Annotated in this window: 44 protein-coding genes, 9 tRNA genes and 1 riboswitch (1 of these 54 running past the window's edge); of the genes, 27 read left to right on the plus strand and 26 right to left on the minus strand. The window is 71.7% G+C overall.

Annotated features, from left to right (window positions below; all coding sequences use genetic code 11):
* Positions 1-368: 368 nt before the first annotated feature.
* Positions 369-917 carry a MarR family winged helix-turn-helix transcriptional regulator gene (locus ACFU97_RS40075; RefSeq protein WP_384266606.1) on the minus strand — a complete coding sequence of 183 codons (549 nt, stop codon included), beginning with the start codon at positions 915-917 and terminating at the stop codon, positions 369-371.
* Between the two features lie 122 nt (positions 918-1,039).
* Here ACFU97_RS40075 and ACFU97_RS40080 point away from each other — a divergent pair, with 122 nt between their 5' ends.
* The gene (locus ACFU97_RS40080; protein ID WP_384266710.1) at positions 1,040-2,314 is read left to right on the plus strand and encodes an MFS transporter; all 1,275 of its coding nucleotides are present in this window, start codon (positions 1,040-1,042) and stop codon (positions 2,312-2,314) included.
* 7 nt (positions 2,315-2,321) lie between these two features.
* Here ACFU97_RS40080 and ACFU97_RS40085 read toward each other — a convergent pair whose 3' ends face one another.
* Both ACFU97_RS40085 and ACFU97_RS40090 read right to left on the minus strand, forming a co-directional pair.
* The gene (locus ACFU97_RS40085; protein ID WP_384266608.1) at positions 2,322-3,974 is read right to left on the minus strand and encodes a SpoIIE family protein phosphatase; all 1,653 of its coding nucleotides are present in this window, start codon (positions 3,972-3,974) and stop codon (positions 2,322-2,324) included.
* Between the two features lie 225 nt (positions 3,975-4,199).
* Positions 4,200-5,579 (minus strand): NAD(P)/FAD-dependent oxidoreductase, encoded by a 1,380-nt coding sequence (locus tag ACFU97_RS40090; RefSeq protein ID WP_384266610.1) that lies wholly within the window; start codon positions 5,577-5,579, stop codon positions 4,200-4,202.
* A 382-nt stretch (positions 5,580-5,961) separates the two neighbouring features.
* Here ACFU97_RS40090 and ACFU97_RS40095 point away from each other — a divergent pair, with 382 nt between their 5' ends.
* Positions 5,962-6,735, plus strand: coding sequence for a TetR/AcrR family transcriptional regulator (locus ACFU97_RS40095; RefSeq protein WP_384266612.1), 774 nt, complete (start codon positions 5,962-5,964; stop codon positions 6,733-6,735).
* Between the two features lie 316 nt (positions 6,736-7,051).
* A complete protein-coding gene (locus ACFU97_RS40100) occupies positions 7,052-9,013 on the plus strand; it encodes a sigma-70 family RNA polymerase sigma factor (protein ID WP_384266613.1) in 1,962 nt (653 codons plus the stop codon).
* A gap of 1 nt (position 9,014) precedes the next feature.
* Here the strand turns inward: ACFU97_RS40100 and ACFU97_RS40105 are convergent, their stop codons facing one another.
* Together ACFU97_RS40105 and ACFU97_RS40110 are read right to left on the minus strand one after the other, a co-directional pair.
* Positions 9,015-12,371 carry a BTAD domain-containing putative transcriptional regulator gene (locus ACFU97_RS40105; protein ID WP_384266615.1) on the minus strand — a complete coding sequence of 1,119 codons (3,357 nt, stop codon included), beginning with the start codon at positions 12,369-12,371 and terminating at the stop codon, positions 9,015-9,017.
* A gap of 219 nt (positions 12,372-12,590) precedes the next feature.
* A complete protein-coding gene (locus ACFU97_RS40110) occupies positions 12,591-14,690 on the minus strand; it encodes an asparagine synthase-related protein (protein WP_384266617.1) in 2,100 nt (699 codons plus the stop codon).
* A gap of 682 nt (positions 14,691-15,372) precedes the next feature.
* Here ACFU97_RS40110 and ACFU97_RS40115 point away from each other — a divergent pair.
* The 4 genes from ACFU97_RS40115 to ACFU97_RS40130 all read left to right on the plus strand — a co-directional run bounded on the left by ACFU97_RS40115 (position 15,373) and on the right by ACFU97_RS40130 (position 20,444).
* Positions 15,373-16,797: an MFS transporter gene (locus ACFU97_RS40115; protein ID WP_384266619.1), complete on the plus strand. Its 1,425-nt coding sequence runs from the start codon at positions 15,373-15,375 to the stop codon at positions 16,795-16,797.
* Positions 16,798-16,867: 70 nt separating this feature from the next.
* Positions 16,868-18,088, plus strand: coding sequence for an L-2-hydroxyglutarate oxidase (lhgO, locus tag ACFU97_RS40120; protein WP_384266622.1), 1,221 nt, complete (start codon positions 16,868-16,870; stop codon positions 18,086-18,088).
* Between the two features lie 92 nt (positions 18,089-18,180).
* Positions 18,181-19,053, plus strand: a complete 873-nt coding sequence (trmB, locus tag ACFU97_RS40125) for a tRNA (guanosine(46)-N7)-methyltransferase TrmB (protein ID WP_384266624.1) — start codon at positions 18,181-18,183, stop codon at positions 19,051-19,053.
* Positions 19,054-19,124: 71 nt separating this feature from the next.
* Positions 19,125-20,444, plus strand: a complete 1,320-nt coding sequence (locus tag ACFU97_RS40130; RefSeq protein ID WP_384266627.1) for a PrsW family intramembrane metalloprotease — start codon at positions 19,125-19,127, stop codon at positions 20,442-20,444.
* 18 nt (positions 20,445-20,462) lie between these two features.
* Here the strand turns inward: ACFU97_RS40130 and ACFU97_RS40135 are convergent, their stop codons facing one another.
* From ACFU97_RS40135 to ACFU97_RS40150, 4 genes are all read right to left on the minus strand, one after another.
* Positions 20,463-21,413, minus strand: a complete 951-nt coding sequence (locus ACFU97_RS40135; protein WP_384266628.1) for an aldo/keto reductase — start codon at positions 21,411-21,413, stop codon at positions 20,463-20,465.
* A 154-nt stretch (positions 21,414-21,567) separates the two neighbouring features.
* Entirely contained in the window at positions 21,568-22,590 is a 1,023-nt protein-coding gene (locus tag ACFU97_RS40140; protein WP_384266630.1) for a M23 family metallopeptidase, read from the minus strand.
* Positions 22,591-22,601: 11 nt separating this feature from the next.
* A riboswitch (cyclic di-AMP (ydaO/yuaA leader) is annotated at positions 22,602-22,759 on the minus strand.
* Positions 22,760-23,067: 308 nt separating this feature from the next.
* Positions 23,068-23,141, minus strand: a tRNA-Met gene (locus ACFU97_RS40145).
* Positions 23,142-23,190: 49 nt separating this feature from the next.
* Positions 23,191-24,324, minus strand: coding sequence for a dihydrofolate reductase family protein (locus ACFU97_RS40150; protein ID WP_384266633.1), 1,134 nt, complete (start codon positions 24,322-24,324; stop codon positions 23,191-23,193).
* A gap of 63 nt (positions 24,325-24,387) precedes the next feature.
* Here ACFU97_RS40150 and ACFU97_RS40155 point away from each other — a divergent pair, with 63 nt between their 5' ends.
* Positions 24,388-24,903: a MarR family winged helix-turn-helix transcriptional regulator gene (locus ACFU97_RS40155; protein WP_384266636.1), complete on the plus strand. Its 516-nt coding sequence runs from the start codon at positions 24,388-24,390 to the stop codon at positions 24,901-24,903.
* A 107-nt stretch (positions 24,904-25,010) separates the two neighbouring features.
* Positions 25,011-25,652 (plus strand): GTP cyclohydrolase II, encoded by a 642-nt coding sequence (ribA, locus tag ACFU97_RS40160; RefSeq protein ID WP_384266639.1) that lies wholly within the window; start codon positions 25,011-25,013, stop codon positions 25,650-25,652.
* Between the two features lie 7 nt (positions 25,653-25,659).
* On the opposite strand, the gene ACFU97_RS40165 is transcribed toward ribA, so the two are convergent.
* From ACFU97_RS40165 to ACFU97_RS40190, 6 genes are all read right to left on the minus strand, one after another.
* Positions 25,660-26,064: a hypothetical protein gene (locus ACFU97_RS40165; protein ID WP_384266642.1), complete on the minus strand. Its 405-nt coding sequence runs from the start codon at positions 26,062-26,064 to the stop codon at positions 25,660-25,662.
* A gap of 196 nt (positions 26,065-26,260) precedes the next feature.
* Positions 26,261-26,333 (minus strand) — tRNA-Lys (locus ACFU97_RS40170).
* Positions 26,334-26,432: 99 nt separating this feature from the next.
* A complete protein-coding gene (locus ACFU97_RS40175; RefSeq protein WP_384266645.1) occupies positions 26,433-27,980 on the minus strand; it encodes an amino acid permease in 1,548 nt (515 codons plus the stop codon).
* Positions 27,981-28,121: 141 nt separating this feature from the next.
* Positions 28,122-30,089, minus strand: a complete 1,968-nt coding sequence (locus tag ACFU97_RS40180) for a DEAD/DEAH box helicase (protein WP_384266647.1) — start codon at positions 30,087-30,089, stop codon at positions 28,122-28,124.
* Between the two features lie 245 nt (positions 30,090-30,334).
* On the minus strand, positions 30,335-30,853 hold the full coding sequence (locus tag ACFU97_RS40185; RefSeq protein ID WP_384266650.1) for a hypothetical protein: 519 nt from the start codon (positions 30,851-30,853) through the stop codon (positions 30,335-30,337).
* 88 nt (positions 30,854-30,941) lie between these two features.
* Positions 30,942-31,292: a metallopeptidase family protein gene (locus ACFU97_RS40190; protein ID WP_384266712.1), complete on the minus strand. Its 351-nt coding sequence runs from the start codon at positions 31,290-31,292 to the stop codon at positions 30,942-30,944.
* A gap of 85 nt (positions 31,293-31,377) precedes the next feature.
* Here ACFU97_RS40190 and ACFU97_RS40195 point away from each other — a divergent pair, with 85 nt between their 5' ends.
* From ACFU97_RS40195 to ACFU97_RS40225, 7 genes are all read left to right on the plus strand, one after another.
* On the plus strand, positions 31,378-32,985 hold the full coding sequence (locus ACFU97_RS40195; RefSeq protein WP_384266653.1) for a metallophosphoesterase: 1,608 nt from the start codon (positions 31,378-31,380) through the stop codon (positions 32,983-32,985).
* 80 nt (positions 32,986-33,065) lie between these two features.
* Positions 33,066-33,138 (plus strand) — tRNA-Glu (locus ACFU97_RS40200).
* Between the two features lie 38 nt (positions 33,139-33,176).
* Positions 33,177-33,251, plus strand: a tRNA-Asp gene (locus ACFU97_RS40205).
* Positions 33,252-33,275: 24 nt separating this feature from the next.
* Positions 33,276-33,352: transfer RNA gene (locus ACFU97_RS40210), tRNA-Phe, on the plus strand.
* Positions 33,353-33,608: 256 nt separating this feature from the next.
* Positions 33,609-37,562, plus strand: a complete 3,954-nt coding sequence (hrpA, locus tag ACFU97_RS40215) for an ATP-dependent RNA helicase HrpA (protein WP_384266655.1) — start codon at positions 33,609-33,611, stop codon at positions 37,560-37,562.
* 93 nt (positions 37,563-37,655) lie between these two features.
* Positions 37,656-37,730, plus strand: a tRNA-Asp gene (locus ACFU97_RS40220).
* Between the two features lie 319 nt (positions 37,731-38,049).
* Complete coding sequence (locus ACFU97_RS40225) at positions 38,050-38,241, plus strand: DUF6274 family protein (RefSeq protein WP_384266658.1); 192 nt, start codon at positions 38,050-38,052, stop codon at positions 38,239-38,241.
* Positions 38,242-38,727: 486 nt separating this feature from the next.
* Here the strand turns inward: ACFU97_RS40225 and bldC are convergent, their stop codons facing one another.
* A complete protein-coding gene (gene bldC, locus ACFU97_RS40230) occupies positions 38,728-38,934 on the minus strand; it encodes a developmental transcriptional regulator BldC (protein WP_003949541.1) in 207 nt (68 codons plus the stop codon).
* Between the two features lie 519 nt (positions 38,935-39,453).
* The gene (locus tag ACFU97_RS40235) at positions 39,454-40,296 is read right to left on the minus strand and encodes a hypothetical protein (protein ID WP_384266662.1); all 843 of its coding nucleotides are present in this window, start codon (positions 40,294-40,296) and stop codon (positions 39,454-39,456) included.
* A gap of 222 nt (positions 40,297-40,518) precedes the next feature.
* On the opposite strand from ACFU97_RS40235, the gene ACFU97_RS40240 reads away from it, so the two are divergent.
* Positions 40,519-41,622, plus strand: coding sequence for a Leu/Phe/Val dehydrogenase (locus tag ACFU97_RS40240; RefSeq protein WP_384266664.1), 1,104 nt, complete (start codon positions 40,519-40,521; stop codon positions 41,620-41,622).
* Between the two features lie 290 nt (positions 41,623-41,912).
* Positions 41,913-42,164 carry a DUF3073 domain-containing protein gene (locus ACFU97_RS40245; protein WP_384266667.1) on the plus strand — a complete coding sequence of 84 codons (252 nt, stop codon included), beginning with the start codon at positions 41,913-41,915 and terminating at the stop codon, positions 42,162-42,164.
* Between the two features lie 108 nt (positions 42,165-42,272).
* Here ACFU97_RS40245 and purM read toward each other — a convergent pair whose 3' ends face one another.
* The 5 genes from purM to ACFU97_RS40270 form a co-directional block, all read right to left on the minus strand.
* A complete protein-coding gene (gene purM, locus ACFU97_RS40250) occupies positions 42,273-43,346 on the minus strand; it encodes a phosphoribosylformylglycinamidine cyclo-ligase (protein ID WP_384266670.1) in 1,074 nt (357 codons plus the stop codon).
* A gap of 34 nt (positions 43,347-43,380) precedes the next feature.
* Positions 43,381-44,910: an amidophosphoribosyltransferase gene (gene purF, locus ACFU97_RS40255; protein WP_384266673.1), complete on the minus strand. Its 1,530-nt coding sequence runs from the start codon at positions 44,908-44,910 to the stop codon at positions 43,381-43,383.
* Between the two features lie 61 nt (positions 44,911-44,971).
* Positions 44,972-45,781, minus strand: coding sequence for an META domain-containing protein (locus tag ACFU97_RS40260; protein WP_384266676.1), 810 nt, complete (start codon positions 45,779-45,781; stop codon positions 44,972-44,974).
* A gap of 38 nt (positions 45,782-45,819) precedes the next feature.
* Positions 45,820-46,617 (minus strand): sterol carrier family protein, encoded by a 798-nt coding sequence (locus tag ACFU97_RS40265; protein ID WP_384266679.1) that lies wholly within the window; start codon positions 46,615-46,617, stop codon positions 45,820-45,822.
* 60 nt (positions 46,618-46,677) lie between these two features.
* A complete protein-coding gene (locus ACFU97_RS40270; protein ID WP_384266681.1) occupies positions 46,678-47,319 on the minus strand; it encodes a TetR/AcrR family transcriptional regulator in 642 nt (213 codons plus the stop codon).
* 79 nt (positions 47,320-47,398) lie between these two features.
* Between ACFU97_RS40270 and ACFU97_RS40275 the strand changes: the two genes are divergently transcribed.
* Entirely contained in the window at positions 47,399-48,883 is a 1,485-nt protein-coding gene (locus tag ACFU97_RS40275) for an MFS transporter (RefSeq protein ID WP_384266684.1), read from the plus strand.
* A gap of 100 nt (positions 48,884-48,983) precedes the next feature.
* On the opposite strand, the gene purL is transcribed toward ACFU97_RS40275, so the two are convergent.
* The 3 genes from purL to purS are packed head-to-tail and all read right to left on the minus strand — an operon-like array spanning position 48,984 to position 52,179.
* Entirely contained in the window at positions 48,984-51,242 is a 2,259-nt protein-coding gene (gene purL / locus ACFU97_RS40280; RefSeq protein WP_384266687.1) for a phosphoribosylformylglycinamidine synthase subunit PurL, read from the minus strand.
* Complete coding sequence (gene purQ / locus ACFU97_RS40285) at positions 51,239-51,919, minus strand: phosphoribosylformylglycinamidine synthase subunit PurQ (protein WP_384266690.1); 681 nt, start codon at positions 51,917-51,919, stop codon at positions 51,239-51,241. Before purQ ends, purL begins: the two co-directional genes overlap by 4 nt.
* Entirely contained in the window at positions 51,916-52,179 is a 264-nt protein-coding gene (purS, locus tag ACFU97_RS40290; RefSeq protein ID WP_384266693.1) for a phosphoribosylformylglycinamidine synthase subunit PurS, read from the minus strand. The genes purQ and purS overlap by 4 nt, the downstream gene beginning before the upstream one ends.
* A 278-nt stretch (positions 52,180-52,457) precedes the next feature.
* Between purS and ACFU97_RS40295 the strand changes: the two genes are divergently transcribed.
* From ACFU97_RS40295 to ACFU97_RS40330, 8 genes are all read left to right on the plus strand, one after another.
* The gene (locus ACFU97_RS40295; protein ID WP_099929933.1) at positions 52,458-52,775 is read left to right on the plus strand and encodes an Lsr2 family protein; all 318 of its coding nucleotides are present in this window, start codon (positions 52,458-52,460) and stop codon (positions 52,773-52,775) included.
* Positions 52,776-52,901: 126 nt separating this feature from the next.
* Positions 52,902-52,973 (plus strand) — tRNA-Gly (locus ACFU97_RS40300).
* 81 nt (positions 52,974-53,054) lie between these two features.
* Positions 53,055-53,127 (plus strand) — tRNA-Gly (locus ACFU97_RS40305).
* Positions 53,128-53,252: 125 nt separating this feature from the next.
* Positions 53,253-54,191 (plus strand): ABC transporter ATP-binding protein, encoded by a 939-nt coding sequence (locus tag ACFU97_RS40310; RefSeq protein ID WP_384266695.1) that lies wholly within the window; start codon positions 53,253-53,255, stop codon positions 54,189-54,191.
* A complete protein-coding gene (locus ACFU97_RS40315; RefSeq protein WP_384266697.1) occupies positions 54,188-54,967 on the plus strand; it encodes an ABC transporter permease in 780 nt (259 codons plus the stop codon). The genes ACFU97_RS40310 and ACFU97_RS40315 overlap by 4 nt, the downstream gene beginning before the upstream one ends.
* On the plus strand, positions 54,949-56,220 hold the full coding sequence (locus ACFU97_RS40320) for a sensor histidine kinase (protein WP_384266713.1): 1,272 nt from the start codon (positions 54,949-54,951) through the stop codon (positions 56,218-56,220). The genes ACFU97_RS40315 and ACFU97_RS40320 overlap by 19 nt, the downstream gene beginning before the upstream one ends.
* Complete coding sequence (locus ACFU97_RS40325) at positions 56,217-56,831, plus strand: response regulator (RefSeq protein ID WP_384266700.1); 615 nt, start codon at positions 56,217-56,219, stop codon at positions 56,829-56,831. The genes ACFU97_RS40320 and ACFU97_RS40325 overlap by 4 nt, the downstream gene beginning before the upstream one ends.
* Positions 56,832-56,854: 23 nt before the next feature.
* A tRNA-Gly gene (locus ACFU97_RS40330) sits at positions 56,855-56,927 on the plus strand.
* A 48-nt stretch (positions 56,928-56,975) separates the two neighbouring features.
* Here ACFU97_RS40330 and ACFU97_RS40335 read toward each other — a convergent pair.
* On the minus strand, positions 56,976-57,671 hold the 3' portion of the coding sequence (locus tag ACFU97_RS40335; protein ID WP_384266701.1) for a phosphoribosylaminoimidazolesuccinocarboxamide synthase. 204 nt of this gene lie beyond the right edge of the window; the window shows 696 of its 900 coding nt (coding positions 205-900); its start codon lies off the right edge, out of view — the gene reads right to left on this strand; the stop codon is at positions 56,976-56,978.

The following is a 57,671-nucleotide window of genomic DNA, read 5'->3' on the forward strand; positions in this document are numbered from 1 at the left end:
CTTCGTACTCACCCTCTCGGGCTTTCCTCCGGGCGCTTCCCTTCGGTGTTTCCGACTCTATCAGATCCTTTCGGCGTCTGATTCCCAGTCAGAGGAGGTTGTCTTTCCGGCTGTTGGGCCGTTCCGACGTCTCAAACCTTAGCGGATTCCCTCGGCGATTCCCAATCGGGCCGCCGAGTCCCAGGTGGAATTGAATTCGAGCATGCCGAAATCAACCCGGTTGGGAGATCGTGCTGTGGTTTGGTTTGCCGCTGATGCGGCGGGAGCGCTGCCGCAGAACCGTTACGGCCCCGTGGCAACCCGAAGAACTTTACGGATCCAGCGAGAGCCTGTCAAGCGCCTCGCGTCAAGATCTTTTTCTCCGCGCCTCAGTCCAGGTCGGTGAGGCGCCCGCCGGCGTCCGGCTGGGCGTGCTCCACCCTACGCAGGAGGCGGGTGAGGACCTCGCCGAGGGCGGTGCGGTCCGCCGGGGAGAGGTCCTGGAGGAGGTCCTCCTCGAAGACCGTGGCCATGCGCATCGCCTCGAGCCACTTCTCGCGGCCCTCCGCGGTCAGCTCCACGATCACCCGGACCCGGTTGGACTCGTCACGTTCCCTGGTCACCAGTCCCTCGCCGACCATGCGGTCGATCCGGTGGGTCATCGCGGCCGGCGTCAGGCCGAGGCGCTTGGCGAGGTCGCTCGGGCCCAGGCGATAGGGGGCGCCGGAGAGCACGAGCGCCTTGAGGACCTCCCACTCGGCGTTGCTGATGCCGAGGGCGGCGGTCTGGCGGCCGTAGGCGACGTTCATACGGCGGTTCAGCCGGGAGAGTGCCGAGACGATCTTCTCGACCTGGGGGTCGAGGTCCCGAAACTCCCGCTGGTAAGCGGCGATCTGCTCTTCGAGTGTCGGCTCCGTGACGCCGGGGGTCTGGGCCATGGCCGCAGTATGGCACGCGGCTGCTTTGCCTTGAAGTCCTTGATTATGTACTCTTTAGCTTCGAACTTTAGCTTCGAAGTCTTCAGTCCTAACTAGTGAGAGAGGTGAACGTGACCAGGGCGATGGGCGCAGCGATGCGCCGGATCCACGTGGGTAACGCACTCAGCGCGTTCGGGCTCGGTTTCACCGTCCCCTACCTGTACGTCTATGTGGCGCAGGTGAGGGGCCTTGGAGCCATGACGGCGGGGCTCGTCCTCGCCGTCTTCGCCGTGGCCGCGCTGATCGTGCTGCCGTTCGCCGGGCGGGCCATCGTCCGGCGCGGTCCCCGGCCGGTCCTTCTCGCCGCCCTGGTCACGGCTGCCGTAGGGGCGCTGAGTCTGGGGCTGGCGGGGAGCGCGACGGCCGTGCTGCTGGCGTCGGCGGCGCTCGGGGCCGGTCAGGCCGTGATGCAGCCCGCGCTGGCGACGATGATCGTGGACTGCTCCACGGCCGACACGCGCTCGCGTGCCTTCGCGATGCAGTTCTTCCTGCAGAACCTCGGGCTCGGTGTCGGCGGCCTCATCGGCGGCCATCTCGTCGACGCTACGCGCGTCGACTCCTTCACCCTGCTGTTCTCGATCGAGGCGGCGATGTTCCTGCTGCTGGCGGGTGTGATGGCGACCGTGCGGATGCCGCGGGCGCCGCGGATCGAGGGCGCGCCCGCCGCCTCGGCCAAGGGGAGCTGGAAGCAGCTGCTCGGCAACCGGGCCATGGTGCAGCTGTGCGTGCTCGGCTTCGTGCTGTTCTTCGCCTGCTACGGCCAGTTCGAGTCCGGGCTGAGCGCCTACGGTGTCGAGGCCGCCGGGATCTCGACGTCCGCGCTGGGAACGGCGCTGGCCGCCAACACGCTGATGATCGTCGTCGCGCAGTTCGCCGTGCTGAAGTTCGTCGAGCGGCGCCGGCGCTCGCGGGTGATCGCCGCCGTAGGGCTGATCTGGGCCGTGGCGTGGATCGCGGCCGGGTACGCCGGGCTCGGGCACGGCAGCCGCGAGATGGCGACGGCGGCCTTCGTGTCGACGTATGCGCTGTTCGGGCTCGGTGAGGCGATGCTGTCGCCGACCGTCGCGCCGCTGGTCGCCGATCTGGCGCCGAGCGGGATGGCCGGGCAGTACAACTCCGTGTTCGCCCTGGTGAAGCAGCTGGCGCTGGCCGTAGGGCCGGCCGTCGGCGGGCCGATGGGGGCCTCGCTGCACGCGCCGTACGTGGTGACGTTCCTGCTGTTCTCGCTGGGCATCACCTTCCTCGCCGTACGGCTGGGGAGGCGGCTCACCGCGGTGCAGGATCAGCCGTGGCTGGTGCGGAGCCGGGTGGTCGCTCGTGGTGGGGCGGCCGCGGAGCCGGTGGCCTCGGAGGCGTAGTCGCCGCTCACGCGGTGGTGTTCGGCAGGAGGAACTCGCACCAGACCGCCTTCCCTCCCCCGGGCGTGCGCCGTGATCCCCAGGTGGAGGCGATGGTCGCGACGATCGCGATGCCTCTGCCTGACTCGTCGGCCGCCTCCGCGCGGCGCCGGCGGGGGAGGTGGTCGTCCCCGTCGGTCACCTCGATGATCAGGCGGCGGTCGGTGCGGCGCAGGCGCAGGCGCATGGGGGGCGTGCCGTGCTGGAGGGAGTTGGCGACCAGTTCGCTCGCCGCCAGGACTCCCAGGTCGTGCAGCTCGGACGGGAACCGCCAGCTCGTCAGCACCCCGGAGGCGAAGGCACGCGCGCGTGGTGCCGCCTCGACGCCGCCGAGGAGCTCCAGGGCCGCGTTGCGGAACAGGTCGCTGTCGGGGCCGGTGCGGGCCGGGTGCTGGAGGACGAGGACGGCGACGTCGTCGTCGTGGTCCGCGGTGACGCCGGCCGAGCGGACCAGGCGGTCGCAGACGACCTGGGGCGTGCCCGTCGCGCCGGCGAGGGCCCGCTCCAGGGAGGCGATGCCCTCGTCCAGGTCCTCGTCCCGGCGCTCGACCAGGCCGTCGGTGTAGAGCACGGCCGTGGCGCCGGAGCCCAGCGGGACCGAGCCCGAGGCGTGCATCCAGCCGCCCGTGCCGAGCGGCGGGCCGGTGGGCTCGTCGGCGCGCAGGACGGTGCCGCTCTCGTCGCGCACCAGGATCGGCAGGTGCCCGGCTGAGGCGTACACCAGGCGGCCCTCGTTCGGGTCGTGGATGGCGTAGACGCAGGTGGCGATCTGGTTGGCGTCGATCTCGGCGGCGAGGCCGTCGAGCAGCTGAAGGATCTCGTGCGGGGGCAGGTCGAGTCGGGCGTAGGCGCGCACGGCCGTGCGGAGCTGGCCCATGACGGCCGCGGCGCGGACGCCCCGGCCCATCACGTCGCCGATGACCAGGGCCGTGCGGCCGCCGCCGAGGGTGATGACGTCGTACCAGTCGCCGCCGACCGCGGCCTCCGTGCCGCCGGGCTGGTAGGTCGCGGCGATGCGCAGGTCGTCGGGCTGCTCCAGCTCCTGGGGCAGCAGCGAGCGCTGGAGGGTGACCGCGGTCTCGCGCTGGCTGCGCTCGCTGGCGCGCAGGCGCTCGGCGGCCTCGGCGTGGTCGGTGACGTCGGTGGCGAAGACCAGCACTCCACCGTCGTCCCCTTCGGTGACGGGGGTGCAGGTGAAGGTGTAGGAGCGGCCGTCGGGAGCCTTGCGGGACTTGAGCGTGCGGGGTCTGCCGCTGCGCAGGACCTGGTCGAGGAGCGGGAGCAGGCCCAGTTCGTCGAGTTCCGGGAGGGCGTCGCGGACGGGCTCGCCCAGGGGGCGTACGCCGAAGGCCGCCACATAGGCGTCGTTGACGTAGGCGACGCGGTGGTCGGGGCCGTGCACCAGGGCGACGAGGGCGGGGACGCGGTCGAGGACGTCCCGCACGGGCAGGTCGTCGACGGCCGGCACGGGCGCGTGCTCGTCGGTGAACTGCTCGGCGCGGGCCGCGGGGACGGAGCTCGCGGTCTCGGCCTGCCGGTCGGGGGCGGCCGGGTGATCGGTCCGCGCTGCGGCGCGGCGCTGCGTTCCGGGGAGCCGGGCGCTCCAGCGCGTGAAGTTCACGAATCCTTGCCTCGTGTCGTCGTCTTCGGCGTCTTGGGCCGGCTCCGGACCTGGCCGGAGGGCTGGGGGATGACGCCCCCGGGATGCAGCACGGTGGGGAGAGCCTCTTGGGTGCGGAGGACGAGCAGTCGCTCGCCCTGGGGCGGGGATCAGTCTGGCAGTGTGTCGCTCACCGGGGCGACATCCGTGGGACGCCCTCTCGGGCGGCGGAGTTCCTCGGTCCGGTCAGGACGACCCCTTCGGGTCGCCGGAGGGGTCGGTCGGAGGCTGTCCACCGGCCGCGAGTTCGAACTCCGCCCGCGGATGTTCGAGGGATCCGAGGGAGACGATCTCCCGCTTGAAGAGGCCCGACAGCGTCCATTCGGCCAGGACGCGGGCCTTGCGGTTGTAGGTGGGCACCCTGCTGAGGTGGTACACGCGGTGCATGAACCACGCAGGGTAGCCCTTCAGCTTGCGCCCGTAGACGTGGGCGACACCCTTGTGCAGGCCTAGGGAGGCGACCGAGCCGACGTACTTGTGGGCGTACGTCTCCAAGGGCTCGCCGCGCAGCGCGTGCGCGATGTTGTCGCCGAGGACCTTGGCCTGGCGGACCGCGTGCTGGGCGTTGGGGGCCGTCTCGGCGCCGGGTTCCGCCGCGGTGACGTCGGGGACGGCGGCGGCGTCTCCCGCCGCCCACGCGTGCGTGGTGCCGTCGATCGTCAGCTGGGGGGTGCATTTCAGCCTGCCCCGGTCGGTGCGGGCCAGGTCGGTCGCGGCGATGAGCGGATGGGGCTTCACGCCGGCCGTCCACACGACCGTACGGGTGGGGAAGCGGGAGCCGTCGCTGAGGACGGCGACGCGGTCCACGCAGGACTCCAGGCGCGTGTGCAGGCGTACGTCGATGTTGCGGCGGCGCAGTTCGGTGACCGTGTAGCGGCCCATCTCCTCGCCGACCTCGGGCAGCACGCGGTCCGAGGCCTCCACGAGGATCCACTTCATGTCCTCGGGCTGGACGTTGTGGTAGTAGCGGGCCGCGTAGCGCGCCATGTCCTCGAGTTCGGCGAGCGCCTCGACCCCGGCGAATCCGCCGCCGACGAAGACGAAGGTGAGCGCCGCGTCGCGGATCTCGGGATCGCGGGTGGAGGAGGCGATGTCCATCTGCTCGATGACGTGGTTGCGCAGGCCGATGGCCTCCTCGACCGACTTGAAACCGATGGCGTGGTCGGCGAGGCCGGGGATCGGCAGGGTGCGCGAGATCGAGCCGGGCGCCAGGACGAGTTCGTCGTACGTCAGCTGCTCCGCACCCGCGCCCTCCTCCTCGGTGGCGAGGGTGGTGAGCATGGCGGTGCGCTTGGCGTGGTTGATCGACTGCACCTCGCCGACGACGACATGGCACCGGTCCAGGACGCGGCGCAGCGGCACGACGACGTGGCGCGGGGAGATGGCACCGGCCGCGGCTTCGGGAAGGAAGGGCTGATACGTCATGTACGGGTCCGGAGTGACGACGGTGATGTCGGCCTCGCCCCGCCCGAGTTCCTGTTTCAGCCTCCGCTGGAGGCGCAGGGCCGTGTACATCCCGACGTAGCCGCCGCCGACAACGAGAATGCGCGCACGTTCCTTCACCATCCCATGACGCACCGAGCGCTTGAGTTTGTCCACAGCCCCGACAATTTGTGTGACCGCCGGCCCAGGACGCCCAGAGTTGGCCGAATTGCCCGAGTGCCCGAAAGAACCGCAGGTCAGCGAGTGTGTGCCCGGTGACCATGAGGGGCGCAATCGGGACGTATGCGGCCCGTGGTCCGATCGGGGGGCGCTCCGTGCGGAACCTGCCCCTTCTGAATTGACCCCCGCTCAACTATGTTCGTGTGTCGACGGGGTGTAGGGGGATGCGCTCATCGCTCATCGAGTCCGCGAGGGGCGGACCGGTGAACCGGGCATGTTCCCGAACTCCGGCAACCGATGGCGGGGAGAGTCTCCGGGGGGAGACGTCATTACCGGGGGAACACTTATGCATGTTCAGGACTCTCATTGGTCGTCCGCGTCAGCACTGACAGCAGGCGGCATGGTGAGCGCGGCGGCGGGGAACGGACGCGACGGATCGCGGACGACGCCGCTGCGCGTGGACGCACAGCGCAATCTGGAGCACGTCCTGCGCGCGGCGCGGGAGGTCTTCGGCGAACTGGGCTACGGCGCGCCGATGGAGGACGTGGCGCGCCGGGCGAGGGTGGGTGTGGGCACCGTCTACCGGCGGTTCCCGAGCAAGGACGTCCTGGTGCGGCGGATAGCCGAGGAGGAGACCTCCCGGCTGACCGAGCAGGCCCGGGCGGCGCTCGGCCAGGAGGACGAACCGTGGTCGGCGCTCTCGCGCTTCCTGCGCACCTCGGTGGCCTCGGGCGCCGGGCGGCTGCTGCCGCCGCAGGTGCTGCGGGTCTCGGTCACCGACGACGGCGACGGACGCTCCGACGGCACGGTGTTCGACGAGGCCCGGGTCCCGCAGCAGCGGATCCAGCCGGGCTCCGGCGAGCTGCGGCTGGTCTCCGAGGAGGCCTCGAAGGCGGCGGACGACGACGACACGGGCGCCGCGGCGCTGCTGGAGGTCGTGGGCCAGCTCGTGGAGCGGGCGCGCGCGGCCGGTGAACTGCGGCCCGACGTGTCGGTGTCGGACGTGCTGCTGGTCATCGCCACGGCGGCGCCCTCGCTGCCGGACCCGGCGCAGCAGGCTGCCGCCTCGTCGCGGCTGCTGGACATCCTGCTCGAGGGGCTGCGGTCGCGGCCTGCCTGATCCCGCGGGCGTTCGTCAGCCCGATCCGCGGACGGTCATGCGGGGGCGTGGGCGCTGCGCAGCCCGCGCGTCCGGCGTGCGCCGGGAATGATCCGATGCCGGGAATCCGCCGGACATTTCCGGCTTGCGGCCCAACTGCCGCCGGATGCACGTCAATTGAGCCTTCCCCGAATGGGGGACGCCCAGTACTACGGCACGACAAGTCCCCTCGGACGAGTGGATGGTCCGCCTTGCGGGGTCCTGAACAAAAGCCAATATGGCACTCTGACCCGGTGTTCGGGACTGGTGGGTCTAGCGGCGGCAGGGGCGTTCCGCGATGAGCTTCGACGGGCGGGACGAGTCGCCGGCCGACGGCGACGAGGGGGCCGGCGGTCCGCCGCAGGTGCCGAGTCAGGGCGGACGCGCGGGCATGCCGCAGGGCGGCGTCCCCGCCGAGACCGTCATTCCCATGCAGGGCGGCGAGCCCGTCGGACCGGTCGAGTCCGCCGACCCTGCGGAGGGCACCGTCCCGGCGCAGCGCGAGCTGCACGAGGACAGCGTGCTGCCGCCGCCGAGGGACTTCCCGCCGTCCGACGCCGACCTCATCGTGCGGATGCGCTCCGGCGACGACACGGCGTACGAGGAGCTGTACCGCCGCCACGCGGACGCCGTGCGCCGCTACGCCCGCACCTGCTGCCGCGACGCCCACACCGCGGACGACCTGACGGCCGAGGTCTTCGCCCGCATGCTCCAGGCCGTACGCGGCGGCCACGGACCCGAGCACGCCGTACGCGCGTACCTGCTCACCAGCGTCCGCCGGGTGGCCGCGAGCTGGACGAAGTCCGCCAGGCGGGAGCACCTGGTCGACGACTTCGCGGTCTTCGCCGCGCAGGCCGCGCGCTCCTCCGAGGTGTCCGACGACGACACGCTCGACCTCGGCGCCGACGTACGGGCGATGCACGTGGCCGAGCAGTCCATGGCCATGCAGGCCTTCCGGTCGCTGCCCGAGCGCTGGCAGGCCGTGCTGTGGCACACCGAGGTCGAGGACGAGTCGCCGAGCGACGTCGCCACGCTCTTCGGGCTGGACGCCAACGGCACGCGCGTGCTCGCCAGCCGCGCCCGCGAGGGCCTGAAGCAGGCCTATCTCCAGGCCCACGTCAGCGCCTCGCTGGCCGACGACGAGGAGTGCGCCCGCTACGCCGACCGGCTCGGTGCCTACGCCCGCGGCGGACTGCGCACCCGTGCCGAGCGGGGGCTGCGCAAGCACCTGGAGGAGTGCGCCAAGTGCCGCCTGGCCGCGGGGCAGATCAAGGAAGTCGCCAGCGGTATCCCCGGTGTCGTGCCGGTCGCGGTCATCGGCTGGTTCGGCGCCGCCGGGTACGCCAAGGCGGCCGCGCTCATCGCCGGCGGCACCGGAGCCGGTGCGGCGGGCGTGGCGGGTGCGGCAGCGGCGGCGAGCGGCGGTTCGTCCGGAGGGGCGGGCGCGGGCGGCGCGGTGGCCTCCGAGGGGCTGGGCGCGCCCGCGAAGGTCGGCCTCGCCGCGGCCGCCGTGGTCGCCGCGGCGGGCGTGGCCGTGGCCCTCGCACTGTCCGGCGGCGACGCCCCGGCCAGGAAGCAGGACGCCAAGCCGGCCGCCACCGCGCCGTCCGTCCGGCCGCAGCCGCCGAAGCCGGCACCGCCGAAGAAGACACCCACGCCGAAGCCGCCGATCGTGCCGGTGTCCGCCCCCGGGCCCACACCGACGCCGACGCCGGCCCCCACGCCGACGCACACCCCGAAGCCTGCTCCCACCCCCACCCCCACGCCGAAGCCGAAGCCGACCCCGAAGCCCACGCCCACACCGAAGCCGACTCCCCCGCCGCCCCCGGCGGTCTACGAGTGGAACACGCTGGCCTACGACGTCACCGGCGACGGCACGAAGCCGGAGATGCGGCTCGGCGAGAGCAGCTGGGTCTGGCAGCGGTACGGCATGTCGATCGCCGGCCGGCAGTACGCGCGCGGTGTGACCGTGCACGGCGAGTCCTCCGTGACCATCGACCTCAACCGCAGCTGCTCGGCCTACGACGCCATGGTGGGCGTCGACGACATGGCCCTGGGCCTCGGCAAGGTCTCCTTCTCCGTCTACGCCGACGGCGTCCCGCTGTGGCGGTCCGGCCTGGTCCGGGGCGGCGGCCCGGCGGTCCCGGTCCATGTGAACCTCGCCGGGCACCGGACCGTGCGGCTGGTCGTGTCGCCGCAGAGCAGCTTCGACTCCCTGACGCCGGCGGACTGGGCCGAGTCGAAGTTCACCTGCACGTAGCTCACCGGTGGACGCGCACGGCCTCGTCCAGTTCGGCGAGGACCCCGTCCGCGGCCAGCGGCACGCCCCGGGCGAGCTGCGCGTCGTACTCCCCGGCGCCGAGCGCGGCGCGGGCGGCCCTCTCGGCGCGCTCGGCCTCGGCGCGCTCCGGCATGGGACGCGGTGCGCCGTCCCGCCAGGTCGCCGCGGCGGCGAGCAGGCGCACCGCGCGTGGATGCTCCCCGAGCTCGGACAGCAGGACCGCCGCGTGGTCCACGAGGGTCGCCGTGACCACGTCGGCGCACTGCTGGTCCACCGCCTCGCGGATGGTGCGCGCCAGCTGCGGAAGCCCCCGCTCCGGGCCGGTCTCGGCGACCGTCACCAAGGTGTCGACCGCGCTCAGCATCACCGTGAACTGCGGCGGGGGTGTGCCGCGCGCGGTCTCCACCCGTGCCGCGTCGGCCAGCTCCCGCGCGCGGGCGGTGTCCTTCTCGTCCAGCGCGAGCTGGGCGCGCATGAGCAGGAGGAACGCCCTGGTGTCCGGCACCCCGTACTGGTCGGCGGCCGCCGTCGCCTCGTCCAGCCCGCGCTCGGCGGCCGCACGGTCGCCCGCGCGGTAGGCGATCTCGGCGAGCCGGGCCATCAGGAACGGCGTCTCGGCGTACGCCCCCACCTCGTAGGCGAGCCGCAGTGCCTCGTCGTACTCGCCCTTGGCCTCGTCCATCCTGCTGCGGGCCATCGCCGCCTCGCCGGCCGCGCTGCACACCTGGGCCCGCATCCATCGGTCGCCGACACGGCGGCTGAGCACCCTGAGCTCCGCGAGGTCCTCGTCGACGCCCTTCATGCCGCCCTGTGAGTCCACCGCCATGTGCGTGCGGAACATCAGGGCGACGCCGATCGCCCAGTCGTCGCCGTGGGCACGGCAGTTGGCGACCGTCTCGTCCAGGGCGGCCCGGGCGTCCGCCGAGCTCAGCACGAAGGTGGCCAGCGGCCAGGCGATGCCCGGCAGCCGGGCCGCGTCCGGGCCGCCCCGCGCGAAGTGGTCGCGCAGCCGGGTGATGTACGCGCGCATCCGGTCGTCCAGCGCGTCGTGGTCCATCCGCTCGGAGTCCGACCTCAGGAACACGTGCAGCATCCGGAGGTTCATCCGGAGCCGGTGCCGGGGGTGGTGTCTCTCGCCGTCCGGGGCGTCCAGGAAGGCGTCCACCGGGTCGAGCGGGTCGACCCGGTCGAGCGTCACGGACGGAGCGGGGTGCGTGTCCGGAGGTGCGGTACGCGCGTCCAGCGTCGCGCCCAGCCGCAGGGTGCGGTCCAGCCAGTCGATGGCCTCCGGGCGGTAGTTGCGCAGCCAGCAGAACCAGCCCATGTTCAGCGCGAGGGCGCCCGCATCCTCCTCGTCGCCGCAGGCGAGCGCGCGGTGGAAGGCCGCCCGGATGTTGTCGAGCTCGGTCTCCAGGCGGGAGATCCACGGGAGTTGGTCGGCGCAGCGCAGCAGCGGCTCGGCCTTCTCCACCAGCGCGCGCACCCACGCGCTGTGCCGCCGCTCGGCCTCGGCGCGCGGCCCGGGGACCTCGGCGGCGCGCTCCGCGGCGTACTCGTGGATGGTCTCCAGCATGCGGTACCGCATGCCGGCCTGGCCCTCCTCGCCGGCCTGGCCCTCCTCGCCGTACGGGGTGCCGGTGCCGTAAGGGGCCGCCACGATCAGGGACTTGTCGACGAGCGCCCCGACGAGATCGGCCGCCGGGCCGGTGCACACGGCCTCCGCCGCCGCGAGGTCCCAGCCGCCGGCGAAGACGGAGACCTCGCGCAGCACCGTGCGCTCCCGTTCGTCGAGCAGGTCCCAGGACCAGTCGACGACCGCGCGCAGGGTCTGCTGGCGAGGCAGGACCGTACGGCTGCCGGAGGTGAGCAGGCGGAACCGGTCGTCGAGCCGGTCGGCGATCTGCCGCGGCGTGAGCAGCCGCAGCCGGGCCGCAGCCAGCTCGATGGCGAGCGGCAGGCCGTCCAGGCGCCGGCAGATCTCCTGCACCGCCTCCCGGTCGCGCAGCACCGCCTCCGCGTCGGGACGGACGGCCGACGCGCGCTCCTCGAAGAGGCGCAGCGCCTGGTCGGGGACGAGGGGTTCGACCGGGCGCACCGACTCGCCGGGGACGCCCAGGGGTTCACGGCTGGTGGCGAGGATCGTGAGTCCCGGGCAGCGGGTCAGCAGCGTCTCGGCGAGGGTGGCCGCCGCTTCGACGACATGTTCGCAGTTGTCAAGGATCAGGAGCTGGCTGCGCGGGGCGCAGTACTCGACGAGCAGGGCGACCGGGTCGTCCTGGGGGGCCGTCAGCTCGGTGGTCATCAACACGGTCTCGCGCAGGCCGAGCGCGCTGACGACCGCTCCGGGCACGGCTTCCGGCCGGTCGAGCGGAGCCAGCTCGACCAGCCACGCCTGCGGAAGCCCGGCGGCGGCCTCCTCGGCGAGGCGGGTCTTTCCGGAGCCGCCGGGGCCGGTCAGGGTGACGAGTCTCGCCCTGTGCAATTCGGAACGGATGGCGTCGAGTTCAGGTTCCCGGCCCACGAAAGAGGTAAGCCGCGGACGCAGGTTGCCGGCGCGGCCCGGGTCGGAGCCCGGCACGGGAGGGGACTGCCGCGGGCGTTCGCGTCCGGGTGCCCGGGGCGGCGGGGCGAGCAGTTGCGCGTGCAGGGCGCGCAGTTCGGGTCCCGGGTCGGTGCCGAGCCCTTCGGCCAGGGCGCGGCGCGCGCTCTCGTACGCGGCGAGGGCGTCCGCCGTGCGGCCCGTGTCGCGCAGGGCGCGGATGAGCAGGGCGTGCAGCGGCTCGTCGTACGGGTGCGCCGTGGTCAGTTCCTGCAGGGGCGGTACGGCGGCGTGGGCGCGGCCGAGGCGCAGGTCCGCGTCGACGCGGGCGCGGACCGCCTCCAGGTGCAGGGCCTCCGGGCGGGTCGCGGCGGTGCGGTCCGGGAGGTCCGCGAGGGCGGGGCCGCGGTACAGGGCGAGGGCCTCGGCCAGGGCGTGGACGGCGGTCTGCGGATCGTCCCGGTCCAGGGCCGCCGTACCCCGGCGTACGAGTCGCTCGAAGACGAACAGGTCCACGTCGTCCTCGGCGGCCTCCAGGCGGTAGCCGCCGGGTGCCGAGGTGATCGTGTCCTTGCCCAGGGCGCGGCGGAGGCGGGCGATCAGCGCCTGTAGGGCGGCGGGGGCGTCGTGGGGCGGCGTGTCCGACCAGACCTCGTCGATGAGGGTGTCGGGGGTGGTGACCCGGCCGGGGCGCAGGGCCAGCGCGGTGAGGAGGGTGCGGAGGCGGGGGCCGGGGACGGCTAGAGGGGTGCCGTGATCGTCCTCGGCCTGGGTGACGCCCAGGATTCTGTACCGCACCGGGTCATTGTCGCCGGGGGTCCTGTGTGCGGCACGGGGTTTTGGTACGGCGCGTGTTCCGCCCCCGGCCCCGGCCCCAGTCACCGGCCTCCCGCCCCCGGCGCCACTCCCCGTCCCGTCTCCGAATCCGGCACCCCCGGAGGGCTCCCCCTGAACCCCCTGTGAACCAACCTGTGAATCCCCTGCGGGCGGCGGGCCGGCGCCGCCCCCCGCAGCCGGCTACGCGACCCCCGCCCCCTCGCCGGAGGCCAGCGCCCCCCGCTGCGGGTGGATCCCCGCCGGTACGGCCCGCTGGCGGGCGGGGGTGCCCGTCCAGCAGGTGCCTCGGCGGGCCAGGAGGCGGCGTAGCCAGAGTTCCAGGGAGACCAGGTCGGCGAGGCCGTCCAGCGGGAGGGGTTCGCCGGCCGCCGCAGCGCGGAGGGCCCTGCGGACCGTGCGGGCCTCCACCAGGCCCGCCTCGGCGAGCAGGGGCGTGCCGAAGAGGGCCATCAGGGAGTCGGCGGCGACGCGCAGACCGGTGCGGGCCGCCACCGCCGCCGAGGCGTGGGAGGGCACGCCCCAGCCGGGCGGGAGGTCGGTGACGCCGGCGCCCTCCAGGACCGTGCTCAGGATGGCGGCACGCGCGCCCGGCTTGACGCGCAGGGCCTCGGGGAGGGTGCGGCAGGCGCGGACGACCTGGTTGTCCAGGAAGGGCGCGTGCAGGCGCTGGGAGCGGATCTCGGCCGCCTGCTCCAGGACGCGCAGGTCCGCCGCGTGGCGTGCCAGGGCGGCACGCGCGCGGTAGTCGCCGGGACGCTGGCCAGGACCCACGCCCGATCGGCCCGTCGACGCCTGTAGGCGAACCGATACTTCAGCGAGGGCCTCGCCGGTCAGCCAGCGGGCCGCGGGGCCGGGTCTGGCCCAGGTGAGGGCCGCGAGCGAGGCTCCGACGGCGCCTCCAGGCTCGTCGAAACTGCGCTGCAGCAGACGGTCCGCCAGGACCTCGAGACCCACGCGGTACGGGGTACGGGCGAGGCGGCGGGCCGCGCCGTACACGCGCGCGGGGACCATCACCGAGCCGTCCGCCTTGGCGAGGGCGGCCACGGGGCGTACGAGGTGGCGGCGCTTGCGGTCCATCAGGAGGTCGGCCAGGCGGGCCGGGTGCGCGTCCAGGACCTGGCGGGCGCCGTAGCCCGTGAAGTGGTCGGCGCTGCCCGAGGCCAGCCGGGCCCGGTGCCGCGCCGCCGTCACCAGGCACGGGCCCGGTTCGTCGGTCAGCGGGCCCTCCAGCTCGGCGTACGGGAGCGCCTCCTCGCCGCCGGTCACCACCACGTGGTGCAGGCGCGGGTTGGCGGCCAGGCTTCCCGCCCGCTCCAGTTCGGCCTCCCGGCCGCCGACCGCGAGGTCGTTGAAGGTGACCGCCAGCAGGCGCTCCCCCGCGCCCGTGCCGTGCCCCAGGACCGTGCCCGGCATCCCGGGCAGGCCCGCGGCGAGCAGCGCCAGGGTGCCGGAGGCCGGGCCGCCGGAGAGGTCGGCGCCGATGCCCGCGACCGGCATCCCGCGCGCGGCGCGCCGCTCCGCCGGGCCCATGCCGGGCACCGGGCCCGGGTCTATGTCGGTCCCGGGGACGTGCCGGGGCGCCGACAGACGCGCGCGTACCGCGTCGACGAGCGCGTCGCGCACCGCGTCGACCGCGCTGTCGGGGTCGGCCGAGGGCGCCGCCACCGCGAGGGAGGCGACGGGCTCGTAGCCGGCGATCTCGCGTGCTCCTGCGCGCAGGATCAGGGCGTGCCCGGGGGGAATGCGCCGGACGCCGTCGTAGGGCGTGGAGTCGTGCAGCGCGGCCGGCACGTCGGGGGCGGCGAGCAGCGCGGCGAGGTGACCGAAGTCGAGGTTGGCCTCGATGAGGTCGGCGAGCGGGAGGGCCGCCGTGGCGTAGGCCGTGCCGCCCGCCCAGGGCGTGTAGAAGACGGGGCGCGCGCCCGCGAGATCGCCGCAGACGGTGACCCTGCGGCCGACCTGGACGATCGCCGTGTAGCTGCCGGGCCACGCCGTCAGATGCCGGAGGGCGCCGCCGCGCGCGGCGAAAAGCCCGACGCGCAGCTGCTCGTCGGAGGCGGCGCACGTGCCCAGCACCGCGATCCGGGTCTGCGCGTCGGCCTTCACCACCCGCACCTCGTCGGGCCGCCAGTCGCCGACGGCCCAGAGCGGATCGGGGTCGCCCCACAGGAGCTGGGAGCCCACCGGGTGCACGGTCTCGCCGCCCTCTCCGGCGGCCCCTGCGGAGGCGAAATCCAAAGCCCCCGATGCGGTGCTGCTCCACCCCACCAACCACCGCATCGACGCCTCCACGAGGTGTGGACAACCAGTGCACCGTACGAACTGGTTCCCCATGCTGCCATGAAGGGCGCACGCTGGAGGGGCCCTGGAGCGGCTTGTGCTTCGCCAAATGCGCCGGGGCGCTCACCCTTCCGAAAGGGCGAACGTCCTTACGTGACACGGTCGCTGCGACGCGAATGCGCCCCCGCAATGCTCCCCGAAAACGCCTTTCGCGCCCTCAAGTTCCGTGGTGAGAGCCGTATTTAGGCGGAGAACACGGGGTCGATTTTCGGCCAAATACCGGACGAGAGCGCAGGAGTCGACACGCTCCGTACACGCTCTGCGCAGCGCATCGGCCGCGCGCAGCCCGGGAGACGGAGTTCGCCCCCCGGGCCCGTCCGCCGCCCGCGGGGATGGTGGCGGCGGTGTCCCCCAGCCCACTGGATCCAGTACAGCGGGCCGACCCACGCACCATCATGGAAGCGCTCCCCGGTTGGCCGGAGAAGAGCGCACGCACGGGCGCACGGCCACACAGCGGGAGCACGGCGCAACTGCGCGTATCACACCCGTACTTCCGTGCGGACCACAATCCCGCCATCCGGAGTTATGCCCCTTAACGCTTGGGATGCGGCGAACTACGCTGGGTTTACGAATGCCGCGTGGTTATGCCAGCGCGGCAGCCGTCTGTGTCGAGGGGTGGCGCATGTCCAGGGAGCAACGCGGGCCGAACGAAAAGCTCGGCGCCGTTCTCGCCCTCGCGGGAATCAGCAACGCAGGCCTCGCGCGACGCGTCAACGACCTTGGCGCTCAACGCGGGTTGACACTTCGCTACGACAAGACCTCGGTGGCGCGCTGGGTTTCGAAGGGCATGGTGCCGCAGGGCGCCGCGCCGCACCTCATCGCCGCCGCGATCGGCCAGAAGCTCGGCCGCCCTGTGCCGCTCCACGAGATCGGCCTGGCGGACGCGGATCCCGCACCCGAAGTCGGGCTCGCCTTCCCCAGGGACGTAGGACAGGCGGTGCGGTCGGCGACGGATCTGTACCGTCTCGACCTCGCCGGGCGCCGGGCCGGCTCCGGTGGCATCTGGCAGTCGCTGGCCGGTTCGTTCGCAGTAAGCGCATACGCCACGCCGGCCTCACGGTGGCTGATAACACCGGCCGACAGTTCGGTGGCGCGCGAGGCGAACCCCGCCGAGGGCTCGGGCGCACCGCTCAAAGTCGGCCACAGCGATGTGCAGAAGTTGCGGGAGGCCGCAGAGGACGCCAGGCGCTGGGACTCCAAGTACGGAGGCGGCGACTGGCGTTCGTCGATGGTGCCCGAATGTTTACGGGTGGAGGCGGCCCCGCTGCTGCTCGGCTCGTACTCGGACGAGGTGGGGCGGGCGCTGTTCGGCGCCTCCGCGGAACTCACCCGCCTCGCCGGGTGGATGGCCTTCGACACCGGCCAGCAGGAGGCCGCGCAGCGGTACTACATCCAGGCGCTGCGCCTCGCGCGCGCGGCGGCCGACGTCCCCCTCGGGGGGTATGTGCTGGCATCGATGTCGCTGCAGGCGACCTACCGCGGCTTCGGCGACGAGGGCGTCGACCTCGCGCAGGCCGCCCTGGAGCGCAACCGCGGTCTGGCGACCGCCCGCACCATGAGCTTCTTCCGCCTCGTCGAGGCACGCGCGCACGCACGCGCGAACGACGCCCAGGCGGCGGGTGCCGCGCTGAAGGCCGCGGAAGGCTGGCTGGAGCGCTCCCGTGAGGGCGACAACGACCCGAGCTGGCTCGGCTTCTACTCCTACGACCGGTTCGCCGCGGACGCCGCCGAGTGCTACCGGGACCTGAAGGCCCCGCGTCAGGTACGCCGCTTCACGGAGCAGGCGCTGTCGAAGCCGACGGAGGAGTTCGTACGGTCGCACGGCCTGCGGCTGGTCGTCTCGGCGGTCGCGGAGCTGGAGTCCGGCAACCTCGATGCCGCGTGCGAGCAGGGCGTGCGGGCGGTGGAGGTCGCGGGGCGCATCTCCTCGGCGCGCACCACCGAGTACGTGAAGGATCTTCTGCACCGCCTGGAGCCCTACGGCGACGAGCCGCGGGTGGTGGAGCTGAGGGAGCGGGCCAGGCCCCTGCTGATGGCACCGGCGTGAGGTCGGCCGACCTCCGCGCCCCCGCGTTTGAAGCGACTGTCAGTGGCGCAGTGCACTATCGAATGCGGAGGTGGTGCAGGTGCGGCCTGAGATCGCGTACGACTGCGACGTGCTGGTGATCGGTGGCGGGATCGTCGGGCTGTCGACGGCGTTCGCGATCACGCGCGCCGCACCGGGGACCCGGGTGACGGTGCTGGAGAAGGAGCCGGGACCCGCCCGGCACCAGACGGGGCGCAACAGCGGCGTCATCCACAGCGGGATCTACTACCGCCCCGGCTCGCTCAAGGCGCGGTACGCGGTGCGCGGCGCCGCCGAGATGGTGAAGTTCTGCGCCGAGTACGGCATCGCGCACGCCGTCACCGGCAAGCTCATCGTCGCCACGGAGCGGGAGGAGCTGCCCCGGCTGCACGCCCTGGTGCAGCGCGGCCGGGAGAACGGCATACCGGTGCGGGAGCTGGGCGCCCCCCAGATCGAGGAGTACGAGCCGGAGGTCCGGGGCCTCGCGGCGATACACGTCGGGACGACGGGCGTGTGCGACTTCGTGGGCGTGGCCCGCCAGCTCGCCGAGGCGTCGGGGGCGGAGATCCGCTACGGCGCGCGGGTCGAGCGGATCGACCGGCGGCCGGAGCTCGGGGTCGCGGTCCGCACCCGGGCCGGCGACGTCGTACGGGCGCGTGTACTGGTCAACTGCGCCGGGCTGTACTGCGACGAGGTGGCGCGGCTGACCGGGGACGCCCCGGAGATGCGGATCGTGCCCTTCCGCGGGGAGTACTACGAGCTGGCGCGGCCCGACCTGGTGCGGGGCCTGGTGTATCCGGTGCCGGATCCGGCGTTCCCGTTCCTCGGCGTGCATCTCACGCGCGGGATCGACGGCGGCGTGCACGTCGGCCCCAACGCGGTGCCGGCGCTGGCACGCGAGGGGTACGGCTGGGGCGTCGTACGGCCGCGGGAGGTGGCCGGGACCCTGGCCTGGCCCGGGGCGTGGCGGATGGCCCGGCGGCACTGGCGGTACGGCGCGGGAGAGATGCTGCGGTCGGTGTCCAAGGGGGCGTTCACGACGGCGGTGCGCCGGCTGCTGCCGGCGGTGGGCGAGGACGATCTGGTGCCCACGGACGCGGGGGTGCGGGCCCAGGCGGTCCTGCGGGACGGCTCACTGGTCGACGACTTCCTGATCAAGGAAGGACCCCGCGCGGTGCACGTGCTGAACGCGCCCTCGCCGGCGGCGACCGCCTCCCTGCCGATCGGGCGGGAGGTGGCGAGGCGGGCACTGGTGATGCTGGGCGCGGTCTGAGACCACGGGGTGACCGCGGTGCGGGGCGTGCCCCGTGCCACAGGGCCGTCGCCGCCGCCCACCCTCGCCGCCCCCGTAAAATCGACCCCACTGTGTCTGACTCGCTCAATGCCTCCGACGTCCCCCGGCCCGCCGACCCCGCTCACGACGAGCCGGGCGAGCTCTCCCGGCACGCCCCCGGTGTCTCCGTCCGGCACACCAGGGCCAAGGGAGAGCCGCGCTTTCCCGACGGGCCGAAGGCCGATCCCGCGGGGTCGCACTTCGAGCGGCGGATCCGGAGCTTCCAGCCGCGGCGCAGCCGCGTGACGGCGGGGCAGGCGGACGCGCTGCAGCGGCTGTGGGCCCAGTGGGGGCTGGACATCGACGGGCAGCGGACGATCGATCTCACCGAGCTGTTCGGCAACACCGGCCGCGTCGTGCTGGAGATCGGCTTCGGGATGGGCGAGGCGACCGCGCGGATGGCCGCCGCGGACCCGGACACGAACATCCTCGCCGTGGACGTGCACACCCCGGGCCAGGGCAACCTGCTCAACCTCGCCGAGCAGACCGGCCTGTCCAACGTCCGGGTGGGCAACGGGGACGCCATCATCCTGCTGCGCGAGATGCTGCGCCCGGACTCGCTGGACGGGCTGCGCGTGTACTTCCCCGACCCCTGGCCCAAGAAGCGCCACCACAAGCGGCGGCTGATCCAGCCGGAGTTCCTCGACCTCGTGGCGACCCGTGTCAGACCCGGCGGCATCGTGCACTGCGCGACCGACTGGGAGCCGTACGCCGAACAGATGCTCGAGGTGCTGGACGCGCACCCGGCGTTCGAGAACACACAGGCGGACGGCGGTTTCGCGCCGCGTCCCGACTTCCGGCCGCTGACCCGTTTCGAGGGCCAGGGTCTGGAGAAGGGACATGTCGTGAACGACCTGCTCTTCCGTCGCGTACAGCATCGCAACCAGCCCCCCACCGGCGCCTGAACCCCCTGCGGCCGCACGGGCAATCCGACGTACCGTCGCGGGCGGCGCCCTGCCTCGTTAGGGTCAATGCCGTGGCCAGCAGTCCCCCGTACCCGACGCATCCGCCGCAGTCCGGCGGCCCGGCCGGTGGTGCCCTCAGGCATGCGCACTGGTGGCAGCGCAGATGGGTGCGGTACGGCGCCCTCAGCACTCTTCTCGCCCTTTCCGGGCTCGTCATCCTGGCCCTGGTGCGCCAGCAGACCGGCACCGAGGGGTTCCTGGTGGGGCTGGGGCTGGCGGTGCTGCCCGTGCCCCTGCTCGTGGCCGCCTTCCGCTGGCTCGACCGGGTCGCCCCCGGCCCCTGGCGCAACCTGCTGTTCGCCTTCGCCTGGGGGGCTTGCGCGGCGGCGCTTATAGCGATCGTCGCCAACAGCTTCGCCACGAAGTGGATAGCGACGGCGACGGCCGACCCGTCCAGCGCCGACACCCTCGGCGCGACGGTGATAGCGCCCATCGTCGAGGAGTCGGCGAAGGCGGCAGCCGTCCTGCTGGTCTTCCTGTTCCGCAGACGGGACTTCACCGGGATCGTCGACGGCGTCGTCATAGCCGGGGTCACCGCCACCGGCTTCGCGTTCACCGAGAACATCCTCTATCTGGGCACCGCCTTCGGCACCGACCAGCTCACCGGCGAGAGCGGCATCGCCTCCGTCACGGCGGCGACGTTCTTCGTGCGCATCGTCATGTCGCCGTTCGCGCACCCGCTCTTCACCGTGCTGACCGGAATCGGCTTCGGCCTCGCCGCGGTCGCCTCGGAGCGCCAGCATCTGCGGCGGGTCCTCGTCCCGCTCTCCGGCCTGCTGCTCGCGATGGGCATGCACGCCATCTGGAACGGCTCGTCGACCTTCGGCGAGTACGGCTTCTTCGCCGTCTACGCCGCCTTCATGGTCCCGGCGTTCGGCCTGCTGACCTGGCTGGTGATCTGGACGCGCCAGCGCGAACTGCGCACCGTGCGCGAGGAACTGCCCGCCTACGCCGTCGCCGGCTGGCTCTCGCCCGCCGAGCCCTTCGCCCTCGGCTCGATGCGGGCCCGACGGCTGGCCCGTGACTACGCCGCCCACTACGGCGGCAGGCCGGCCGCGCGCCAGGTCACCCAGTACGAGGCGTACGCGACCTCCCTGGCCTTCCTGCGGCACCGGGGGCGCCACGGCCGCGCCGGCGCGGACTTCGTCGTCAGGGAACGGGAGTTGCTGTACGAGCTGTGGCGGCGCCGCGAGGTGGCCCGCCCGGCGCTCGACTACGCGGCGCGCGCGACGGCACCCGCGGTGCCCGTGGTCGCGCCGCCCTGGCCGGTGTACGGGGTGTACGGGTACCCGGCGATCCCGAATCCCGCGTACAACCCGTACCAGTCGTAGGGCGGCCCGGCCGGGTGATCAGGCCGACGCCCGCGTCAGCCGGGCGAGCTCGGCGTCCGTGAGGGTCAGCTCCGCCACCGCCAGCAGGGCCGGCAGCTGCTCCACCGTGCGGGCGGACGCGATCGGCGCGGCGACCGTCGGCCGGGCGGCGAGCCAGGCCAGGGCGACCGTGGGCACCGCGGCACCGTGCGCCTGGGCGATCTCGTCGAGCGCGGTCAGCACCCGCCGCCCCCGCTCGCTGTCCAGGTACTGCGCCACCCGGCCCGCCCGCGCGCTGTCGACCGTGGTGCCGGGCCGGTACTTGCCGGTGAGGAAGCCGGCGGCCAGGGCGTAGTACGGGACGGCCGCGAGGCCGTAGCGCGCGGCCACGTCCTGGAGCTCGCCCTCGTAGGTGTCGCGCGAGACCAGGTTGTAGTGGGGCTGCAGCGCCACGTACTTGGCCAGGCCCTCGCGGTCGGAGAACTCCAGGGACGCGCGCAGCCGTTCGGGCGAGATGTTGGAGGCGGCGATGTGCCGCACCTTGCCGGCCCGCACCAGCTCGTCGAGCGCGCCGACGATCTCCTCGACCGGCACCTCGGGCTTGTCGAAGTGCGTGTAGTAGAGGTCGATGTGGTCGGTGCCCAGGCGGCGCAGGGAGGCGTCCGCGGCGGCCTTGATGTTGGCGGCCGTCAGGCCCGGGAACTCGGGGTGCTGGCTGACCTTGGTCGCGATGACCACGTCGTCGCGGTTGCCGCGCGCCCTGACCCACCGGCCGATGATCGTCTCCGACTCGCCGCCCTGGTTGCCGTCGATCCACGCCGAGTAGGAGTCGGCGGTGTCGAGGAAGTTGCCGCCGGCGGCCGCGTAGGCGTCGAGCACGGCGAAGGAAGCGGCCTCGTCGGCGGTCCAGCCGAAGACATTGCCGCCGAGGCAGAGCGGGAAGACCTCGAGGCCGGAGGAGCCGAGCTTGCGCAGAGAAGGAGACGTCATGCTGGACGTCAACGACGGCGCCGGAGCGGCCCATTCCGCCGGTGCCGCAAAGATCACGTAAACCGGGACGGGGTGCGCGGCGGACGCGCGCGCGTCCGCCGGCGGCCCTGACGTCGGGGGGAAGCCGCCAGGACCACCGGGGTCCCGGCGTGGATCAAGGGGTGAGGCCCTTGCCGCGCAGCCAGGTCATCGGGTCGATGCCCTCGGCCTGGCCGTTCGGGTGGACCTCGAGGTGCAGGTGCGGGCCGGTGACGTTGCCGGTGGCGCCGACGCGGCCGATGACCTCGCCCGTGCTGACCTTCTGGCCCACGCTCACACTGATCGACGACTGGTGGCAGAACCACAGCTCGGTGCCGTCGTCGAGGGTCACGATCGTGCGGTAGCCGTACGAGCCGGCCCAGCCGGCCTCGGTGACGGTGCCGCTGTGGACGGCCTTGATGGGCGTGCCCGTGGGGGCGGCGAAGTCGAGGCCCGTGTGGTAACCGGAGGACCACATGGAGCCGGGCTGCCCGAAGGTGCCGGTGATCGTGTACGACACGACCGGGAGCTTGTACTGCTTGGCCAGTTCGGCCAGGCGCGCGGCCTCGGCGGCCTTCTTGGCCTCCGCCTCGGCCTTCTCCTTGGCGGCGGCGGCCTTGGCCGCGGCCTCCTTCTCCGCCTTGGCGGCGGCGTCGTCGACCTGCTTGGCGAGGGCCGCCTCGGTGACGGACTGGGCCTTGCTGTCGACCTGGACCTGCTGGCTCTCGGCCTGCGCCATGATGCGGTCGCGCAGCGCCTGACCGGCGTCCCGGGCGCCCTGCTCGGTGTCCTCGGTGCTCACGCCGACGGTGCTGAGCGCGGTGGCCGAACCCTTGGGCGTCTCGGCGGAGCCGCCGAACATGTGGCCCACGGAGCCCAGGTCGGGCATGGAGATGGAGACCGGGGGCTTGCCGGTGTTGGCGCTGGCCATACCGCCCGCGCCGACGGCGGCTATGACGCCGACGCCGAGGACCGTGGAGCTGCGGGCGAGTCCGCCGCCGCGCTGCTTGGCGACACGGTGCCGGCCGCGGACCGGGGCGACGGAGTCCTCGGTGGGGTTCCACTCCTCCCACGGACCCTCGTCGGAGCGGGGGCCGGGGAAGCCGAAGGGCTCGGTGCTCGGCACGAACGGTGCCGGGGCAGGCGGGTTGGACGCCACGTGGGCGCGCTCCTTTCCTTCCTTCTCGCCTACCGGGTTAGCTGACGGGTTCGGAGCAGGAAGGTCTCCTACGCGCGTATACCGGTCGTGGCTCCACGACGGCATCCGCGCGATTCACCCCTGGGTGGTGGTTCCCCGGTTCCCTTGCGGGATTCGGCGCGTGCGCACGGAGCCGCCTCTTGTGACGGCTGGGACGACCGCGCTGCGTTATCGAACGTTAATAGACCCGGGGTGCCGATTCCAAGCTGTTCTGCTTGATCATTAATGCTTTTTGGCCTGGACGTACGGGCCAAGAGAGGCGAAAAACGGGCGAGTTGGCCTCGCCCCGGAAACCCCGCCCGTTCTGACGGTGTGTCAGTCGTTATGCGGAAAGCGGTCGGACGGTCACCGCAGGTGACGAGGGCCCGGTGACGGCCATGCGCGCCGGAAACACCCAGGGCCGGAATCCGTTTCCGGATTCCGGCCCTGGGCCTTGAGTAGCGGGGACAGGATTTGAACCTGCGACCTCTGGGTTATGAGCCCAGCGAGCTACCGAGCTGCTCCACCCCGCGTCGGTGTGACACCAGCATACGCCATCCGCGGGACCGCCGACGCCACGGCTCAGAAGCCCGGCAGATGACGGTTGGGCGCCTTGGCCTGCTCCTCGTGCTCCGCCAGTACGACGACCTCGACGCCCCGGGCCGCCAGCAGGCCGCTGCCGTCCGCGCCCGCGACGAAGGTGTCGGGCTCCCGCCAGGCCGTGACCACTCGCCGTACGCCCGCGTCGAGGATCAGCCGGGCGCACGGTTTAGGCCGGGAGGCACGCTGGGTGCAGGGCTCCAGGCTGCTGTAGACCGTGGCCGACGCGAGCCTCGGATCGGCCGGGTCGAGCTTGGCCAGGGCCGCCTCCTCGGCGTGCACGACGGGGTCGCCGCCCTCGCGTGAGTGGCCGCGGGCGAGCTCCGTGCCGTCGGCGGCGACGATCAGCGCGCCCACGCTGAAGGCCGTGCGGGAGGGCGGGCACAGGGCCGCCAGCTCGCAGGCGAGGGCCAGCCAGTGGTGGTCGGCGGCGGTGGGCAGCGGGCCGGCGCCGGGGGCGGTGGGCTCGTAGCGCATGAAGACGACGTCCTCGATGTGCCGCGTCTCCGTGAGGCGCAGGCGGCCGCCCTGGTAGGCGCCGGGGCCGAAGAGGCGGGGCGCGTCCGGGTCGCCCACGAAGAGCGGGGCGAGGACGAGCTGGAGTTCGTCGGCGAGGCCCTGCTGGAGCAGCTGGGTGTGGACGGTGCCGCCGCCCTCGACCATCAGGCGCCGTACGCCGCGCTCGTCGTGCAGATGCGCGAGGAGCGTGCGCCAGTCGAGGTCGGGGCCGAGCGCGACGACGTCGGCGGCGAGGCCCAGCGCGCGGGCCCGCTCGGCGCCCTTGTCGGTGGTGCACAGGAGCTTGTCGCCGCCGGTGTGCCAGAACCTGGCGCCGGGGTCCAGCTCGCCGGAACCGCTGACGGTGACCTTGAGGGGGTACTCCGGCCGCCCCGCCGCGATCCGCGCGGCCCGGCGCTCCGGGGAGTTCACCAGCAGCCGCGGATTGTCGGCGCGGATGGTGCCGGCGCCGATCAGGATCGCGTCGACCGACGCCCGCACCTCGTCCACGCGGTCGAAGTCGGCGGGGCTGGAGAGCAGGAGGCGGTCGGGGCCGGTGTCGTCGAGGTAGCCGTCGAGCGAGACGGCGGCGGACAGCAGGACGTGGGGGTACGGCATCGGACGCGCTCACTCTCGGACGGACCGCTTGGTTCAAGTTTGAAACAAACCTACACTGGGGGTATGACGACTCGCTGGCTCACCTCCAAGGAGCAGCGCGCCTGGCGCGCGTACATCGCCGCGACGCACCTCCTGGAGGACGCGATCGACCGGCAGCTCCAGCAGGACGCCGGCATGCCGCACCTGTACTACTCCATCCTGGCCAACCTCTCCGAGGTGCCCGGGCGCAGCCTGCGCATGACCGACCTGGCCGAGCGGTCGAAGATCACCCGCAGCCGACTGACGTACGCCGTGACCCGGCTGGAGAAGGACGGCCTGGTCCGCCGCGAGGACTGCACATCGGACAAGCGCAGCAGCTTCGCCACACTGACGGACGAGGGGATGGCCGTGCTGGAGCGGACGGCGCCGGGACATGTGGAGACCGTACGCTCCCTGCTCTTCGACCGGCTGACCCCGCAGCAGGTGGAACAGCTGGAGGACATCTTCTCGGGGATCGTCACGGCGCTGGAGAGCGACGAGGAGCGCCCCGCCGCGGAGGACGTCCCGTGGCGGCGCCGCTCCTCCGGCTCTTGTTCGTGAGCTGCGCCGCAATTCTGTTGCTTCAAATTTAAAGCAGAGGTAGTGTCCTGCACCGTAGATCTGCTTCAAATCTGAAGCAGATACCGACCGGACCCGGGAGACCCCGCATGCCCGACTTCCCCGCCGCCACGACGCGCGCCCGTGTCCGGGTACCGCTGCGCTTCCAGGACGGCTACAGCGTCGACGCCGAACTGGTCACCTTCCACGGCCTGACCGACGGCCAGGAGCACGTGGCCGTCGTGCTCGGCGACCCGGCCCCCGGTACAACGCCTCTGGTCCGCCTGCATTCCGAGTGCCTGACGGGCGACGTGTTCGGCTCGGCCCGCTGCGACTGCGGCCCCCAGCTGCGCGAGGCGGTCGAGCGGATCGCGGACCGCGGCGGGGTGCTGCTCTACCTGCGCCAGGAGGGCCGCGGCATCGGCCTCTACAACAAGCTGGACGCCTACGCCCTCCAGGACCAGGGCCTCGACACCTACGAGGCGAACGCCGCCCTCGGCCTGCCCGAGGACGACCGCGACTACACGGCGGCCGCGCAGATGCTGCGGGCCCTCGGCATCGACGCCCTCGACCTGCTCTCCAACAACCCCGACAAGGCGGGCCAGCTGCGCGACCTCGGCATCGACGTCCGCGACCGCGTCCCCACCGGCGTCTTCACCACGGCCCACAACGTCCGCTATCTGCGCGCCAAGGTGCTCCAGACCCAGCACACGCTGCCGCTCGGCCAGTTGACGGAGCTCAACGCCGGCTGACGGGGGCTCACCGGCCCAGCCACGCCGTGAGACGTGCGGCCCAGGCGCGGTCGTCCGTGGTCTCCATGAACTCCTTGCGGTCGATCAGCAGGTAGATCTCCCCGGCGGGCACGGTGTCCAGGATCAGCGGCTTGCCCGCGTTCAGCAGGCCCCCGACGAAACGGCCGTAGAGGTCGGTGAACCTGACGTCCACCGAGGTGATGTCCGCCCGGCTCAGCACCAGGTCCCCGCTCTCGCCCCAGCCGCCGAGCACCAGCCGCTCGTCGTTCAGGGAGATCCTGCCGCGGCGCAGGAACAGCGCCTTCTGGCTGACCCCGCCGGCCATCTTGTCCGCGGTGGTCTTCCGGCTCAGCTCCTCGGCGGTGGCGCCCACGTAGTCGCCGGCGGCCCTGACGGTCTCGTTCTCGCTCATGAGCCCAGCCTGGCACCGGGCGCGGTCCCCGCGCGTCGTCGCTCGGGCGCGAACCCCGCGACTTAAGTAGCCGGCCGCCGGCCCGGAGTGCGACGAAAGCAGGCGGGGCCGGAGCGGGAAGAGGACAGCGCCCGGGCCGGCCGAAGCCGTCCCGGGCGCTGTGGGTGGTCGCGGGTCGTGCCCCGACCGACACCGGTAGGCCCTGTGGGACTCGAACCCACAACCAATGGATTAAAAGTCCACTGCTCTGCCAATTGAGCTAAGGGCCCTTGGCGATGTTGCCTCCCCGAGCATAGCCGGACACGGCCGGGACTCCGATCGGGTATCGGGGACACGGCCGTGGCGGCGGTGAAGATCGGGCCGGAGCGTCAGGGATCCACCTTTTCCGGGGTGGCGGCGGAGGCCCCCGCGCGGGACGCCTCACGGGCCCGGGTGCGCTGATGCTCGGGGTTGAGGAACCAGTGCCGGGCCGACGCCAGCCACCACACCCAGGCGAAGCCGAGGACGACGAGCACGGCGACCGGGGCGTAGTTGAAGCTCTCCCCGGTGACCGGCGAGACCTGCGGCAGCATGAAGAGGATCGTGATGGCGCCCACCCAGGTCACCGAGACGATCCCGATCAGCCGCGACCAGCGCCCCAGATGCCAGGGCCCGCGCTCGAAGGCCTCGCCCTTGACCAGCCGCAGGAGCGTCGGGATGACGTAGGCGATGTAGAGGCCGATCACGGCGACCGAGGTCACCGCGGCGTAGGCGGTGTAGTTGATGAGGTACGGCAGGCCGAGGACCAGGGCGCCCGCCGCGGCCAGCCACACCGCCGCCACCGGCGTGCGGGTGCGCGGGCTCACCGTGTGCCACACATGGGAGAACGGCAGGGCGCCGTCGCGTGAAAAGGCGTAGATCATGCGGCTGTTGGCCGTCACCGACGCCATCCCGCAGAACAGCTGCGCGCCCACCACGACCAGCAGCAGGAGCTTGCCCGCCGTCGCGCCCAGCGCGTCCAGCAGGATCTGCGCGGGCGGTGCGCCGGTCGGCGACGCGAGCTCCTTGTCGTAGGACTGGATGGCGAAGGTGAAGCCGAGCAGCAGCACGAAGCCGGCGATCCACGAGGTCCAGATGGAGCGGACGATGCCCTTAGGGCCGGCCGTCGAGGCGTCGTGCGTCTCCTCCGTCATATGGGCGGAGGCGTCGTAGCCGGTGAAGGTGTACTGCGCCATGAGCAGGCCCAGCAGCACGACGTACACCCCGCTCCCCCAGCCGGTGTTGTTCACGAACTTCGTGAACACGAAGGACGCCGACTGGTGGTGGTCCGGCACGAAGGCCAGCGCGCCGACGATCACGCCCACGCCCAGCACGTGCCACCACACGCTCACGCTGTTGAGCAGGGCGACGATCCGCACCCCGAAGGTGTTCAGCAGGCCGTGCAGCACCAGGATCCCGGCGAAGAGCAGGATCGTGCGCCCCGGCGTCACCTCGAAGCCGAACTGCAGGTTCAGGTACGCGCCGAGGAAGGACGCCGCGCCGAAGTCGATGCCCGCGGTCACCGCCACCTGGCCGAGCACGTTGAACCAGCCCGTGAACCACGCCCAGGCGGCCGCGGACCGCGGCGGCGCGAGCCGGTGCGCCCAGAAGTACAGGCCCGCGGAGGTCGGGTAGGCCGAGCAGATCTCGGCCATCGACAGCCCGACGAACAGCGTCATCAGGCCTACGGCGATCCAGCCCCAGGTGATCACCGCCGGGCCGCCGGTGTTCATGCCGAACAGATACAGCGTCAGGCAGCCCGACAGGACCGAGATGATCGTGAACGAGACCGCGTAGTTGGAGAACGCCGACATGCGGCGGGCGAGAACCTGCGTGTAGCCGAGCTGGGCCAGCCGCTCTTCGTCAGACAGCCCACTCACCTTGGCGTCATCTGTCATGTCCCCAGCGATTCCCTCACCGGGGGCGTGACATGCGCCACGGAGTACGTGCTGTGGCCAAAAGTCTTCGCCGCCGCCGGAACGCCGAAGGGCCCGTACGACCGGAGTCGTACGGGCCCTTCCTCAACTGTGCGTCAGGCGTCAGCCGTTGCGCTTCCAGCGCGGCTTGTCGTCCCGGCGGCCGTAGGAGCCGGAGCCGGTACCACGGTGGTCGTCACGACGGCCGTAGGGGCGGTCGTGGCCGCCGGAGCGGAAACCGGGGCGGTCGTCACGGCGGTCCCGGTTGAAGGGACGGTCGCTGCCGCGGTGGCCGCCACGGTCGTCACGGCGCTCGAAGGAACGGCCGGCCGGACGGTCGTCGCGGCGGAAGCCGCCACGGTCGTTGTCCCGGCGCTCGAAGCCACGGCCACCACGGTCGTCGCGACGCTCGAAGGAACGGCCGCCACGGTCGTCACGGCGGTCGAAGGAACGGCCGGCCGGACGGTCGTCACGGCGGAAGCCGCCGCGGTCGTTGTCCCGGCGCTCGTAGGAACGCCCACCGCGATCGTCACGGCGGTCGTCGCGGCGGAAGCCGCCACGGTCGTTGTCCCGGCGCTCACGACGCTCGTACGACGACGGAGCCTGCGCCCGGTCGACGTCCTGCGCCGCCGGCTGCTCGGGCACCGACACCTCGGCCGCCTCGGCGGCTTCGGCCTGGGCCTCGGCCACCGCGGCCACCGGGTCCTCGCCGCGCTCGCGGGCGACCTGCGCGGTCAGCCGGTCGGCCTCCTCGCGCAGCTCGGTCGCGCGCCGCTGCGCCCGCTCCAGCTGCTTGGTGAGGTGCGAGACGTCGCGCTCGGCCTGCTGCGCCGCGTTGCCCGCGGACTCGGCCTGGACCTCGGTCATCGAACGGGCGCCGGTGATCTCGGCGACCTCGGGGTCGAAGGCCGTACCGGAGTTGATGATGTGACGCCCGGCGTCGACGCCCGCGTCCTCCATCAGCCGGAAGATCTGGCGGCGCTGGTGCGGCAGCGACAGGGAGACCACGGTGCCGGAGCGGCCGGCGCGGGCGGTACGGCCCGAGCGGTGCAGGTAGTCCTTGTGGTCGCCCGCCGGGTCGACGTTCAGCACCAGGTCGATGCCGTCGACGTGGATGCCGCGAGCGGCGACGTCGGTCGCGACGAGCGCGTTGACGTAGCCGTCCTTGAAGTCGGCCAGCGTGCGGGTGCGCGCGCCCTGCGTCATACCGCCGTGCAGCGCGTCGGCCTTCACTCCGGCGTCGCGCAGCTGCTCGGCGATGCGGTCCGCCCCCAGCTGGGTACGGACGAAGATGATGGTGCGGCCCTTGCGGGAGGCGATCGCGGCGGTGACCGGCGCCTTGTCCTTGGGCTTCACGATCAGGATGTGGTGCGACATGGTCGTCACGGCGCCCTGGGCGGCGTCGACCTCGTGCGAGACCGGGTCGACCAGGTAGCGCTTGACCAGCGTGGAGATCTCGTTCTCCATCGTGGCCGAGAACAGCATCCGCTGGCCGCCGGCCGGGACCTGGTCGAGCAGCTCGGTGACCTCGGGCAGGAAGCCCAGGTCGGACATCTGGTCGGCCTCGTCGAGGACGGCGATCTGCACGTTCTCGAGGGAGCAGGCGCCGCGGTTGATGATGTCGCGCAGCCGGCCCGGGGTGGCGACGAGGATGTCGACGCCGCGCTCCAGGGCGTAGATCTGGTTGCCCATCGACGTACCGCCGCAGACGACCTTCATCTTCAGGCCGAGGACGTCGCCGTAGGGCTGGAGGGCGTCCGCCACCTGCATGGCGAGCTCACGGGTCGGCGTGAGGATGACGGCGCGCGGCTTGTGCTTCTCGGTGCGGCCGCCGGCCAGCGTGGCCAGGGTCGGCAGGCCGAAGGAGAGGGTCTTGCCGGAGCCGGTGCGGCCACGGCCGAGGATGTCCTTGCCGGCCAGGGCGTCCGGGATGGTCGCGGCCTGGATCGGGAAGGGGGTGGTTACGCCGTTCTGGGCGAGCTTGCGCACCACGCCCTCGGGGAGTCCGAGGTCCGCGAAGGTGACCTCGGGAGCGTCCTCGGAGCCCTCGTTCTCGGGCACGACGACGTGATCAGTACTGGAAATGGACATGCGTAAGCGAAACCTTCCGGAGTCTCGTCGGCACGCGCCCGTCAACTCCGTGATTCGCATTACGACCGCCTCAATGCGGTCCGCCACGGCAAGGGAGAGTACGCGCCACACGGCGCGCTCTGCGGTGGCGCCGGGCAAATGGGATCAAACGATCTACCACCATACGCACCCACCTGCCCCGAAGGCAAACCGAGCCCCATTGACGTACGTCACACCTCTACGCGGCGGCGGGCGGCGGGACTTCGCTACGCCGGCGAGCCCGCGGCCGGTGCCGGCTCCCGCTCCGCCAGCTGCGGCCCCGTCTCCTGGTGCGCGGACGACGACGGCTCGGCGACCGTCGGCTCCGGCGAGGCGGAGGTCGGCTGCTCCGTGGGCGTCGGCGGCGGATCGGCCGGGTGCGTGGGCGCGGACGTCGCCCGCGTCGGCGTGGGGCCGCCCGGCTCCTGCGTCCTGCCGGGCCCGCCCGTCGCGGGGGCCGACCGGCCGTCGCGCGCGGACGGCGAGGCCGAGGGGGACGCCGACTCCCCGTCCTTGCCCTTCCCCTTGTCGCCGCCCCCGTGCTTGCCGTCGGCCGCGACACCGCCCCCGCCGCCCCGTCCGGAGACCGCCGAGCCGCCGTCCGGCGCCGCGCCGCCGTGCTCCCCGGCGGAGTGCGACGGCTTCGCGCCGCCGCTGCCGTTCTCGCCCACGCTCATGCAGCCGGCGGCAGCGGCGACCGCCATGACCGTGGCGGCCAGACGGACGGGTACGTACATGGGGCGCACGGGAAGCCACCTCCGGGGTGGGGAAAGGAGTCGACCTGCCCAACTCCCGCCGCCCGCAAGAGGACACGCGCCAGGGCGCCCGCCCCGGTCATCCGTAGCCGAGGGCGTGCAGACGCGTGTCGTCGATGCCGAAGTGATGCGCGATCTCGTGCACCACGGTCACCTCGGTCTCCGCGACCACGTCCTCCCGCGACGCGCACATCCTGAGCGTCGGGCCCCGGTAGACGGTGATCCGGTCCGGCAGCACGCCCGCGTACCACTCGCCCCGGTCGGTCAGCGGAGTGCCCTCGTACAGCCCGAGCAGCTCGGGGTCGTCGGCGGGCGGTTCGTCCTCGACGAACACCGCGACGTTGTCCATCAGCCGCGTCAGTTCCGGCGGAATCCGGTCGAGCGCCTCGGCGACCAGTTCCTCGAACTCCTCGCGCGTCATCTCCAGCACACGCCCATTGTCAGTCACGACCGCTCGGTACGAGAGTCCTGAGGCCGCCCGCATATCCGCGCCCGCACTTGGGCATACGGGACCAATGGCCCGCGTCCCCGCCGCCTTGAACGCCCTGAACCGCCTCCGGAGGGCCCCTCACGCCCTCACCCGCAGACCCCGCACGGCCCGCTCGCAACCGCCCCTCGACGTCGCCCCGCAGCAGTCGGCCTGGCTGCGCGCGCTCGGTCTGGCCGCCGTGGTCCTGCTCGGCGCCTGGCTCGGGCTGCTGGTCGTCGGCAATGTCCGGGTGCCGGTCGGGCCGATGAACACGACGATGACGCTGCGCCCGTCCCTCACCGGCGGCACCAAGATCAACGTCTCGCCGCTCGGTGCACTCCAGCTCGACAGCCACCACGCGCCGGTGCGGCTGGACGTGAACGTCGACCAGCTCGACCCGGTCCGCGCCCAGGCCCTGGTCGACCACCCCGAGCGCCTCTCCGGCCTGCAGGACGAGGTCGCCCACGACGTCGAGCACGGCACCCGCGACCTGGCCCTGCGCTCCTGCGTCGCCGTCGTCTCCGGTGCGACGGCCCTCGGCCTCGCGGTCTACCGCCGCCCCCGCCGGGCGCTGGCCGCCGGCGGCACCGCCCTGGCCCTCCTCATGGCCTCCGGGGCCTCGGCGTTCCTGACCTGGAACCCCGAGTCCGTCCTCGAACCGAAGTACTCGGGCCTGCTCTCCTCGGCCCCCTCGCTGGTCGGCAACGCACGCAACATCGTCACCGAATTCGACGTCTACCAGAAGGAGTTGGCGCGCCTGGTGACCAACGTGACCAAGCTCTACGACGTCACGTCCACCCTGCCCGCCTACCAGCCGGACCCGTCCACCGTGCGCGTCCTGCACGTCTCGGACATCCACCTCAACCCCGCCAGCTGGAAGATCATCGCGTCGCTGGTGGACCAGTACAAGGTGAACGTGATCGTCGACACCGGCGACACGATGGACCACGGCACGGCGGCGGAGAACGGCTTCCTGGACCCGGTCGCGGACCTGGGGGCGCCGTACGTCTGGGTGCGCGGCAACCACGACTCCGACCTCACCCAGCGCTATCTGTCCCGCATGAAGAACGTGCACGTCCTCGACGACGGCCGGGCGCAGACGGTCGCGGGCCTGCGCTTCGCCGGCATCGGCGACCCGCAGTTCACCCCGGACCGCTCCAACCCGCAGGGGGCCGACCGGTCGGAGCAGCTGGCGGGCGACCGGCTGGCATCGGCGCTGCGCGACCAGAAGAGCGCGGGCACGCCGGTCGACGTCGCCATGGTCCACGAGCCGTCCGCGGCGCGGGAGGTGGACGGCGACGTGCCGCTGGTCCTGTGCGGTCATCTGCACCACGAGGGCGACGAGATCCTGAAGTACGGCACCCGGCTGCGGATGGAGGGCTCCACCGGAGGCAGCGGCCTGCGGGCCCTGGAGCACAAGTACCCGGCCCCGATCGAGGCGTCGATCCTCTACTTCGACCGCAGCACCCGCCGGCTGCAGGCGTGGGACGCGATCAAGCTCGGCGGGCTGGGCGAGACGACGGCGGAGGTCACCCGGCACCTGCCGAAGGAGAACCAGCCGGGAGCCGCGACGTCGACGTCGTCGACCCCCTCGGGCACGTCCTCCGTCTCCTCCACGCCCGCCTCACCGGCCCCGGGGGCCTCGGCCCCCTAAACCGTTTTGGCGATACCTCCCGCCATCCCATATGCTTCTCACGTCCCCGACGCGCTGAGAAGCGCGCAGGCGGGCCGATAGCCCTCATCGTCTAGCGGCCTAGGACGCCGCCCTTTCAAGGCGGTAGCACGGGTTCGAATCCCGTTGGGGGCACGCAACACCGTGTGCGACACTGTCGTACGCAACAGCTTGGTCCTGTGGAGCAGTTTGGAGTGCTCGCCACCCTGTCAAGGTGGAGGCCGCGGGTTCAAATCCCGTCAGGACCGCCGAGATCTTCCCGAAGATCTCGTGGCTGGGTAGCTCAGTTGGTACGAGCGATCGCCTGAAAAGCGATAGGTCGCCGGTTCGACCCCGGCCCCAGCCACCACCGCCCTTCCAGGGCGTTCACCCCCTCCGGGATCTTCGGAGGGGGTGTTTTCATGCCGCCACACCTCGCCCCGTCCCGCTCGCCACCCTGTCAGTGTGGAGGCCGCGCCCGCGGCGCAGCCGCAATCGGGTACGGGCACATCCCGTCAGGACCGCCGAGATCTTCCCGAAGATCTCTCGCGCTCGGCGGGCCCCGTGAGGCATCGGGTACAAATCGTTCGCCAGGGATTTCCCGGGGATGAGATCCTGGAACGCGTATGTCTACGCACCCTGCCCCCGCCACCCCGGCCTTCGGCACCCTCGCCCCCCGCCTGACCGAGCTCTCCCTGCGCGACGCGCAGCGGCTCGGGCGCAGGCTCGAAGGCGCGCGCAAGATCCGCAAGCCGGAGGCCCGCGCCGCCGTCCTCACCGAGATCGAGGCCGAGATCGCGAAGGCCGAGGAGCGGATGGGCGCGCGGCGCGGCCGGCTCCCCGCCGTCTCCTATCCCGAGCAGCTGCCGGTCAGCCAGAAGAAGAGCGAGATCGCCGACGCCATCCGCGACCACCAGGTCGTGATCGTCGCCGGTGAGACCGGTTCCGGAAAGACCACCCAGATCCCGAAGATCTGTCTCGAGCTCGGCCGCGGCGTGCGCGGCATGATCGGGCACACCCAGCCCCGCCGTATCGCCGCGCGCACCGTCGCCGAGCGGGTGGCCGAGGAGCTGGACGCCCCCCTCGGCGAGGCCGTCGGCTGGAAGGTCCGCTTCACCGACCAGGTGAACCAGGACTCCACCTTCATCAAGCTGATGACGGACGGCATCCTGCTCGCCGAGATCCAGACCGACCGCGAGCTGCGCGCCTACGACACGATCATCATCGACGAGGCCCACGAGCGGTCCCTCAACATCGACTTCCTGCTGGGCTACCTGGCGCAGCTGCTGCCCAGACGGCCCGATCTGAAGGTCGTCATCACCTCCGCGACCATCGATCCCGAGCGCTTCTCCCGGCACTTCGGCGACGCCCCGATCGTCGAGGTCAGCGGGCGGACGTATCCGGTGGAGGTCCGCTACCGCCCCCTCCTGGAGGAGGACGGCGACGACGCCGACCGCGACCAGATCACCGCGATCACGGACGCCGTCGAGGAGCTGATGGGCGAGGGGAAGGGCGACATCCTCGTCTTCCTCTCCGGCGAGCGCGAGATCCGGGACACCGCGGACGCGCTGACGAGGAAGCAGTACCGCTTCACCGAGGTCCTCCCCCTCTACGCCCGCCTCACCCACGCCGAGCAGCACCGCGTCTTCCAGCCGCACACCGGACGCAGGATCGTTCTGGCAACGAACGTGGCCGAGACGTCCCTGACCGTCCCGGGCATCAAGTACGTCATCGACCCCGGCTTCGCCCGCATCTCCCGCTACAGCCACCGCACCAAGGTCCAGCGGCTGCCCATCGAGCCGGTCTCCCAGGCCAGCGCCAACCAGCGCAAGGGCCGCTGCGGCCGTACGTCCGACGGCATCTGCATCCGGCTGTACACCGAGGACGACTTCCTCGCCCGGCCGGAGTTCACGGACGCGGAGATCCTGCGCACCAACCTGGCCTCCGTCATCCTGCAGATGACCGCGGCCGGCCTCGGCGACATCGAGAAGTTCCCCTTCATCGACCCGCCGGACCACCGCAACATCCGCGACGGCGTGCAGCTGCTGCAGGAGCTGGGCGCGCTGGACCCGGCGGAGAAGGACGTCCGCAAGCGGCTCACGCAGACCGGCCGCAAGCTCGCCCAGCTGCCCGTCGACCCGCGGCTGGCCCGCATGGTCCTGGAGGCCGACCGCAACGGCTGTGTGCGCGAGGTCATGGTGATAGCCGCCGCCCTGTCCATCCAGGACCCGCGCGAGCGGCCCTCCGACAAGCAGGCCCAGGCCGACCAGCAGCACGCCCGCTTCAAGGACGAGAGCAGCGACTTCCTCGCCTATCTCAACCTCTGGCGGTACATCAGGGAGCAGCAGAAGGAGCGGGGCTCCAGCTCGTTCCGGCGGATGTGCAAGCAGGAGTACCTCAACTTCCTGCGCATCCGCGAATGGCAGGACATCTACTCCCAACTGCGCACCGTCGCCAAGCAGATGGGCATCCAGCTCAACGAGGACGACGCCCCCGGCGACCGCGTCCACGTCTCGCTCCTCGCCGGCCTGCTCTCGCACGTCGGCATGAAGGACGTGAAGGACGGCCAGAAGAACGAGTACCTGGGCGCCCGCAACGCCAAGTTCGCGATCTTCCCCGGCTCGGCCCTGTTCCGGAAGCCGCCGCGGTTCGTGATGTCCGCGGAGCTGGTGGAGACCTCCCGCCTGTGGGCCCGCGTCAACGCGAAGATCGAGCCCGAGTGGGTCGAGCCGCTCGCCGGGCACCTGCTGAAGCGCACCTACAGCGAGCCGCACTGGGAGAAGGACCAGGCGGCCGTGATGGCGTACGAGAAGGTGACGCTGTACGGCGTCCCGATCGTGGCGCAGCGGAAGATCAACTACGGCCGGGTGGACCCGGAGACGAGCCGCGAGCTGTTCATCCGCAACGCGCTCGTCGAGGGCGACTGGCGCACGCACCACAAGTTCTTCGCCGACAACCGCAAGCTGCTGAGCGAGGTCGAGGAGCTGGAGCACCGGGCCCGGCGCCGGGACATCGTCGTCGACGACGACACGCTCTTCGACTTCTACGACGCCCGGGTGCCCGAACACGTCGTCTCCGGCGCCCACTTCGACTCCTGGTGGAAGCGCAAGCGGCACGAGGAACCGGAGTTCCTGGACTTCGAGCGGGAGATGCTCATCCGGGAGTCGGCGGAGGCGGTCACCAAGGCCGACTACCCGGACTCCTGGCGGCAGGGGCAGCTGAAGTTCCGGGTGACGTACCAGTTCGAGCCGGGCGCGGACGCGGACGGCGTGACGGTCCACATCCCGCTCCAGGTCCTCAACCAGGTCACGGACGAGGGCTTCGACTGGCAGATCCCGGGGCTGCGGGAGGAGGTGGTGACGGAGCTGATCCGCTCGCTCCCGAAGCCGATCCGCCGCAACTACGTGCCGGCGCCGAACTTCGCCAAGCGCTTCCTGGACACCGCGGTCCCGCTGCAGGAGCCACTGACCGTCACCATGGCCCGCGAGCTCAAGCGCATGGTCGGCGTGCCCTTCGAGGCCGACGACTTCGACTGGTCGAAGGTCCCGGACCACCTGCGCGTCACCTTCCGCATCGTCGACGAACGGCGCCGGAAGCTGGCGGAGGACAAGGACCTGGAGGCGCTGCGGCTGCGCCTGAAGCCGAAGGCGCGCAAGGCCCTCTCCCAGGCCGCGGCGGCCACCGCCTCGCGCCAGGGCGGCGAGTCCCTGGAGCGTGCGGGCCTGACCGACTGGACGATCGGCGCGCTGACCCGCGTCTTCGAGACCCGCAGGGCCGGGCAGCCGGTGAAGGCGTACCCGGCGCTGGTGGACGACGGCGACAAGGTCTCCGTACGCCTCTTCGACACCGAGGCCGAGCAGGCCGAGGCGATGTGGAAGGGCACGCGCCGGCTGATCCTGCGCAACATCCCGGTCAATCCCGCGAAGTTCGCCTCCGAGAAGCTGACGAACGCGCAGAAGCTCGCGCTCTCCGCCAACCCGCACGGCTCGATCCAGGGCCTGTTCGACGACTGCGCCATGGCCGCGGCGGACAAGCTGATCGCGGACTTCGGCGGCCCGGCGTGGGACGAGGAGTCGTACCGCAAGCTGTACGACAAGGTGCGCGCGGAGATCGTGGACACCACGGTCCGCACGGTCGGCCAGGTGCAGCAGGTCCTCGCCGCCTGGCAGGCCTGCGAGCGCCGTCTGAAGGCCGTACGCAGTCCGGCGCTGCTCCCGAATCTCCAGGACGTCCGCAAGCAGCTGGACGCGCTCGTGAGGCCGGGGTTCGTGACGGCGGCGGGGCTGCGCCGGCTGCCGGACCTGATGCGCTATCTGGTCGCCGCGGACCGCCGCCTCCAGCAGATGCCGACGAACGTCCAGCGCGACACCACGCGCATGGAGAAGGTCCACGAGATGCAGGACGAGTACGCCTGGCTGCTGGAGCAGCTGCCCCAGGGGCGCCCGGTGCCGTCCTCGGTCACGGACATCCGCTGGATGATCGAGGAACTGCGGGTGAGCTACTTCGCCCACGCGCTCGGCACGGCGTACCCCGTCTCGGACAAGCGGATCGTGAAGGCGATCGACGCGGCGGCTCCGTAACCACCCGTGCACGGTGGGTGAGTTCGACCGGGGACCCACCCTCCTGTACAGTCTCTTCTCGCAGCGCAACGCACGAATCGCACTGCGAAACCTGGTCCTGTGGAGCAGTTTGGAGTGCTCGCCACCCTGTCAAGGTGGAGGCCGCGGGTTCAAATCCCGTCAGGACCGCACAGTGGGAAAGAAGGCCCGCACCCGCAAGGGTGCGGGCCTTCTCCATGTCCACCGCCACCCCTCGCCGGCCTGTCGAGGGGGAGGCCGCGCCGGCAGCGCAGCCGCGATCGGGTACGGCAAATCCCGTCAGGACCGCCACAGGGGAGAAGGGCCCGCATCCCGTGAGGGATGCGGGCCCTTCTTCGTGTCCCGTGACGCTGCAGCCACCCGCGCCCCTCCAGGGCCGCGCGGGGCTCCATGCCGTCTTGACGGCGTCACATTCGGTAGGTACCCAGAAGACAGGGCCTGTTCGCCGAGCGGCCCGCGGAGGTGGCGTATGGCGGCGACGGTCAGGCACGAGACACGGGCCCTGCTCCGTGCACACCTGTCGGCCGCCTCGTCGTACGGCCATCTGACCCGCCACTGCCCGATCTGCCACCACCTGCTGCGGCTGGCGATGGACTCCGCACCACGGGTCGTCGAGGTCCCGGACGAGCACCCGGAGGACGAAAGTCCCGCGGGCGCATGACCATCGGCCGCCCCCAACACCCGCCCCACCGTGGGAGCGTGGAGGGCACGGCTCCTCTAGCGCACTCGTGACTGAGGGGACAAGGACTCTGCCGTGTGACGGGAGTCACCGCATGAGTTTCTGAAAGCGCGGTACTTACGCCCCACCTACAACTGGTCAATTTAATATGTGCAATTGCACTGCCCGGGAGGCTGCTCCCCGGCACTGCCCCAGGGGCGCCCCACAGGAGATCCGACAGCCCTCCCCAGACTCCGACAAGGCCACTCACAGAGCCGCAGGGCCGGCACGGCCCCACACAAAAAAGATCGCGCCGGACTCGGCGGAGTCCAGCGCGATCGACGACGCACCCTGTCACTTGTCTGAGAAGCTCTGATGAGCTTGGGCGTGGAGCCTGTTGGGGCAGACCCCGCGTCGCTTGGAGCTAGGGTTCCGGGCGCCTCGGCACGTTGGGGGACCTGCCGTTTTGCCCGGTTATGGAGTTGTTGTTCAGGCTTCGCTGCGCTGCTGCGGAATGCCCGCCAGCAGTGCGCGGACCTCCGCCTCGCGGTAGCGGCGATGCCCGCCGAGCGTGCGGATCGAAGTGAGCTTTCCGGCCTTCGCCCACCGCGTGACCGTCTTGGGGTCGACGCGGAACATCGTGGCGACCTCAGCCGGGGTCAGCAGCGGCTCGGCATCAGGGGTGCGAGCGGTCATGAGCGGCCTCCTCGGGAGAACCGAACCTTCTCGGTTCTTTCCTCTAAATTCTGCACCTTGACCCGCGTTGCCCGAAATGGCGGACGCGAGTCGAGTCGGTTATAGGACGAACGGCTTGTCCTCGGCACTACAACTACACCATCTGTCCAGCCGCGTCGGCCAAACCGATGGAATTGCCCCTCCAGGTGTTCATCAGCGACGGAAGCCGATGGACCATGCCATAGCGGACAGTCACGCCACTGTGACGATCAGTCACAGGACGATCAGGAGTCACCAGACCCCCCAAAGCGTGCAATGCGGACGGAGTCCTCCCCGGACTCCTTGTCCTATTTTGGCATGAGGAGGGGCATGAGACGCAAGAGCCTTGTACGTGCGGTCCATCACGCTTGGCCGTGTTTGACCCTCACTTGAGGCGAACGCCCGGATCGTGACCTACGTCCCATGTCGGAGAGACCTCAGCGGGCACAAAGCACACTTCGATGCCAGGACAAAACCCCAAAACGGGCGGAACGTCAAACGTCAGTTCGCGGAACGCCGGTCCCTGACGGAGCGCCAGCGCTCCACCAGCCGCGCGTACGCGGCCCCCGCGGCCGCCCCGTCGCCCTGCCGCAGCGCCTCGATGCCCTCGGCGACGTCCGCCGCCGAGCGGTCGTCCTCCAGCTCGCCCGCCGGCAGGACGTGCACCAGGCCGCCGTAGTCCAGCTCCACCAGCGAGCGCGGGTGGAACTCCTCCAGCCAGCGCCCGACGTCCACCAGACCGTCGATCAGCGGCCCCTCGTCGACGCCGTCCTTCAGCGCCCGCAGGGCCCTGGCCACGCGCCGCCGCGCCTGCACCATCGGCGTGCGGTAGCGCAGCATCGGGGGGATCTCGCCCGAGCCCTTGTCGAAGCGCCGCTCCTCGTCCGACACCAGCACGAACCAGTGCAGCGGCACCTGCCAGGTCGCGGTGCGGATCCAGGGCCGGGCGTCCGGGTTGCGGGTCAGCCAGCGCTCGTAGTCCTGGGTGGCCTGGCGCCGCACGACCTCCGGCAGCACCGCCTCCAGGACCGGCTTGGGCAGCTCCTCGGGCAGCTCCTGGAGCGCCCGCCAGCCGCGCAGCCGGGTGCGCCAGGGGCACACGCAGACCACCCCGTCGACCTCGGCCACGAAGGCGTCGCTGCTCTCGTGCACCGGCACCGGGACCGGCGGCGTGGGCACCAAGTCCGCCAGCGAGCGGCGCAGTTCGTCCTGGTACGAGGGACGGTCGGCACGCCGGGCGTAGCGCGCCCAGTGGCCGCGCTCCGGCTCGGGGAAGGCGGCCAGTGGTTCGTACACGCGCAGATACGTCGCATACGGGACGATCACCGAGGACACCTTGGGCACGCCTGCTCCCTCCCCCTCCCACCACCGGGAAAACCTGCGGAACCCGCTCACAAACGGGCGGGAAATCTATGCAAATCGTCGCACGGCCGTACGCCGCGAGCAGGTGATCCTGAGCACTGCGCGGATGGCGGGGCTCACAGGCTCTAATCTCGTCCTCACAGCCCCCGCCACCCACACGGGAGCTGGTCTCCGCCCGCCGCTATTTACTCAGGAGTCACCACAGTGACCGACGTAACCGGCGCACCTGCTGATGTACTGCACACCCTGTTCCACTCGGACCAGGGCGGACATGAGCAAGTCGTGCTCTGCCAGGACCGCGCCAGCGGCCTCAAGGCCGTCATCGCCATCCACAACACCGCCCTGGGCCCCGCCCTCGGCGGTACGCGCTTCTACCCGTACGCGAGCGAGGCCGACGCGGTCGCCGACGCCCTCAACCTCGCGCGCGGGATGTCGTACAAGAACGCCATGGCCGGACTCGACCACGGCGGCGGCAAGGCCGTGATCATCGGGGACCCGGAGCAGGACAAGTCCGAGGAACTCCTGCTCGCCTACGGCCGGTTCGTCGCCTCGCTCGGCGGCCGCTACGTCACCGCCTGCGACGTCGGCACCTATGTCGCCGACATGGACGTCGTGGCGCGCGAGTGCCGCTGGACGACCGGCCGCTCCCCCGAGAACGGCGGCGCCGGCGACTCCTCCGTCCTCACCGCCTTCGGCGTCTACCAGGGCATGCGCGCCAGCGCGCAGCACCTGTGGGGCGACCCGTCGCTGCGCGGCCGCAAGGTCGGCATCGCGGGCGTCGGCAAGGTCGGCCACCACCTGGTGGAGCACCTGCGTGCGGAGGGCGCCGAGGTCGTCATCACCGACGTGCGCGAGGAGGCCGTGGGACGCATCCTCGCCGCCCACCCGGAGGGCGTGACGGCCGTCGCCGACACCGCGACCCTGATCCGCGTCCAGGGCCTGGACATCTACGCCCCGTGCGCGCTCGGCGGCGCCCTGAACGACGACACGGTGCCGGCGCTGACGGCCACGGTCGTCTGCGGCGCCGCCAACAACCAGCTCGCCCACCCGGGCGTCGAGAAGGACCTCGCCGACCGCGGGATCCTCTACGCGCCGGACTACGTGGTGAACGCGGGCGGCGTCATCCAGGTCGCCGACGAGCTCCACGGCTTCGACTTCGACCGGTGCAAGGCGAAGGCCGCGAAGATCTTCGACACCACGCTCGCCATATTCGCACGTGCGAAGGAAGACGGTATTCCGCCGGCCGCCGCGGCCGACCGGATCGCCGAACAGCGCATGCACGAGGCGGCCGCGGCGCGCAGGATCTGACCTTCGGGAGGTTTGGCCGGTACCCGTCGGCGCACACTTAGAGAGAACTCTCACGTTCGTCGGCGGGTCGCCTGCCAAGAAGTGGTTAAAATCGCGGTTGACCAGCGGGGACGACGCGCCCCGAGGGTCCTGGATCCGGGCCCGTGCTGCGGGCGACGTACCGTATGGGCGCGGGCTCAGGTACCGTGGAAGCCCTACGGACCGGTCTCTCCGATGAGAGCCCGTTCCAGATCATGAACGCGTGTCAAGACTCTGGGGCCGTCGAGCCCCGTCACCGAGGGGGTCGAGCCATGGGGCGCGGCCGGGCCAAGGCCAAGCAGACGAAGGTCGCCCGCCAGCTGAAGTACAACAGCGGCGGGACTGACCTGTCGCGTCTGGCCAGCGAGCTGGGCGCTTCGACTTCGAGCCAGCCGCCGAACGGCGAGCCGTTCGAGGACGACGAGGACGAAGACGACCCGTACGCCCAGTACGCGGATCTCTACAACGACGACGAGGACGAGGACGACGAGTCCGGTCCCGCGTCTCAACGCCGCGGCGCTTGACGCTCCAGCTGCGCTCGACCCGGTCCGTGGTGGTCCACACCACCGGACCGGGTTTTGCGCTGCTTCCGCGGACCGCCGAAGGCATCACCTCCGGCGGCCGCGGCGCCGCTAGCTCGCGTACGTGTCGACCAGCGCCGCACCGGTCGTGTGGTCGCCGCGCTCCGTGATCTCTCCGGCCACCCAGGCCTCGACCCCGCGGTCGGCCAGCGTCGCGAGGGCCACGTCCGCCGACTGCTGCGGCACGATCGCCATCATGCCGACGCCCATGTTCAGGGTCTTCTCCAGCTCCAGGAGCTCGACCTGACCGGTCCGCCCGACGAGGTCGAAGACCGGGGCCGGCGTCCAGGTGGAGCGGTCCACGATCGCGTGCAGACCGTCCGGGATCACGCGCGCCAGGTTGGCGGCCAGGCCGCCGCCCGTGATGTGCGAGAAGGCGTGCACCTCGGTGGTGCTGGTCAGCGCCAGGCAGTCCAGCGAGTAGATCTTGGTCGGCTCCAGCAGCTCCTCGCCGAGCGTGCGGCCGAACTCCTCGATCCGCGCGTCCAGCGACAGGCCCGCCTGGTTCAGCAGGACGTGCCGGACCAGCGAGTACCCGTTCGAGTGAAGCCCGGACGCGGCCATGGCGATCACCGCGTCACCCGTACGGATACGATCCGGGCCGAGCAGCCGGTCGGCCTCCACGACGCCCGTACCGGCGCCGGCGACGTCGAAGTCGTCCTCGCCGAGCAGTCCGGGGTGCTCGGCCGTCTCGCCGCCCACCAGGGCGCAGCCGGCGAGCACACAGCCCTCGGCGATGCCCTTGACGATGGCGGCGACGCGCTCGGGGTGCACCTTGCCGACGCAGATGTAGTCGGTCATGAACAGCGGCTCGGCGCCGCACACCACGATGTCGTCCATGACCATGGCGACCAGGTCGTGGCCGATGGTGTCGTACACGCCGAGCTGCCGGGCGATGTCGACCTTGGTGCCGACGCCGTCGGTCGCGGAGGCGAGCAGGGGGCGCTCGTAGCGCTTGAGGGCGGAGGCGTCGAAGAGGCCGGCGAAACCGCCGAGGCCGCCGAGGACCTCGGGGCGCTGCGTCTTCTTCACCCACTCCTTCATCAGCTCCACGGCGCGGTCGCCCGCTTCGATGTCGACGCCGGCAGCCGCGTAGGAAGCGCCGGTGGAACGGCTCTCAGACATTGCCTGGGATCTTTCGGGTTGGTTGCTACGGGGCTTACGGGCGACGGATCGCGTCGGCCGCGGCCGTCTCCGCCGGACCGGCCGCCAGCTCGGTCTCCAGGAGCTGCTTGCCGAGCAGCTCGGGGTCCGGGAGCTCCATCGGGTACTCGCCGTCGAAGCAGGCGCGGCAGAGGTTCGGCTTGGCGATGGTGGTCGCCTCGATCATGCCGTCGATGGAGATGTAGGCCAGGGAGTCGGCGCCGAGCGAGGTGCCGATCTCGTCGATCGTCATGCCGTTGGCGATGAGCTCGGCGCGGGTGGCGAAGTCGATGCCGAAGAAGCAGGGCCACTTCACGGGCGGGGAGGAGATCCGGATGTGGACCTCGGCGGCCCCGGCCTCGCGGAGCATCCGCACCAGCGCCCGCTGGGTGTTGCCGCGGACGATCGAGTCGTCCACGACCACCAGGCGCTTGCCCTTGATGACTTCCTTCAGCGGGTTCAGCTTCAGCCGGATGCCGAGCTGGCGGATCGTCTGCGAGGGCTGGATGAAGGTCCGGCCGACGTAGGCGTTCTTGACCAGGCCGGCGCCGAACGGGATGCCGGAGGCCTCCGCGTAGCCGATGGCGGCGGGGGTGCCGGACTCCGGGGTCGCTATGACCAGGTCGGCCTCGACCGGTGCTTCCTTGGCGAGCTTGCGGCCCATCTCCACACGGGAGAGGTAGACGTTCCGGCCGGCGATGTCGGTGTCCGGGCGGGCCAGGTACACGTACTCGAAGACGCAGCCCTTGGGCTTCGCTTCCGCGAATCGTGACGTACGCAGGCCGTTCTCGTCGATGGCGACGAACTCGCCCGGCTCGATCTCGCGGACGAAGGAGGCGCCGCAGATGTCCAGGGCGGCGGACTCGGAGGCGACGACCCAGCCGCGCTCCAGGCGGCCGAGGACCAGCGGGCGGATGCCCTGCGGGTCGCGGGCCGCGTAGAGGGTGTGCTCGTCCATGAAGACGAGCGAGAAGGCGCCCTTGACCTGCGGGAGGACCGTGTGGGCGGCCTCCTCGATGGTCAGCGGCGTGCCCTCGGCGTCCTCCTGGGCGGCGAGCAGGGCCGTCAGGAGGTCGGTGTCGTTGGTGGCCGCCACCCGCGGGGTGCGGCCGCCCTCCTTCTTGGGCAGGTCGGCGACCATCTCCGCGAGCTGGGCGGTGTTGACCAGGTTGCCGTTGTGGCCGAGCGCGATGGAACCGTGCCCGGTGGCGCGGAACGTCGGCTGGGCGTTCTCCCACACGGAGGCACCGGTGGTCGAGTAGCGGGCGTGTCCGACCGCGATATGACCCTGGAGCGAACCGAGAGAGGTCTCGTCGAAGACCTGGGACACGAGGCCCATGTCCTTGAAGACGAGGATCTGGGAGCCGTTGCTGACCGCGATTCCCGCGGATTCCTGGCCCCGATGCTGGAGGGCGTAGAGCCCGAAGTAAGTGAGCTTGGCGACCTCTTCGCCCGGAGCCCAGACTCCGAAGACGCCGCAGGCGTCCTGGGGGCCTTTCTCACCGGGGAGCAGATCATGATTGAGTCGACCGTCACCACGTGGCACGGCACCGAGTGTAGGCGAGATCGACCACTGGTCCGAATTGGGGATGGCGGCCGCCCGACGATCACTTTCCGGCCACCGCTTCGGCGCTTTCTCCGTTTTCGCTGGTCAGCGTGAGTGTTCGATGATCCACGTGGTAGGTCGCCGCGCCGTCGAAGAGGCGCAGGAGGCTCTTCTCGGTGTCCATGAGTGAGGCGTCGCACATCATTCGGGTGGTGGATGCCGGACCGAGCGTGATACGTCCGTCGCGCACCGTGGCTTTCGCGGTGACGTGATTGCATCCAAGACGGCCGGTGACCTTGCCCGTTTTCCTGTCGAAGGTCAGGTATGCGGACCCCTCGGCCTTGCGCGGCAGGCTTGTCGCCGTGCCGTCGCTGCCGAGGGACGTGACCGTCCACTTCGTGCCGTACAGGGAGGCGTCCTGCTCCTCGGTCAGGCGGACGCGGTCGCCGTTGCGGGCGGTGAGCGTGAGGCGGCCGTCCTTGGTCTCGACCGCGAGCGAGTGGCCGGTGAGGGTGCGGGACAGGGCCCGCTCGAAGGCCATCCGCCGCGGTTCGCAGGCCATCAGGGTCTGCCGGGCGTGCGACAGCGTGACCCGGTGGCCGGTGAAGGCGGCCTTCGCGCCGAACTCGTTGCAGCCGTAGTTGCCCACGGCCGTGCCGTCGGCACCGATGCGGAGCCCGGCGTCGGCGCCGGCGGGGGCCTGCCGCGTGGTGCCGTCGACCGTGACGCTGTCGACCCGCCAGTGGACGCCCGACATCCCCGACGCGGCCGGGGTGGCGCCGCTGCCGCCGGTGTCGCCCGTGTCGCGGCCGCAGGCCATGACCAGCGGCAGCACGGTCAGGACGGCGAGGGTGAGTCGCTGTTTGTCCATGCCTATGGGACGGAAGGGACGAAAGGGCGGTTCCCCGGCTATGCCATCAGGGGCAGCAGCCCGCTCAGGTCCGCCCGCTCGCCGCTGGCGCTGACCTGGGCCTTCTCCACCGCTTCGGACCAGGTCAGGCGCCCGGTCGCGAGCCGCACCCAGGTCAGCGGGTCGGTCTCGACGACGTTCGGCGGGGTGCCGCGGGTGTGCCGCGGGCCCTCGATGCACTGCACGACGGCGTACGGCGGGATCCGCACCTCGGTGGAGCCGCCGGGCGCCTTGGCGGCCAGGGCGTCGGCGAGCAGCCGGGTGCAGGCGGCGAGGGCCTGGCGCTCGTACGGCACCGCCAGGCCCGGGACGGCGTCGTTGAGGTCGTCGGTGTGGACGATCAGCTCGACGGTGCGGGTGACCAGGTACTCGGAGAGCGGCATGGGCCCGGTACCGGTGGCGAGCAGCCGGGTGCCGGGGTGCGCGGCCAGGTCCGCGGCGAAGCGGTGGTCGATGGCGGCGAGGTAGGCGTCGAGGTCGGGGTTCTCCTGCGCGAGGCGGCGGCCGGCTTCGTCGATCCCGTCCGCGTTGGCGGCGGTGGCGAACGGCCAGTCGAGGACCGTGACCTCCTGGCGCACCGGGGCCGGCCGGTCGACGAAGCGGCTGACGGCACCGAGTGCCATCCCCGTGTGCGCGATCAGGTCCCGCACGGTCCAGTCCCCCAGCCGCGTGGGCCCCGTCAGCTGCTCGGGGGTCAGGGTGCCCACCGCCTCCCGCAGATGCCCGAACTGCGCGGTGACCGCGGCACGGATCTTGACGGAGTCGTACGTACGGGCGCGCTTCTTGGCCGGGGGCATGGCGGTGAGCCTAGAGCCTTTCCCGCGGGATCGGCTCCGCGTCCCGGAGCGCGGCCCGCGTCACTGCTTGCGGGCGTAGTCCGCGAGGCCCCGTTCGACCAACGCGAAGGCCTGCTCGGCGCGTTCGGCCGCGTCGGCCGCGACCGCGTCGACGTGCTCGCCCTCACCGATCCTGAGGTGGTGCTCCTCGACGAGGGCGTTGCGGGCCGCGCTGAGCATCGCGGCGGCGACCGTCGCGAGCATCAGGTCGCCGGTCTCCTCGGCGAGCAGGCCGGCCAGGTCGCGGGTGCCCTGCTGGGCGGCCAGCACGGCGCGCTCCATCAGCACCGGTGTGTCGCGGACGAGCCGGCGGATCTGGCGGGCGAAGGGCTCGGGGTTCAGGCCGATCGAGGGGTCGCGGGTCTCGACCATCTCCAGGAACTGCCGGCGCACGGCCTGCACCGCGCTCTGCCCCGGCGCGCGCTCCCGCACCGCGCGGGCCGCGTCCCCGAAGTGCTCCTCCATCGGCCGGAAGACCAGGTCCTCCTTGGTGCCGAAGTAGTTGAAGACGGTCATCTTCGAGACCTCGGCGGCGTCGGCGATCTCCTGCACGGAGACGTTGTCGAAACCGCGCTCGACGAACAGGTCGACCGCGACCTGCCAGATCCGCATCGCCGTCTGCCGCTTCTTGCGCTCGCGCAGACCCATCACCTCGGCCGTCATGCCAGCACTGTACCAAGACGAATTTTAAGCTCGGATGAAATATTGACTCGGTATATGAATTGCGGGCATGCTGTCGCCCATGACCGAGACCCAGCGCAAAGTCGGCTTCCTCGTGTGCCTCGTGACGATCGTCCTGGCCGTCCTGGACCTGCAGATCGTGTCCGCGGCCAGCGTCCCGATCGCCCATGACCTCGACCCCGACCACGGCATCGACAAGATCCCTTGGCTGGTCAGCGCCTACGCCCTGGCGTCGGCCGCGATGCTGCCGCTGTACGGCAAGCTGTGCGACGTCGCCGGCCCGAAGCGGGTCTTCACCGGCTCGATCGCCGTCTTCCTGCTCGGCTCCGCGCTGTGCGGCGCGGCCCAGTCGATGACCCAGCTCATCGCCGCCCGCGCGGTCCAGGGCCTGGGCGGCGGCGGCCTGATGAGCGTGACGATGGTGGTGATCGCCCACCTCAAGGGCCCGCAGGAGCAGGGCGCGGGCAAGGGCGGCAACGCGGGCGGACTCGTCGCCGGCGGCGCGATGGCCGTCGGCCCCTGGCTGGGCGGCGTGCTGGCCGACCACGCGAGCTGGCGCTGGATCTTCTACGTCAACCTGCCCGTCGGCCTCGTGGTCCTCGCCGCCTCCGCCCTCGCCCTGAAGCTGCCCGGGCAGCACGAGCGCCGTCCGCTCGACTGGTCCGGCGCCGCGCTCGCCGCCGCGTTCTCCAGCGCGCTGCTCCTGGTCACCGACTGGGGCGGCAAGAAGTACGCCTGGACGTCACCGGCCGTGCTGAGCCTGGCCGTCACGGCCGTCGCCGCCCTCGCGCTGTTCCTGTGGCGGCAACTGCGCGCACCCGAACCGGTCCTGCCGCTCTCCTTGTTCCGCATCCGCGAGCTGCGGCTCGGCTTCGCCGTGCAGGCGATCATGGGTGCCGCGATGACGGGCGCCATCTACTACGTGCTGGTCTACCTCCAGCTCGTCCGCGGCATCACCAGCTCCGCCGCCGGCCTCTATCTGATCCCGATGGCCGTGGGGCTGTCGGCGACCGGGCTGCTCGGCGGTCCGCTGGGCGCCCGCGGCTGGACGGCGCGGACCTTCACCATCAGCGGCTCGGTCACCACCGCCGTCGCCTTCCTGCTGCTCGCCGCCACGACCGGCCCGGACACCTCGCTCTGGCTGATCCGCGCCGAACTCCTGCTGATCGGGGCCGGGTTCGGGCAGCTGCTGGGCCAGCTGATCCTGCTCGTGCAGGACGCCGCGCCGCGCCCGCAGCTGGGCGTCGCCACCACGTCCGTCCGCTACTTCCAGTCCCTCGGCAACGCCCTGGGCACCGCGCTGTTCGGCACCGTGCTGACCCGTCTGTACGCGGCCCACGGTCCCGGCGGCGACGTCGGCGCCCTCGCCCGGCTGACCGGCGGCGCCCGCACCGCCGGTGTGCACGCCTACGTCGACGCGACGAGCGTGGTGTTCTTCAGCGGCGCCGGACTGATGGCCCTGGCCGCGCTGATGGCGCTCAGGCTGCCGAGGCCCCTTCCGGGGACGGGCACCGCGGAACCGGCGAAGGAGCCGGTGGCCGTGTGAGGAGAACGCGCCGGTGAGCGGCGCCCACCCGTGAGGAAAGCCCGAAGGCCCCGCCCGTGCGCAACGGGCGGGGCCTTCGTCGTCGTAGCGCCGAACGGGCTCAGGCGAGCAGCGCCGGGATCGTGCCCTCGTGCGCCTCGCGCAGCTCCTCGAGCGACAGCTCGAACTCGCCCTGGAGCTCGACCGTGGTGCCGTCCACGACACCGATGCGGGTGACCGGCAGACCCCGCGCACCGCACATGTCGTTGAAGCGGACCTCCTCGGAGCGCGGTACGGCGACGACCGCGCGCCCCGCCGACTCGGAGAACAGGAGGGTGAACGCGTCGAGCCCGTCCGGGACGACCAGCCGCGCGCCCTTCCCGCCGAGCAGCGCCGACTCCACGACCGCCTGGATCAGACCGCCGTCGGACAGGTCGTGCGCCGAGTCGATCATGCCGTCGCGGGACGCGGAGATCAGGATCTCGCCGAGCAGCCGCTCCTGCTCCAGGTCCACCTTGGGCGGCAGACCGCCGAGGTGGTCGTGGACGACCTGCGACCAGGCCGAGCCGCCGAACTCCTCGCGGGTTTCGCCGAGGAGGTAGAGCAGCTGGCCCTCCTCCTGGAAGGCGACCGGCGTACGCCGGGCCACGTCGTCGATGACGCCCAGGACCGCGACCACCGGGGTCGGGTGGATGGCGGCCTCGCCCGTCTGGTTGTAGAGCGAGACGTTGCCCCCGGTCACCGGGGTGCCGAGCTGCAGGCAGCCGTCGGCGAGCCCGCGGATGGCCTCCGCGAACTGCCACATGACGGCCGGGTCCTCGGGCGAGCCGAAGTTCAGGCAGTCGGAGACGGCGAGCGGCTTGGCGCCGGTGGTGGCGACGTTGCGGTACGCCTCGGCGAGCGCCAGCTGCGCACCCGCGTACGGGTCGAGCTTGGCGTAGCGGCCGTTGCCGTCGGTCGCGATGGCGACACCGAGGCCGGTCTCCTCGTCGATGCGGATCATGCCGGAGTCCTCGGGCTGGGCGAGGACGGTGTTGCCCTGCACGAAGTGGTCGTACTGCGAGGTGATCCACTTCTTGGACGCCTGGTTCGGCGAGGACACCAGCTTGAGGACCTGCTCGCGCAGCTCCTCGGAGGTGGCGGGCCGCGCGAGCCGGCCCGCGTCGTCCGCCTGCAGCTCGTCCTGCCAGGACGGGCGGGCGTACGGCCGCTCGTAGACCGGGCCCTCGTGCGCGACCGTGCGGGGGTCGACGTCGACGATCTTGCCGCCGTGCCAGAAGATCTCCAGGCGGTCGCCGTCGGTCACCTCACCGATGACGGTGGCGATGACGTCCCACTTCTCGCAGATCTCCAGGAAGCGGTCGACCTTGCCGGGCTCGACGACCGCGCACATGCGCTCCTGCGACTCGCTCATGAGGATCTCCTCGGGCGAGAGCGTGGAGTCGCGCAGCGGGACGTCGTCCAGGGTGACGCGCATGCCGCCGGAGCCGTTCGAGGCGAGCTCCGAGGTGGCGCAGGACAGACCGGCCGCGCCGAGGTCCTGGATGCCGACGACGAGCTTCTCCCGGAAGGCCTCCAGGGTGCACTCGATGAGCAGCTTCTCCTGGAAGGGGTCGCCGACCTGGACGGCGGGGCGCTTGGAGGGCTTCGCGTCGTCGAAGGTCTCGGAGGCGAGGATCGAGGCGCCGCCGATGCCGTCGCCGCCGGTCCGGGCCCCGTAGAGGATGACCTTGTTGCCGGCGCCGGACGCCTTGGCGAGGTGGATGTCCTCGTGCCGCATGACGCCGATGGCACCGGCGTTGACCAGCGGGTTGCCCTGGTAGCAGGCGTCGAAGACGACCTCGCCGCCGATGTTGGGCAGGCCCAGGCAGTTGCCGTAGCCGCCGATGCCCGCGACCACGCCCGGCAGGACGCGCTTGGTGTCGGGGTGGTCGGCCGCGCCGAAGCGCAGCGGGTCGACGACCGCGACCGGGCGCGCGCCCATCGCGATGATGTCGCGGACGATGCCGCCCACACCCGTGGCCGCGCCCTGGTAGGGCTCGACGTAGGAGGGGTGGTTGTGCGACTCGACCTTGAAGGTGACGGCGTAGCCCTGGCCGACGTCGACGACGCCGGCGTTCTCGCCGATGCCGACGAGCATGGCGTCCGACTGGGGCGCCTTCTCGCCGAACTGGCGCAGGTGCACCTTGGAGGACTTGTAGCTGCAGTGCTCGGACCACATGACCGAGTACATGGCGAGCTCGGCGCCGGTGGGCCGGCGGCCGAGGATCTCCACGACCCGCTCGTACTCGTCCTTCTTCAGGCCGAGTTCGGCCCAGGGCAGCTCGACGTCGGGGGTCGCGGCCGCGTTCTCGACCGTGTCCAGAGGCGTCCGGCTCATGCGTTGACCAGCTTCTTGAGGATCGAGGTGAAGAACGGCAGACCGTCGGTACGGCCCGTACCGATCAGCGGCTCGACGGCGTGCTCCGGGTGCGGCATGAGGCCTACGACGTTGCCGGCCTCGTTGCTGATGCCGGCGATGTCGCGGAGCGAGCCGTTCGGGTTGAAGTCGAGGTAGCGGAAGGCGACGCGGCCCTCGGCCTCCAGCTTGTCGAGCGTGTACTCGTCGGCGACGTACCGGCCGTCCATGTTCTTCAGCGGGATGTGGATCTCCTGGCCGGCGGTGTAGTCGCTGGTCCAGGAGGTCTCCGCGTTCTCCACCCGCAGCTTCTGGTCGCGGCAGATGAAGTGGAGGTGATCGTTGCCGAGCATCGCGCCCGGGAGCAGGTGGGCCTCGGTCAGGATCTGGAAGCCGTTGCAGATGCCGAGCACCGGCAGTCCGGCCTTCGCCTGCTCGATGAGGGTCTCCATCACCGGCGAGAACCGCGCGATGGCACCGGCCCGCAGATAGTCGCCGTAGGAGAAACCGCCGCAGAGAACGACGGCGTCCACCTGGTGGAGGTTCTTGTCCTTGTGCCAGAGGGCGACCGGTTCGGCGCCCGCAAGGCGGATCGCGCGCTGCGTGTCCCGGTCGTCGAGGCTACCGGGGAAAGTGACGACGCCAATACGAGCGGTCACTTCGCGGCCTCCGCGACTTGTTCGACATGGACGGTGAAGTCCTCGATCACGGTGTTGGCGAGGAAGGATTCCGCAAGATCGTGGATGCGGGCGAGCGCGGCGTCGTCGACCGGCCCGTCAACTTCCAGTTCGAATCGCTTTCCCTGACGTACGTCGGAGATCCCCTCGAAACCCAGTCGCGGCAGTGCGCGCTGGACCGCCTGGCCCTGGGGGTCGAGGATCTCCGGCTTGAGCATGACGTCGACTACGACGCGTGCCACTGGCACTCCCGGTGTGTGGTGCTGAGCAGGTTCCTACAAGTGACTTCAGACTACCCGCACAAAATTTCTACGCGCGTCGACTTGTAGGAAACTACGTGACCGCTGTCACGAGGAGGCGGGAGGGTGTCCGGGGGCGAAAAGTTACGGGAAAAATCTGAGATCGATGCCTGATACCTATTGCGCTCGGACACGCGGAAGGATTTAGTCGGGCTTCACATTGCATTGTCGGGCACTGTACAAATGAATTGTCATCGTGCCGCACGAAGGGACCGATATTCGTGGCGCAGAAGGTCGTGGTCACGCTCTTTGACGACATCGACGGCTCGGAAGCGGCGGAAACGATCGCCTTCGGACTCGACGGCAAGTCGTACGAGATCGACCTGAATCAAGCCAATGCCAAGAAACTGCGTAAGGCGCTCGCGCCGTACGTGGAGGCCGGCCGCAAGCGGTCGAAGTCGGGCCGGACCTACCGGCAGACGGAGGTCGCCCCCGACCCGGCGGCCGTCCGCGCCTGGGCCCAGGCCAACAAGATGGACGTCCCGGCCCGCGGCCGCATCCCCAAGAAGGTGTACGAGGCGTTCAGCGCGGCGCAGTGAGCCCCGCCCGACGACCGGTCACCGGCCCCTCGGGAGAACCGACTTGCGCTGCACCCCTCCTGGTCAGTTAGAGTCTGGAGCACGCCGAGGGGCGAGGCCGAAAAGGCCGAGGCCCACGGAGTACGTGCGGGTGTAGTTCAGTAGTAGAACATCCCCCTTCCAGGGGGAAGGCGCAGTGTGCAATTCCTGTCACCCGCTCTGCACCACCGGTCCGAACCACTCTTGTGGATCAGGTAGGCTGGTGCTCGCGCCGATCGGTGGGAGCCGGTCGGAGGCAATGCGGACGTAGCTCAGTTGGTAGAGCGCAACCTTGCCAAGGTTGAGGTCGCGAGTTCGAGCCTCGTCGTCCGCTCAGGAGTAAGACCCCGGTCCTCAGGGACCGGGGTCTTTTCGTGCGTGGCCGCTTCTGACATTTGTCATGCCGGCCGATGACAGCGCGCACTGCTGGCGGCCCCCGTCCGCCGGGACGCTGAAGTCATGGACACGAACGAACACGAGCACGTGATTGAGGTCACCGACCTGCGGCGTGCGTACGGGGGCGGGTTCGAGGCGGTGCGCGGAATCACCTTTTCCGTGGGCCGCGGCGAGATCTTCGCGCTGCTGGGCACCAACGGCGCGGGCAAGACGTCGACCGTCGAACTGCTGGAAGGACTCGCCCGGCCCGCCGGGGGCCGGGTGCGGGTCCTCGGCCACGACCCGTACGAGGAGCGCGGCGCGGTCCGGCCGCGGACCGGCGTGATGCTCCAGGAGGGCGGCTTCCCCTCGGAGCTGACCGTCGCGGAGACCGCTCGGATGTGGGCGGGGTGCGTGAGCGGTGCCCGGCCGCAGGACGAGGCGCTGGCGCTCGTCGGGCTCGCGGGACGGGCCGGGGTGCGGGTCAAGCAGCTGTCCGGGGGTGAACGGCGGCGCCTGGACCTGGCGCTGGCCCTGCTCGGAAAGCCCGAGGTGCTGTTCCTCGACGAGCCCACGACCGGTCTGGACGCCGAAGGGCGCCGGGACACCTGGGAGTTGGTGCGGGCGCTGCGCGACGCGGGGACGACCGTGCTGCTGACCACGCACTACCTGGAGGAGGCGGAGGGCCTCGCCGACCGGCTGGCGATCCTGCACGAGGGGCGCATCACGGTGACCGGCACCCCGGCCGAGGTGACCGCACGCCAGCCCTCGCGGATCTCCTTCCGGCTGCCCGTCGGCTACTTCCTCGGGGACCTGCCGCCGCTCGGGGAGCTCGGCGTGTGCGGGCACGAGGTGGACGGCGGTCTCGTACGGCTGCGCACGCGGGAGTTGCAGCGGGCGGCCACCGGGCTGCTGGTGTGGGCCGAGCGGGCGCGGGTGGAGCTGCACGGGCTCGACGTGCGGCCGGCCTCGCTGGAGGAGGCCTTCCTCGGGATCGCGCGGGAGAGGGAGGTGGCGGCATGAGTGCGCTAGTCCTCGCTCCCGCCGGACGGCGGCTGACGGCGCTGGCCCGGGCCGAGCTCACCCTGCTCGGCCGCAACCGCGGCGCGCTGGTGACGGCGCTGCTCGTGCCCCTCGCGCTGCCGTTCAGCGTGCGTCCCGCGGTCGACCGGATGGACCTGAAGGCCCAGGGGCTGAACGTCGGCACGGTGATGCTGACGGCCGCGATCGGGTTCTCCTTCCTGTTCGCCGTCTACACCGCCCTGGTGAGCGCCTACGTCGCCCGGCGCGAGGAACTGGTGCTCAAGCGGCTGCGGACCGGTGAGCTCGGCGACGCCGAGATCCTCGCCGGCACCGCGCTGCCCGCCGCATGCGTCGGGCTCGCCCAGTCCCTCGTGCTCTGCGCGGGATGCGCGGTGCTGCTGGACGCGGGGGCGCCCCGGGCGCCGTACCTGACCGTCCTCGGTGTGCTCCTGGGGCTCGCGCTGTGTGCCGCGCTCGCCGCGCTCACGGCCACCGTGACCAGGACCGTGGAGAGCGCCCAGGTCACCGCGCTGCCGCTGGTGTTCGTGTCGATGCTGGGCTCGGGCATCGCGATCCCGACGGAGGTGCTGCCGGACCGGCTGGCGTCCGTGTGCGAACTCCTGCCGCTCTCCCCGGCGATCCGGCTGGTCCGGGGCGGCTGGACCGGCCACCTGAGCGGCTACGAGGTGCTGGGCGCCGTCGCGACCGCGGTGGCCTGGAGCGTGCTCGCGGTGTTTGCTGTACGGCGGTGGTTCCGCTGGGAACCGCGGCGCTGACGGACGGGGAGAGCGCGGTGTTCGGGCAGATCAGAGGGTGGCAGCAGCGGCACTGGCGGGAGCGGACCAAGGCCGAACGGGTCGAGCTGCAGAGCGTCGTCACCTGGTACGCCACCACATGGTTCTTCTCCCTGTGCTGGCTGGCGCTGCCCCTGGTGGGCGGGCTGGAGCGGCGGCCCGCGCCGCTGGCCGCCGGCGGGCTGCTCCTGCTGGTGGGCGCCCTGCAGTGCGCGGAGGCCAACCGGATGACCCGGCCGGTCCTCGACCACTACCTCGGGCGCTGCGAACTCCCGCCGGGCGCGTTGCGCCCCGCCGCGCTCCTGCTGGCACTCGCGCTGGGGCTGACCCTGGTGCTCGCCGCGCTGCACGGCGCCGAACCGGTCGCCGTCCGGCTCGCCCTCGGCGCCTCGCTGCTCCCCTTCGGGCTGCTGTACGGGCTGGTCGCTCCCGTCGGGGTGTTCCTGCGCCGTTTCGCCGTGCTCGCCGTGGTGCTCGTCTGCGCGTTCGGATGGACCGACCCGGAGGTCACCGCCATCGTGATGGTCGGCGTGCTGACCGCCTTCGGGGCGCTCTTCTCGCTGCTGGCCTGCCGCTGCGGCGCCTGGACGCTGTCCGTGCTGTGGGAGGCGGAGCGGGCCCGCGAGGTCGAGGCGCGGCTGGCCGTCGCCGAGGAGCGGCTGCGGTTCGGACGGGACCTGCACGACGTGATCGGGCGCAACCTGGCCGTCATCGCGCTCAAGAGCGAGCTCGCGGTGCAGCTGGCGCGGCGCGGCCGGCCCGAGGCCGTGGACCAGATGACCGAGGTGCAGCGGATCGCGCAGGAGTCGCAGCGGGAGGTGCGGGATGTCGTACGGGGGTACCGCGAGGCCGATCTCGGGGTCGAACTCGCCGGTGCGCAAGGGGTGTTGAGCGCGGCCGGGATCACCTGCGCGGTGCGCGGGGAGGTGGGCGGGCTGGACGGCGAGGTGCAGTCGGCGCTGGGCTGGGTGGTGCGGGAGGCCACGACCAACGTGCTGCGCCACGGCGACGCCGCGCTGTGCGACATCGTGCTGGCCCGGGACACGGGACGGGTGGTGCTGACCGTGGAGAACGACGGAGCCGGCGACGCCGCGGGCGTCGGCGGGTCCGGGCTGGCCGGGCTGCGGGAGCGGCTGTCGGCGGTGGGCGGGACGCTGGCCGCGGGACCGGCCGGCGAGGACCGCTTCCGAGTGGTGGCCGAAGTACCGCTGAGCGTGAGAGAGGTCACCGCATGACCGGCGCCGTACGCCTGCTGCTCGCCGACGACGAGCACCTCATCCGGGGCGCGCTCGCCGCGCTGCTCGCGCTGGAGGACGACCTCGTGATCGTCGCCGAGGCGGCGAGCGGGCCGGAGGCGCTGGCCATGGCGCGGGCGCACCGGCCGGACGTGGCCGTGCTCGATCTGCAGATGCCGGGCGCCGACGGTGTGAAGGTCGCCACATCCCTGCGGTCCGAACTGCCGGGCTGCCGGGTGCTGATCGTCACCAGTCACGGGCGGCCCGGGCATCTCAAGCGGGCGCTCGCGGCGGGGGTGCGCGGCTTCGTCCCGAAGACGGTGAGCGCCCAGCGGCTCGCGGAGATCATCCGCACGGTGCACGCCGGGAACCGTTACGTCGACCCCGAGTTGGCCGCCGACGCCATCGCCTCCGGGGACTCCCCGCTGACCGTGCGGGAGGCCGAGGTGCTGGAACTCGCGGCCGACGGGGCACCCGTCGCGGAGATCGCCGAGCGGGCCGCGCTGTCGCAGGGGACCGTGCGCAACTACCTGTCGTCGGCCGTCTCGAAGCTCGGGGCGGAGAACCGGCACGCGGCCGTGCGGCTCGCACGGGAGCGAGGTTGGGTATAGTTGGCGTCGCGCCATGGCGCAGTGCGGACGTAGCTCAGTTGGTAGAGCGCAACCTTGCCAAGGTTGAGGTCGCGAGTTCGAGCCTCGTCGTCCGCTCCGTACAGGAAGGCCCCGGTCCCACGGACCGGGGCCTTCCTCGTGTCGCTAGCTCCAGCGCGTCCCCGTCAGACGCTCGTACGCCTCCACGTACTTGGCGCGCGTCGCGTCCACGATCTCCTGGGGGAGCTCCGGCGGCGGCTGCTCGCTCCTGCGGTCCCAGCCGGAGGCCGGCGAGGTCAGCCAGTCCCGCACGAACTGCTTGTCGTACGACGGCTGCGCGCGGCCCGGCGACCACTGGTCGGCCGGCCAGAAGCGGGAGGAGTCCGGGGTGAGGACCTCGTCGGCGAGGACCAGGTCCTCACCCTCGAAGCCGAACTCGAACTTGGTGTCCGCGAGGACGATGCCGCGGTCGCGGGCGATGTCGCGGGCGCGGGTGTAGACGGCGAGGGTCGCCTGCCGCAGCTGGGCGGCGGTGTCGGCGCCGACCTGGCGGGCGACCTCCTCGTAGGAGACGTTCTCGTCGTGCTCGCCGACCGCGGCCTTGGTGGCCGGGGTGAAGATCGGCGCGGGCAGCTCGCTGCCGTCGACCAGACCCTCGGGCAGGGCGAGGCCGCAGACCGTGCGGGAGACGTCGTACTCGGCCAGGCCGGAACCGGTGAGGTAGCCGCGGGCCACGCACTCGACCGGGACCATCTGGAGCGACGTGCAGACGGTGGTGCGGCCCGCCCAGTCGGCCGGCGCGCCGGCCGGCAGTTCGGTGCTCAGGACATGGTTGGGCACCAGGTCGGCGAGCTGCTCGAA

It is taken from the genome of Streptomyces sp. NPDC057616 (assembly GCF_042800575.1).
Lineage (GTDB): Bacteria > Actinomycetota > Actinomycetes > Streptomycetales > Streptomycetaceae > Streptomyces.

Coding starts and splice junctions, on each gene's coding strand:
- ACFU97_RS40075 (WP_384266606.1), bottom strand. CDS start 917: ATGGCCCAGACCCCCGGCGTCACGGAGCCGACACTCGAAGAGCAGATC.
- ACFU97_RS40080 (WP_384266710.1), top strand. CDS start 1,040: ATGGGCGCAGCGATGCGCCGGATCCACGTGGGTAACGCACTCAGCGCG.
- ACFU97_RS40090 (WP_384266610.1), bottom strand. CDS start 5,579: ATGGTGAAGGAACGTGCGCGCATTCTCGTTGTCGGCGGCGGCTACGTC.
- ACFU97_RS40095 (WP_384266612.1), top strand. CDS start 5,962: ATGCATGTTCAGGACTCTCATTGGTCGTCCGCGTCAGCACTGACAGCA.
- ACFU97_RS40100 (WP_384266613.1), top strand. CDS start 7,052: ATGAGCTTCGACGGGCGGGACGAGTCGCCGGCCGACGGCGACGAGGGG.
- ACFU97_RS40110 (WP_384266617.1), bottom strand. CDS start 14,690: ATGCGGTGGTTGGTGGGGTGGAGCAGCACCGCATCGGGGGCTTTGGAT.
- ACFU97_RS40115 (WP_384266619.1), top strand. CDS start 15,373: ATGTCCAGGGAGCAACGCGGGCCGAACGAAAAGCTCGGCGCCGTTCTC.
- ACFU97_RS40135 (WP_384266628.1), bottom strand. CDS start 21,413: ATGACGTCTCCTTCTCTGCGCAAGCTCGGCTCCTCCGGCCTCGAGGTC.
- ACFU97_RS40150 (WP_384266633.1), bottom strand. CDS start 24,324: ATGCCGTACCCCCACGTCCTGCTGTCCGCCGCCGTCTCGCTCGACGGC.
- ACFU97_RS40155 (WP_384266636.1), top strand. CDS start 24,388: ATGACGACTCGCTGGCTCACCTCCAAGGAGCAGCGCGCCTGGCGCGCG.
- ribA (WP_384266639.1), top strand. CDS start 25,011: ATGCCCGACTTCCCCGCCGCCACGACGCGCGCCCGTGTCCGGGTACCG.
- ACFU97_RS40165 (WP_384266642.1), bottom strand. CDS start 26,064: ATGAGCGAGAACGAGACCGTCAGGGCCGCCGGCGACTACGTGGGCGCC.
- ACFU97_RS40175 (WP_384266645.1), bottom strand. CDS start 27,980: ATGACAGATGACGCCAAGGTGAGTGGGCTGTCTGACGAAGAGCGGCTG.
- ACFU97_RS40180 (WP_384266647.1), bottom strand. CDS start 30,089: ATGTCCATTTCCAGTACTGATCACGTCGTCGTGCCCGAGAACGAGGGC.
- ACFU97_RS40195 (WP_384266653.1), top strand. CDS start 31,378: ATGGCCCGCGTCCCCGCCGCCTTGAACGCCCTGAACCGCCTCCGGAGG.
- hrpA (WP_384266655.1), top strand. CDS start 33,609: ATGTCTACGCACCCTGCCCCCGCCACCCCGGCCTTCGGCACCCTCGCC.
- ACFU97_RS40225 (WP_384266658.1), top strand. CDS start 38,050: ATGGCGGCGACGGTCAGGCACGAGACACGGGCCCTGCTCCGTGCACAC.
- bldC (WP_003949541.1), bottom strand. CDS start 38,934: ATGACCGCTCGCACCCCTGATGCCGAGCCGCTGCTGACCCCGGCTGAG.
- ACFU97_RS40245 (WP_384266667.1), top strand. CDS start 41,913: ATGGGGCGCGGCCGGGCCAAGGCCAAGCAGACGAAGGTCGCCCGCCAG.
- purM (WP_384266670.1), bottom strand. CDS start 43,346: ATGTCTGAGAGCCGTTCCACCGGCGCTTCCTACGCGGCTGCCGGCGTC.
- ACFU97_RS40260 (WP_384266676.1), bottom strand. CDS start 45,781: ATGGACAAACAGCGACTCACCCTCGCCGTCCTGACCGTGCTGCCGCTG.
- ACFU97_RS40265 (WP_384266679.1), bottom strand. CDS start 46,617: ATGCCCCCGGCCAAGAAGCGCGCCCGTACGTACGACTCCGTCAAGATC.
- ACFU97_RS40270 (WP_384266681.1), bottom strand. CDS start 47,319: ATGACGGCCGAGGTGATGGGTCTGCGCGAGCGCAAGAAGCGGCAGACG.
- ACFU97_RS40275 (WP_384266684.1), top strand. CDS start 47,399: ATGACCGAGACCCAGCGCAAAGTCGGCTTCCTCGTGTGCCTCGTGACG.
- purL (WP_384266687.1), bottom strand. CDS start 51,242: ATGAGCCGGACGCCTCTGGACACGGTCGAGAACGCGGCCGCGACCCCC.
- ACFU97_RS40310 (WP_384266695.1), top strand. CDS start 53,253: ATGGACACGAACGAACACGAGCACGTGATTGAGGTCACCGACCTGCGG.
- ACFU97_RS40315 (WP_384266697.1), top strand. CDS start 54,188: ATGAGTGCGCTAGTCCTCGCTCCCGCCGGACGGCGGCTGACGGCGCTG.
- ACFU97_RS40325 (WP_384266700.1), top strand. CDS start 56,217: ATGACCGGCGCCGTACGCCTGCTGCTCGCCGACGACGAGCACCTCATC.